Source organism: Streptococcus sp. 21.1 (assembly GCF_016648635.1).
Lineage (GTDB): Bacteria > Bacillota > Bacilli > Lactobacillales > Streptococcaceae > Streptococcus.
Map to the genome: position 1 here is coordinate 1 of NZ_JACLQL010000008.1, position 57,671 is coordinate 57,671.

Here is a 57,671-nt window from a genome sequence, read left to right on the forward strand (position 1 = left end):
TTATTAAGTTATCTAAAAGAAAATAAATTTACATTGGATACATATTTAAATGAAATTGAAAATGAACTGAATAATGACGATAGTTTAATGTTGGGGATTTATGAAAAAGAACTAATAAGAATTGAAATTGAAAAAATAATCTTCCAAAATCAATTGACTTAAAACTAAGCTTATGAAACCTTTTGTAAAAGACTGTTTAGGTAAATGAGCCTCTAATTTGAGTAGAAGTCGAATTTTAAACTTGATATGGATTTGATACTACCACCTCCTCGAAATACCTTAATCTCTTTCCATGAATACCTTTGAATTTATATCTGACTTGTGGTATCATTTAATATGCTGAAAATTAAAGGAGCATTAAATGAACGATATAAAAAAGATATGCAATGCGACTAATTTAAAATACCTAGCTGTTGCACTTATGTTTTTGGACCAAATCTATCAGATGTTCGGGAGTATGTGGGCACCTATATGGTTGACGATGCTGGGACGTCTGGCTTTCCCAATTTTCCTCTTTCTTGCTGCTGATAGTTTTCACTATACACACGATCGTATGGCGTTTCTTAGGCGTCTGCTTTACATGAGTTGGTTTATGATCGTTGGCAACGCCATCATTGGTAGTATTTTTCATAATGGTAGTATAGGTTTAACCAATAATGCCTTCTCAACCTTCTTTATTACAGGGATTTTTATATGTTCTTGGGATTTGTTGGCTAAGGGGCTTCGCGATAAATCGAACAAGGAGTTAATTCAAGGGATTGGTGTCTTTCTCTTGCCAATTCTTTCATCTATTCCAGTTGTGATTCTTGCAGACATATTTGAAACGCCACATGCGAACCCACTCCTCGTGCAGATTGTTGCCTTTATCTTGTCACTAGTTCCAAGTATTATCATGGTTGAGGGTGGCTTTGTGATGGTTATTCTTGGTTTGCTATTCTATATCTTCCGAACCAATCGCATCGCTCAAATCATTGTTTTAGCTGTTATTTCAGTGATTGCCCATCTTTTTGACCCGACAGGTGTGCAGTGGATGATGGTTTTTGCTGCGATTCCTATGTATTTCTATAATGGTGAGCGTGGTAGTGGTAATAAGAATTTCTTCTATATTTTCTACCCAACCCATATTTATCTCTTGTGGATCCTAGCAAGTTTGTTTAGATAAAATGACAAAGACAGTTCTTGTGCTGTCTTTTTTCATGCTGAAAGTCCGTTTTTATAGTTTGTTTCCTGCTTCTAAAACTGCTATAATTTAAGGCGTAATAGAATCATGCGATAAGTAAATTGGAGGTATATCATGACAAAAGTAGCAGTAGTATTTGCGGACGGATTTGAAGAAATCGAAGCCTTGAGCCCAGTGGATGTCTTCCGCCGAGCAGGATTTGACTGTAGCATGCTTGGACTTGAAAATGGGTCAGTGACTGGCTCACATGGGATTCAAGTTGCGATGGATGGCGTATTTGATGGCAATTTTGCGGATTATGACTTGGTGGTCCTTCCTGGAGGTATGCCTGGATCAACTAATCTACGCGACAACGAAACTTTGATTGCCTCTCTTCAAGAGGCTGCAAAAGCTGGAAAATACGTTGCTGCCATTTGTGCTGCACCAATTGTTCTCGAACGTGCTGGTCTTCTTGAAGGGCGTAAATTCACATGTTTCCCTGGCGTAGAGGAACAAATTGCATCTGGCGAGCATCAAACTGACTTAGTTGTCGTGGATGGCAATATTGTCACTAGCCGTGGTGCCGGAACAGCATTAGCTTTTGCTTATGCCTTGGTTGATTTGTTGGGTGGCGATGGTCAGCAGTTGGCTCATACTATGGTTTACGACAGATTGTTTAAATAATGTTTTTTAGGGCTCTTGTTCAAGAACTCTAGCACCTCTTGTTAGGAATGTTGACAATTTATTTACCCCTATGAGATGATAGAGAACGTATCTAACAGAGGACCTAGTTATAGGCTGGAGAGACCTTAGCTTAATTTTATAAGCTTTGGTTTTTTCTTTTCTCCTTTGACATCCATCTTGAAAACGGTTATAATAATCACAAAATAACCTTTAAATGAGTCCAGAGAGGCTTGAAAGGTCGGACAGGTGAAAAAACAGGGTTCTCCTGTGATTTTTTGTGCGACCTTGCCATGTGGCGAGGTTTTTTTGATGACAGTTTGCAGTTTAGAAAGGGTTGTCATGATTTTAGTTGAAGATTTAACCATTGTAAGTCAGCGTGAGATTGCACCTCGTATTTTCGAGATGGTGCTTCAGGGAGAGATGGTTGCAGATATGCAGGTTGGGCAGTTCGTCCACCTCAAGGTGCCAGACCCAAGTAAGCTCCTTCGTCGTCCGATTTCCATTTCAGAGATTGACTACGACAAGAAAGAGGCAACCATTGTCTATCGTGTGGAGCGTGAGGGAACAGCCATTCTGTCTAAGATGGTAGCTGGTCAAACCATTGATACTATGGGCCCTCAGGGAAATGGTTTTGATATTTCCGTTGTCGATGCTGGGCAGAAAGCCCTCCTTGTTGGTGGAGGTATCGGTGTGCCACCTTTGGTTGAGACGGCTAAGCAGTTGAAGGCTAAAGGTGTTGAAGTTGTATCGGTAATTGGTTTTGCCAATAAGGATGCCGTCATCTTGGAGGACAAGCTCAGAGCTTGTGGTGATGTTTATGTGACCACTGATGACGGTTCATACGGTATCAAGGGTTACGTTTCGACAGTTATTGATGGTTTCGACTGGACCCCAGATGCCGTTTACAGTTGTGGAGCTCCAGGCATGCTTAAATATGTCGACAGCAAGTTTGAAAATCATCCTCATGCCTATGTTTCTATGGAAGCTCGCATGGCTTGTGGTATGGGTGCTTGCTATGCCTGTGTGGTTCACGTTAAAGGGGAGTCGGATGCTAAAAATCTTCGTGTTTGCGAGGAAGGGCCAGTCTTCCCTACTGGAAAAGTCATCGTCTAGGAGGTTACCATGTCAGAGACTAAATCAGAAAATCGTTTAGCTATTAGCCTTCCAGGGCTTGACTTGAAAAATCCTATTATCCCAGCCTCAGGTTGCTTTGGTTTTGGTCAAGAGTATGCCAAGTATTATGATTTGGACAAACTAGGTTCTATCATGATTAAGGCAACGACTGCCAACCCACGCTTCGGTAATCCAACACCCCGTGTGGCTGAGACACCATCAGGCATGCTTAATGCCATTGGACTGCAAAATCCAGGTGTTGATGCTGTCTTGTCTGAAAAACTTCCTTGGTTGCAGGAGCATTATCCTGAGCTACCAATCATTGCCAATGTGGCTGGATTTTCAAACGAAGAATATGCAGAAGTGTCTCATAAGATTTCCAAAGCCAGCAACGTCAAGGCTATCGAGCTTAATATCTCGTGTCCAAACGTGGACCATGGCAATAACGGCCTCCTCATCGGACAAGTCCCAGAGCTTGCCTATGCGGCAGTAAAAGCCAGCGTTTCTCACTCTGATGTGCCCGTCTATGTCAAACTGACACCAAGCGTGGCTGATATTACAAGTGTCGCTAAAGCAGTCGAAGATGCCGGTGCGACAGGTTTTACCATGATTAACACCTTGGTCGGAACACGCTATGACTTGGCGACTCGCAAACCTATCATTGCCAACGGTCAAGGTGGTATGTCAGGGCCAGCTGTCTTTCCAGTAGCCCTTAAACTTATCCGCCAAGTTGCTCTAGCGTCAGACCTTCCAATCATCGGTATGGGGGGTGTCGACAGTGCCGAAGCCGCTATCGAAATGTTTATCGCTGGTGCCTCAGCCATCGGTGTCGGAACAGCCAACTTCGCAGATCCCTATGCCTGCCCTAAAATCATTGACCGTCTCCCTGAAGTCATGGACAAGTACGGTATCACAACACTTGAAGACTTGCGTAAGGAAGTTCGAACAGACTTGTTGGGGAAATAGAATAAAAATAGCATTTTTAAGGAGTTTAACAAAGGTATAATTACTTTCATCCCCCTTTGACATTCCCTTATAAAAGCGCTATAATAGAACAAATTGAACTGAACCTTTAATCGAGTCCAGAGAGGCGAGAAAGGTGTACTGAGATGCTACGGCATCACTAAAGGGTAGGGACTGCCCTGTTTTCGTGCAACCTTCGCTGACTGGCGGAGGTTTTTTGTATGAAAGGATATAAGAAATGAGAGAAAATCGTCCTGTTATTGCCCTTGATTTCCCGACTTTTGAGGATGTGAAGGCATTCCTTGCTAAGTTTCCTGCTGATGAAAAGCTCTATGTGAAGATTGGTATGGAACTTTACTATGCGGCTGGTCCAGAGATTGTTCGCTATGTTAAAGATCTTGGCCATAGTGTTTTCCTTGACCTTAAGCTTCACGATATTCCAAATACTGTCAAATCTGCAATGCGTGTTTTGTCTAACCTTGGTGTTGATATGACAAATGTGCATGCGGCTGGTGGTGTGGAAATGATGAAGGCTGCACGTGAGGGCTTGGGTGATGGTCCAATCTTGATTGCTGTAACTCAGTTGACCTCTACCTCTGAAGAGCAGATGCATGATTTTCAAAATATCCAAACTACACTTCAAGAATCAGTGGTTCATTATGCTAAGAAGACTTCTGAAGCAGGTCTTGATGGTGTTGTTTGCTCAGCACACGAAGTCGCAAAAATCAAAGACGCAACAAATGAAGACTTCGTTTGTTTGACACCTGGTATTCGTCCAGCAGGAGCAGCGGCTGGTGACCAAAAACGTGTCATGACACCTGCCGATGCCCGTCAAATTGGTTCAGATTACATTGTTGTTGGTCGTCCAATTACACAAGCTGATAATCCAGTAGCAGCTTATCAAGACATCAAGGCTCAATGGATCGGTCAATAAATTTTCAAAAAGACCTTATTTCATAGGAAAATAGATGGAATTAGGTTATAATAAAGAGTAGAAAACGCTTTACGGAGGATAATAATTATGACATTAGCATCACAAATCGCATCTGACTTGCTTGATATCAAGGCTGTTTACCTTAAACCTGAAGAACCATTTACATGGGCATCAGGAATCAAATCACCAATCTACACAGACAACCGTATTACTTTGTCTTATCCAGAAACTCGTACACTTATCGAAAATGGTTTTGTGGAAAAAATTAAGGAAGAATTTCCTGAAGTAGAAGTGATTGCAGGTACTGCAACTGCTGGTATTCCTCATGGTGCGATTATCGCTGACAAGATGAACCTTCCATTTGCCTACATCCGTAGCAAACCAAAAGATCACGGTGCTGGTAACCAAATCGAAGGTCGTGTGGTTAAAGGCGAAAAAATGGTTGTTGTTGAAGACTTGATTTCAACTGGTGGTTCAGTACTTGATGCTGTAGCAGCTGCAGAGCGTGAAGGGGCTGATGTTATCGGTGTTGTGGCTATCTTTACTTACGAATTGCCAAAAGCTGAGAAAAACTTTGCGGATGCTGGTGTGAAATTGGTTACTCTTTCAAACTACACTGAGTTAATTAAAGTCGCTAAAGTTCAAGGTTACATCACAGCTGACGGACTTCAACTTTTGAAGAAATTCAAAGAAAATCAAGAAACTTGGCAAGACTAATTATCAAGATTTAAGGCGGAACGTTTTAGGCGTTTCGCTTTTTTTAGTATAATTTAGGAAAAGATAAGCAGGGAGAGTATATGATGACAATTAATGAGTGGTCAGATGCAACTACAATGGCTGAAGCCGTGCAAAATAAGACGGTCAGTCCCCGAGAACTAGTAAAGGATACTATAAGTGAAGCGGAGAGGACAAATACTAAAATCAATGCTATCGTCAGTCAACGTTACGAGAAAGCTTTAGAAGAAGCAGAAACTAGAGACTTTTCAGATAAACCTTTTGCTGGTGTCCCAATTTTCCTAAAGGATTTAGGTCAGGAGCAAGCTGGTGAGCCGTCAACAGCGGGTTCTCGCCTATTTACAAGTTATCGGGCTAAGGAAACGGATAACTATGTTAAGAAACTTGAGGAATTGGGCTTTATTATTTTAGGGCGTTCTAGCACTCCTGAGTTTGGCTTCAAAAATATCAGTGATGCTCAGATTCATGGTCCTGTCAATCTACCTGATGATGTGAGGCGTAATGCTGGTGGCTCAAGTGGCGGTGCGGCTGCTATTGTGAGCTCTGGCCTTTCTCCTTTGGCCCCAGCTAGTGACGGTGGGGGCTCTATTCGAATTCCAGCTTCCTTTAACGGCCTAATCGGTCTCAAGCCTACTAGAGGACGAATTCCTGTCGGTCCTGGTTCGTTTCGTGGATGGCAGGGAGCCTCTGTCCAGTTTGCTTTGACTAAGACTGTTCGTGATACAAAACGCTTGCTTTATCATATGCAGACGTGTCAGATGGAAAGTCCCTTTATCTTGCCCAAACTTGACAAAGATTCTTTAGGACAACCAGTCAGACCTTTGAAGATTGCTTTTTTGACTGTATCTCCTATCGGTGGTAAGGTATCAGAATCTGCTATTGCGGCGACAAAAAAGGCTGCTAGAGCATTAGAAAGTCTAGGACATCATGTCCATGAAATCACCCATCAGCCCTTGAATGGGATTGAAGCTATGCAGTCTTACTACATCATGAATAGTGTAGAGACGGCTGCCATGTTTGATGGTATAGAGGCTGGTTTGGGACGTCAGATGACGCTTGAAGATATGGAGTTAATGACTTGGGCTATTTTCCAATCTGGCCAAAAGATTCCTGCCAAAGTTTACTCTAAAGTCCTAACTCAGTGGGACCAGTATAGCCATCAGATGGCAGTCTTTCATGAAGCTTACGATATTCTTCTGACTCCTACAGTTGCGGATGTGGCACCTAAGCATGGGCAGTTTGCCCTCTCTGAAAGCCTACAGAACCAACTCAAGCATATGTCTGAGTTTGATTGGCCAAAACAACAAGAACTTATTTGGGATATGTTTGCGGATAGTTTAGATTGGACCCCTTTCACCCAACAAGCTAACCTGACGGGACAACCATCGATTTCTTTACCTGTCTATCGTGATGGGCAAGGGCTGTCCATTGGTGTTCAACTGACAGCTGCGAAGGGAAGAGAGGACCTCCTCTTACACTTGGCCCAACAAACGGAAGAAGGTTCGGTTTTTAGCTAGCTATACTCATTCTCGGTTCAATTTTTTGTAAAACCCTTTCAAATAGTGTAGTCTAAGATTATAAGTTTTTAACTTAACTTTATTATTTGTTTTAAGGAGACACACATAGATGAAAAAGAGATTTTTCGCCGTTTTTAGCTTAATTTTGGCTGCGGTCTTTTTGGTTGCTTGCTCGTCACAAAGTACAGGTGAGAAGAACTGGGAAAAGATTGAGAAACGTGGTAGCATCAAGGTTGCGACTGCTGGAACACTTTACCCACAAACCTACCACGATGATAAGAATAATTTGACTGGTTATGACGTTGAGATTCTCAAAGAAGTTGGAAAACGTCTTAAGTTGAAAATTGACTTTACGGAGATGGGCGTGGATGGCATGCTTACCGCTGTAAATAGTGGTCAAGTCGATATCGCTAACTACTCACTCGAAGACGACAACAAGAATGTTAAAAAATTCTTGCGTTCTGAACCATATAAGTATTCATTCACTTCAATGGTAGTTCGTGAATCAGATAACTCAGGAATTTCTTCATGGAAGGACCTCAAAGGCAAGAAAGCAGCTGGTGCTGCAAGTACTAAGTACATGAAGATTGCCAAAAAAATGGGTGCCGAACTCGTCGTATATGATAATGTTACTAATGACGTTTACATGCAAGACTTGGTAAATGGGCGTACAGACGTTATCGTCAACGATTACTATTTGCAAAAGATGGCAGTAGCCGCTATCAAAGACAAGTACCCAGTTAAGATCAACGACGGTATCTACAGTAACCCTTACTCAACAAGCTTTACTTTCTCATTGAAGAATAAAACCCTTCAAGAAAAGGTCAACAAAGCCATCAAAGACATGAAGAAAGATGGTACCCTTACCAAGATTTCAGAGAAATTCTTTGCTGGTCAAGATGTTACAAAGAAAACAAAAGTTGACTATACTGAGATTGATATCTCTGATGTTGAATAATATAAGCGATCCAATTGGATCGCTTATTTGCTAAAGAAATGTTTAGAAAGTTAGACTTATGATTATTGATTTTTCACTGATCCTAAAAAGCATTCCTTATGTCCTATCAGGTCTGCCTTATACCTTAGGAATCTCGCTTTTAAGCTTTATGGTTGGGAATGTTTTTGCTATCATCCTTGCCTTTATGCGAATGTCTCAAAAGCCTTGGTTAAAGTATCCAGCCCGCATTTATATCTCCATCATGCGTGGGGTTCCTATGTTGGTCGTGCTCTTCATTCTTTACTTTGGTTTGCCTTATGTTGGTGTTCAGCTACCTGCCCTTCTTTGTGCCTTTATTGGCTTCTCCTGTGTTAGTGCCGCTTATATGGCAGAGATTTTCCGTTCATCCATAGTTGCCGTAGATAAGGGGCAGTGGGAAGCAGCTCGCTCTCTTGGTCTTCCTCAGAAGTCTATTATCCGTCGGATTATCTTACCTCAGGCTATGCGTATAGCAGTAGCCCCTCTTGGTAATGTTATTATTGATATGGTTAAGAGTTCCTCATTGGCTGCTATGATTACAGTGCCTGACATTTTCCAAAATGCTAAGATTATCGGTGGGCGTGAGTATGACTACATGTCTATGTATATCCTAATCGCCCTTATTTACTGGACTTTGAGCTTTACTTTAGAACTGCTTGAAGGCTATCTTGAAAAACGTTTAGCTACCTATTGATTTTTGAAAAAATTGTTTGAATATCTAATAAAATATTGAAATTTATTTAATTCTAATCTTATAAATGTGGTATAATAAAAGCGATTTAAAAATCAGAAAGGTCTTTTGGAATGAAGAAGAAAACAGTCGTTGCAACGACACTATCAACCCTACTCGTCTCAACTGCCATCTTGGCTAATGCTGTCCAAGCTGACGAGGTAGAAACTCATGCAGCTGTAAAAGCACCAAGCACTGAAGTAGTAGCTACAGAGGCAACTACCAATGCGACATCTACTGTAGCAACAACTGCATCAAGCGAGTCTGCAGCTCCAGTAGCTAGTTCAACATCAGTTGTTACTGCTTCTACAGCTGAAACAAGCGAGACACCAGTTACCACAACCAGTGAAACAGCAACTGCAGCCGCAACTCCTACAACAGAAGTCGTGACAAATGCTAGCACAAGTGCCAGCAACGACACTGTAACTGTTCTTCACACCAACGATGTTCATGGTCGTATGGTTGAAGATGATCGTAACGGAGTTATTGGTGATGCCCTTTTGTCTGGTATCGTCAATGATTCTCGTTCAAAAGGAACAACCCTTGTCTTTGACTCTGGGGACTCATTCCAAGGTCTTCCAATCTCAAACAGCTCTAAGGGTGAGGACATGGCAAGCGTCATGAATGCTGTTGGTTTTGATGCCATGACAGTGGGGAACCATGAGTTCGACTTTGGTCTTGACCAATTGCGTCGTTTGAGCAAACAAACCAATTTCCCAATCATCACATCTAACGTTTATGTGGACGGCGTACGTCTTTTCCAACCATCTACAATCGTTGATAAAACACCTGGTGTTGATGGAGATGAAGTAGTTGTTATTGGTGTTACTACACCTGAGACAGCTACTAAGACACACCCACGTAATATCACTGGTGTCTCTTTCACCGATCCTATTACTGAGGTTAAAGCTGTTGTTGACCAAGTGGAATCAAATGCTCGTGCTGAAGGTAAGGAATACAAGACTTATATTGTCCTTAGTCACTTGGGTATAGATACAACAACTCCAGTTGAATGGCGTGGATCAACATTGGCAGAAGCTCTTTCAAACTATGCACCTTTGAAAGGAAAACGTGTTCTTGTCCTTGATGGTCACTCACACACTCTTCACACAGCGACATACGGCGATAATGTCACTTACAACCAAACTGGTAGCTACCTTAACAATGTCGGCCGCGTCGTTTATAATTCTGACCGTATCTTGTCACATGGCGTGATTTCACACGACGAAGCTAAGAAGAATTATCAAGTTAACCCAACAGTTAAAACTATGATTGATGACATCCAAGCTAAGTACAAGGCAGATTCTTCGAAAGTAGTTATCGAAAATAGTCCAGTTAAACTTAGTGGTGACCGTATGGATGTTCGTGTTCGCGAAACTAACCTTGGTAATGTTGTCGCTGATTCTCTCTTAGATTACGGACAATCAGCCTTCACACACAAGTCTAACCTTGCCGTAACAAACGGTGGTGGTCTTCGTGAAACAATTGCCAAAGACAAACCAATCACTAAAGGTGATATCATTGCCGTTCTTCCATTTGGTAACTCAGTTGCTCAAATTCAAGTGACAGGTCAAAATATCCATGATATGTTTGTCAAATCTCTTGGTTCTATTCTCCAAGTTGACGAAAGTGGTAAAACTGTTCTAGATGAAAATGGTCAACCTCTTCTTGAACCATCTGGCGGTTTCCTTCAAGTATCAGGAGCTCGTGTTTATTATGACACAACACTTCCAGCAGAAAAACGTATCTTATCAATTGACATTTTTGATCCAGAAACTGGTACCTATAAACCACTCAACTCTAATGAAACTTACTACCTTGTAACGAATGACTTCTTAGCTGCTGGTGGTGATGGCTACACAATGCTTGGTGGTCCTCGTGAAGAAGGTCCTTCAATGGATACCGTCTTTGCGGATTACTTGACACATGCAGACCTATCTAAGTATGCAGTTATCAATCCAAACTCACGTACCATTTCTATTTCAAGTGCTGATTTTGCTGCCTTGAACAAAAAAGAAAATGCAGAAGACCCTACACTTAATCCATTGAGTCCTGTTACGCCATCTAGCCTTGCTGAAGACCTTAAAACAACTAAACCAGTTGTATCTAAAGTAGTAACGACACCTAATGGTAAAGTATTCTTCGTTTCAACAAGAAACGAAGCACTTAAAGAAACAGAAAAAGTGGCAGAAGCTTCTGCTCAAACTGAAGTTCTTCCTACAACAGGTGACAAGGCCTCACACGCTGGACTCCTCGGACTTGGTATGTTGCTAACTCTCTTTGGACTTAGTGGAAAACACAAAGGTAAAGAGAAATACTAAGAAGTTTGCAGATAAAAAAAGAGTTAACCATTTGGCTAACTCTTTTTTGTTTTCTTGTTGTTGCTATGTGTTTTTCGATACTGGCTTGGTGTTTGGTCGTAATAGTGTTTAAATTGACGGTTGAAATTTGATAAATTGTTAAAACCAACATCAGTAGCAATTTCCAAAACTGGTTTAACACTATTACGGAGCTCTTCGCAAGCAGCATTAAGTCTTGCTTGATTGATAAATTCGGTACAAGAGGTACCAGTTTGTTGCTTAAAAATCGTCATAAAGTGAGTCTTACTATATCCCATGAGCTCTGACAACTTTTCAATCGTGAGATTTTCAGCATAATGTTGATTGATGTAATCAATGATTTCACGAATTTTATCATTTTTTCGATAATGATCATCAGAAGTTTTTCGCTTTACCAAACGATAGAAGTAGAGGAGGTAGATTAATTCTTCCAACTTTGACTTGAGAAGAAGTTCATAGTGACGATCTTTCTGACGAATCATCTTAAAAATCTCGAAGAGAAGTGCTTTAATTTCCGTATACCCCTCGTCTGATGGTCTTAGACATTGTTTAAACTTAAAATTGGAATTCTGTAAGGGCTGAAGATAACGGAGACTAAGCAGATCCACCAGAGACTGTCCCAACATATCCAAATGAAAATGAAGGGTATCAGTATGATGAGACTGATTATCTATGGGATGAATCGAATGAAGCTCATTAGGACATATCAAAAAAATATCTCCAGCCTGACTGTCAAAATAGTCATAATCAATATGATAGCGAGCTGTCCCCTCATAAACGTACTGTATTTCAAGCTCAGGATGCCAATGAAATAGAATATCAGGGCGTCCATTTTCGACCATAGTTTCCTCCAGTCGAAAAGGAAGCAGATTATCATCAAAATCTATCAAATGTTTAAAATCAGTATCAGTAGCTACTTGACTCATGATTAACCTTTCAAAATCATAGAATAATACCATGATAGCATTTTCTTTCTTAAAAAGCATGAGTCAATCGTCTTTATAGTATTGGTAGTTTTTTATTTACATAATTTTATTTCTGGAGTTATGTATGTAAAATAAAAAGATGACTAAGCATCCTTTTTACATAAATTTAGTTATGTTTATTTTCCTAGACAGAACTGACTAAAGAGTTGTGTAATGAGTTCATCTGGGGCGGCGTCACCAGTAATTTCTCCTAAAACTTCCCAGGTACGTGTCATATCAACCTGTAAGAGGTCAACAGGCATTCCTAATTCAAGACCTTGATTGACTGCTTCAAGACTTTCGAGAGCTTTTTCAATGAGTGAAATGTGACGGGCATTTGAGAGATAAGTAGCATCTTTCTCCACTAGGCCAGCATTATCAAAGAAGAGCTGATTGATGCGATCTTCGATTTTGTCAATATTTTCATTCTTGAGGACCGAAATTGGAATGATATCTTCGGGAAGCTCTTCCATTTGGATTGCCTGTGGTAGGTCTGTCTTATTTAGAAGAATGATGCGATTGCTATTTTTACTGATTTCTAGTAATGTACGGTCTTGCTCTGTTAACGGTTCGGAGCTATTAAGCACAAGGAGAACCAGGTCAGCCTCTTCGAGAGCTTTCTTAGAACGCTCAACACCAATCTTTTCAACCACATCATCTGTGTCACGGATACCAGCAGTATCGATTAACTTAAGTGGAACACCCTTGATATTAACGTATTCTTCAATGACATCACGGGTGGTACCTTCAATGTCTGTTACGATAGCTTTCTCCTCGCGTAGGAGATTGTTAAGAAGACTAGATTTTCCGACATTTGGACGACCAATGATTGCCGTTGAAAGGCCTTCTCGTAGGATTTTTCCTCGTTTAGCAGTGGCAAGAAGATTTTCTAAAAGTGCTTGGAACTCTTGCGTTTTTTCACGGACAAGAGCTGTGGTGACTTCTTCAACATCATCATATTCTGGGTAATCAATATTCACTTCGACTTGAGCCAAGGTGTTAAGGATTTCTTGGCGAGTGTTGTTAATGAGATCCTTGAGCGACCCATCAAGTTGAGAGACGGCAACGGCCATAGCCTTATCAGTTTTAGCACGAATCAAATCCATAACAGCTTCGGCCTGAGTCAAGTCCACACGACCATTCAAAAAGGCACGTTTGGTGAATTCTCCAGGTTCAGCCATACGAGCTCCAGAACGAATAAGGAGTTGGAGGATTTCATTAGTCACAGCAACCCCACCGTGAGTGTTGATCTCCACGACATCCTCACGCGTAAAGGTCTTTGGTGCACGCATAACACTTACCATGACTTCATCAATGGTTTCCTCATTTTCGACAATATGGCCGTAATTGATAGTATGTGAAGTAACTGATTCTAGATTTTTTCCTTTGAAAACTTTATTAGCAATGGCGATAGCATCGGTCCCAGATAAGCGAACGATACCGATAGCACCTTCACCTAAGGGCGTTGAAATGGCAGTAATCGTATCAAATTCTTTGGTAATTGACATAGTTATTCCTTTGGATTTTTTCTGTATAAGTTTTAAAATGATTTAATTTCATTGTAACGCAAAAGAGCAGTAGTCGCAAGGATTGGTGCTGATAAAGCCAAGAAAAAAGAGCCTGAGCTCTTTTCTTTATTTATGGCGTTCAAAGTATAATTTGGTTTCTTTAATGATGTTTGGTGAAAGGACTAGGAGGGCAATCAAGTTAGGCAATGCCATCAAGCCGTTTACGATATCCGCAATTTTCCAAACAACATCAAGTGTGAGGTAACCACCAAGAGCAACCATAACCACAAAAATGAGGCGGTAGAGTGGAAGGAATTTAGTTGATTTGAAAATGAATTCGAAACAACGTTCACCGTAGTAAGACCAACCCAAGATTGTTGTAAAGGCAAAGAGAACTAAAGAAAGTGTTAAAGCAATTTCACCAAATGTACCAAAAACAGAAGAGAAGGCGGCTTGTGTCATTGGGGCACCTTCTAGGCTACCTGACCATTGACCAGTTACAAGGATAGCAAGACCTGTAAGTGTACAGATGATAATCGTATCAATGAAAGTACCTGTCATCGAAATCAAACCTTGTTCAACAGGTTCTTCGGTCTTAGCGGCAGCGGCAGCGATAGGAGCTGATCCAAGACCTGACTCATTTGAGAAGACACCACGCGCAATACCAAGACGCATAGCGACCATGACTGTTGCACCAGCAAAACCACCAACGGCTGCTTTACCAGTAAAGGCAGATTGGAAGACCATTTCAAGGACTGGAAGAAGCTGATTAAAGTTAGTAAAGATAACCACAAGAGCTGCTAGGATATAAAGTCCAGCCATAAATGGTACGACCTTTTCAGAAACTTTAGAGATAGATTGGATACCACCAAAAATGATGGCAGCAGTTATAAGAGCAAGTAAGATACTTACGATTTTTGGTGACCAGTCAAAGCTGTTTTGAAGTGAGGCGGTGATTGAGTTAACTTGAGAGAAAGTACCAATCCCCAACCATGCAACTAGGACACCTGCAAAGGCAAAGAAGTAGGCCAAAGGTTTAGCAATTGTTTGCCATTTCCCAGAGAAACCGTGTGTGATGTAATACATTGGACCACCAGAAACATTACCTTGGTCGTCAAGTGTACGGAATTTAATAGCCAAAAGACCTTCGGAATATTTGGTTGCCATACCAAAGAAAGCGGCAATCCACATCCAGAAAAGGGCACCAGGTCCACCAGTTTTGATGGCTGTAGCTACCCCAACAATGTTACCTGTACCAACAGTTGCAGCAAGAGCTGTCGCAAGGGCTGCAAAACTAGAAATATCACCTTCCCCTTTATCTTCAGCAAAGATAAGTTTAAAAGCTTTAGGAAGACGAAGAACTTGCAAAAGTCCAAGACGAAGCGTTAGGTAAATCCCAGTTCCTACAAGAAGGACCAAAAGGGGTGGACCCCAGACAAAATCATCAATGGTAGTAAAAAAGTCTAACATAAATGTAACAATCTCCTTTAACCGAGACGTCAAAAAAGAGGTTTGGCTTAACCAGACCTCTGAGAATACAAAGCTATTACTACAAGTAAATAAACTTGCGATGCTTTCTGTCCTTTTACCTGAGAGTTTCGGTTGTTACCCCTTGCCCCTTCGGTGTCTTGTTTACAGCTAAGGCTGCTTCAAGATCTCTCCAGAAGTCCGTCAATCACCAGTCTTCCTGATGACATCACTCGGTTTTTATTTTATTGTGGTTCTATCTTATCGAAAAAACCGAACAGTGTCAACACTAATTTTCATCAAAACTATAAAAAACCGAATATTACACTTAAGAATGCCTTTCACCAAAACCTAGAAAAGCTTGGAATAACAATCATTTTAAGCAAACAACCTCCCAATAAAAACAAACGATTATTTGCTAAAGTTATTTCACACTCATTATGAATAGAGTCTGCATTTTCATCCAAAAAATGATAAAATAGTAGAGCTTATTTTTGAGAATGGAGAATATGATGAACCCATTATTAACTGGTATGAATGACAAACAGGCTGAAGCCGTCCAAACGACTGAAGGTCCTTTGTTGATTATGGCTGGTGCAGGATCAGGGAAGACACGTGTACTTACCCACCGCATTGCCTACCTTATCGACGAAAAAATGATTAATCCTTGGAATATTTTGGCCATTACCTTTACCAATAAGGCAGCTCGTGAGATGCGTGAGCGTGCTATGGCTTTAAACCCAGCAACTTCAGAAACCTTGATTGCGACCTTCCATAGTATGTGCGTGCGAATCCTTCGTCGTGAAGCGGACCATATTGGCTACAATCGAAACTTTACTATCGTGGATCCTGGTGAACAACGTACTTTGATGAAACGAATTCTCAAGAATCTTAATCTTGATCCTAAGAAGTGGAATGAACGTGCTATTTTAGGAACCATTTCCAACGCAAAAAATGACCTCTTGGATGAAGTGGCTTATGAGCACCAAGCTGGTGACATGTATACTCAAATCGTTGCTAAATGTTACAAAGCCTATCAGGAAGAGCTCCGTCGTAGTGAAGCCATGGATTTCGACGATTTGATTATGATGACTCTGCGTCTCTTTGATAAAAATCCCGATGTGCTCGCTTATTATCAGCAGCGTTATCAGTATATTCACGTGGATGAATATCAAGATACCAACCATGCTCAGTATCAGTTGGTAAAACTCTTAGCATCTCGCTTCAAGAATATCTGTGTCGTGGGTGATGCTGACCAATCAATCTACGGTTGGCGTGGGGCTGACATGCAGAACATCCTTGATTTTGAGAAGGACTATCCTGAAGCTAAGGTTGTCCTCTTGGAGGAAAACTACCGTTCAACCAAGAAAATTCTCCAAGCAGCCAACGAAGTTATCAAGAACAACCGTAACCGCCGTCCTAAGAAACTTTGGACTCAAAATGATGACGGTGAACAAATTGTTTATTACCGTGCTAATGACGAGCGTGATGAAGCTGTTTTTGTTGCTTCAACTATTGATAACATTATTCGTGAAGAAGGTAAGAACTTCAAGGATTTCGCTGTACTTTACCGTACTAATGCTCAGTCTCGTACCATTGAAGAAGCTTTACTCAAGTCTAATATTCCTTATACCATGGTTGGAGGAACCAAGTTCTATAGCCGTAAAGAAATTCGTGATGTCATTTCTTACTTGAACTTGATTGCCAACCCTGCGGATAATATTAGCTTTGAACGTGTCGTTAATGAACCTAAACGTGGAGTTGGACCTGGGACACTAGAAAAGATTCGTACCTTTGCCTATGAGCAAAACATGAGTCTCCTAGATGCTTCAGCTAATATTATGTTATCACCGATTAAGGGGAAAGCAGCTCAGGGCGTTTACGATTTTGCTAACATGATTCTGAACCTACGTGATCAGCTAGATGGACTAAGTATCACTGAAGCTGTAGAGGCTGTTTTGGATAAGTCTGGTTATCTGGATGCTCTTTCGATGCAACAAACACTTGAAAGTCAAGCGCGCATTGAAAATATCGAAGAATTCATGTCTGTTACTAAGAATTTTGACGAAACCAACACCGATGGTACGGAAGACGAGACAGGAATTGACCGTTTAGGCCGTTTCTTAAACGATTTAGCTTTAATTGCTGATACGGACGATGGTGATATGGAAGCAGCAGAAGTAACCCTGATGACTCTCCATGCTGCCAAAGGGCTTGAATTCCCAGTTGTCTTCCTAATTGGTATGGAAGAGGGAGTTTTCCCTTTGTCACGTGCCTCAGAAGAGCCAGATGAACTCGAAGAAGAGCGTCGTTTGGCTTACGTAGGTATCACTCGGGCAGAAGAGATTCTTTTCCTTACCAACGCTAATACGCGTACTCTTTTTGGTAAGACTAGCTATAATCGTCCTAGCCGTTTCTTACGTGAAATTTCAGATGATTTATTACAATATCAAGGTCTAGCACGTCCAGCCAATTCATCATTTGGTGTTCGTTTTACAAAGGAAGAGCCGATACAATTTGGTCAGGGCATGAGTTTACAACAAGCGCTTCAGACCAGAAAAGCAAATGCACAACCGCAAAGACATACTGGCGCTCAGCCATTTTCAAAAGCTACTGGGGGACTACCTTTTGGCAAGACTTCAGACTCTGGTAACTCAGTTACTGACTGGGAAATTGGAGATATCGCCCACCACAAGAAATGGGGAGATGGTACCGTCCTAGAAGTAACTGGAAGTGGCAAGACACAAGAACTTAAGATAAAATTCCCAGAAGTTGGACTAAAAAAAGTTTTGGCAAGCGTAGCACCTATTGAGAAGAAATAGAAAGGGACCGAAAGGTCCTTTTTATAAGCCCTCCCTATCACATTGATAAAAAATTTCTATTAGACAGCTAGCTTTTCTGGGTGTAGAATGAAGTCAACTTTTGTTTTGGAGGACACCCATATGTCACGAGAATTTTCATTTGAAACCTTACAATTACACGCTGGACAAACACCTGACAAGGAAACAAAATCACGTGCTGTTCCAATTTACCAAACCACTTCATATGTTTTTGACGACGCTCAAGAAGGTGAAGATCTCTTTGCCCTTAGAAAGCCTGGTAATATTTACACACGTATTACCAATCCAACAGTAGCAGTACTTGAAGAACGTATTGCAGCCCTCGAAAGTGGTGTTGGTGCCTTGGCTACAGCATCAGGTATGGCTGCAATCACCTATGCTATCCTTGGTTTGGCACATGCTGGCGATCATGTTGTTGCCGCAACAACCCTTTATGGTGGGACATTCAATCTCTTAAAAGAAACTCTTCCACGCTATGGTATCACAACAACTTTTGTAGATGTTGACAATCCTGAAGAAATTGAAGCTGCTATCAAAAATAATACCAAGCTTGTCTTGATTGAGTCTTTGGGAAATCCGCTTATCAATATTCCTGATTTTGAAAAAATTGCTGAGATTGCTCACAGTCATAAGATTCCATTGGTTGCTGACAATACTTTTGGAACTCCATATCTCATCAATGTTATCTCCCATGGAGTAGATATCGTGGTTCATTCTGCAACTAAATTTATCGGTGGACATGGAACAACTATTGGAGGTCTTATCGTCGATTCTGGTAAATTTGACTGGGAAGCTTCAGGCAAATTCCCACAGTTGGTTGACGAGGATCCATCTTACCACAATATCAGCTATACGCGTGATGTTGGTCCAGCAGCATTTGTAACTGCCCTTCGTACACAACTTTTGCGTGACACAGGGGCTGCCTTGGCACCTTTCAATGCTTTCTTGCTCTTGCAAGGACTTGAAACACTTTCACTTCGTGTCGAACGCCACGTCGAAAATACTAAAAAAATCGTAGACTTTTTAGAAAATCATCCAAAAGTTGAAAAAGTTAACTATCCTGGATTACCATCAAGTCCTTACTATGATTTGGCACAAAAATACTTCCCTAAAGGACCAGGCTCTATTTTCACTTTCCATGTTAAAGGTGGACAAGACGAAGCACGTACCGTAATTGATAATCTTGAAATCTTCTCAGATTTAGCTAACGTTGCTGATGCAAAATCTTTGGTGGTGCACCCTGCAACAACAACTCACCAACAATTGGCAGAAGCTGATTTACTAGCTTGTGGCGTCACTCCAAATCAAATTCGTCTCTCAGTTGGTTTGGAAAACGCAGATGATTTGATTGAAGATTTAAAACTAGCTCTTGATAAAATTTAAGTATTTCGATACTAAATAATTTAACCAGCTCTTTAGCTGGTTTTTTGTTATACTATCCCTATGAAATTTGTTTTTGATTTGGATGGAACCCTATGTTTTGATGGTATGACCATGTCAAAAGACTTACAAAAGGTTCTTTTAACTGCACCAAAATACGGTCATGAAATTATTTTTGCAACAGCACGCTCTTACAGAGACTGTCTTAGTATTTTAGAGGGAGAATTGAGAAAGCTGACAGTAGTTGGCTTAAACGGTGGTGAAGTCTTCCAAGATGAACACTTAGTATCACAATACACAATACCTTCTCCTGCTCTAAGAACGATTGTTAGCTACTGTGATACTTATAATCTCCCTTATTTTATTGATGATACCTTTAATTATGCTATTCAAAATCCTGAGCAAATCCCTTTTCTTTCAAATGTTGATCCATTAAACAAAGCAAGTATTTTGCCTGTTCATGAACTTAATGAGCCTATCAAAGTTGTTATGCCACTTGTAGAGCATGAGGATATACGTGAAGACCTTATCTTTAATCTAAACAAACTGGAAGGTTTAGACCTTAGTTATCATGATATCGAAAGGTGTCTTTACATTAATCCTAAAGGTGTGACCAAGGCTAGTACTGTTTTAAACCACTTTGGTAAAGACTTTGTAGCTTTTGGAAATGATCAAAATGATATTTCTCTTTTCAAAAATGCTATATATGGAGTGCAAATTGGTGATTATCCCTACCTAAAAAACTTTGCGGATGAGGTTATTCCTGCAATTAATGCAGTTATTGCTGAAAAAATTAGACTACTGTTTGAAAAATTCTAAACAAATGCTTAGGCTTATTGCTATATTTACAGTACAATAGTAAAAAAAGTATTGGAGGACTAACATGCCAACATTTATTGGAAAACCAGTTACAGTAGCAGAAGACAAACAACTTCAAGTTGGAGATACCTTGCGTGACTTTAACTTGACCACAACAGATTTGACGAAAAAATCACTTTCAGAATTCGATGGAAAGAAAAAAGTTATCTCTATCGTTCCATCAATCGATACTGGAATCTGTTCAACTCAAACACGTACCTTTAACAAGGAATTGTCAGAATTAGACGATACAGTAGTTATTACTATTTCAGTGGACCTACCATTTGCACAAGCTCGTTGGTGTGGTGCTGAAGGACTTGAAAATGCCATCATGCTTTCTGACTACTATGATAATAGTTTCGGTAAAGATTATGGTGTCCTCATTGAAGAGTGGCACTTGTTAGCGCGTGCAGTTTTAGTGGCAGATGCTGACAATAAGATTACTTATGTCGAATATTTGGACAATATCAATACTGATCCAAACTATGAAGCAGCAGTAGCAGCGGTTAAAAGCTTATAAAATAAGGCTCAGGTCTCTTTTTTATTTTTCCTTTCTTACAGTTTTTACTTGCAAAAGTATTAGCTTCTTGCTATTATTGTATAGCAATACTCAATATGGATAGTAAAATATAAAAAAGGAGATTCAATGTCTGAAAAAGAAAGACCTCAACTGATTATCGATTACGAAGCTAATACAGACAAACTTGTTCGTTTAGGCGATGTTGTCGATCAATTTAAAGGAAAAGCTGTCCCTGCTAAGGCAGAACCTGGCGAATTCGCTGTCATTAATCTATCGGATATGACACCCAACGGCATTGCCTACGATGACCTTAAAACGTTTTCTGAGGAACGCCGTAAACTTTTACGATTTCTCTTAGAAGATGGAGATGTTCTTATTGCTTCTAAGGGAACTGTACAAAAAGTTGCTGTTTTCGAAGATCAGGGCAAGCGAGAAGTTGTCGCCTCATCAAATATCACAGTATTACGACCTAAGGAAAAACTCCGTGGTTTCTACATCAAGTTTTTCCTTGAGACAGAGATTGGTCGTGCCTATTTAGACTATGCTGATAAGGGAAAGGCTGTCCTAAATTTATCGACGGCTGACCTCTTGGATATCAAAATTCCTGAGATACCAATTGTGAAGCAAGATTATCAAATTGCTGCCTACTTGCGTGGGCGTGCTGATTACCACCGTAAGATGGTGAGGGCAGAGCAGGAGTGGGAAAATATCCAGCATAATGTCACAGAAGCTTTATTTGGAAATTAATCAAAAGCCAGCAAACTAAGATTTGTTGGTTTTTTTTTCATTATTCTCGTGTATAATGGAAGTAGTAAATATGTTATTAGGAGGTCATTATGACTACCAACACTATAGATTTATCACAACCTGTTGCAACAATCATTAAAGAGCATCCAGAGGTTAAGGATTTACTGATTGACCTTGGTTTTAAGCCCTTGTCTAACCCTGCTATGCTAAATACTGTCGGTAAGGTAACCAATCTAAAAGCTGGCTCCAAGTTAGCTAATATTCCCCTAGATAAAATCAAGAAAACCTTACTATTCAATGGTTATGATGTCATCGGAGACTAATATGGAAAACAATCGTATTCAAATACTCAAAGAAATTCTCCTTGATTTACACCAGGGAGCCAGTCCTGAGAGTGTTCAAGAGCGCTTCAATCAACACTTCAAGGGAGTATCTGCCCTTGAAATCTCTATGATGGAGCATGAACTTATGGCATCTGAAGATGGAGTTACCTTTGAAGATGTGATGAGCCTTTGTAATGTCCACGCTAACCTCTTTAAAGGAGCTATTGCAGATGTGGAGGTGGCAGACGCTGATCAAGAGGGCCACCCTGTCTATGTCTTTAAACAAGAGAATTTAGCCCTACGTTCAGCTATCCTACGTATTCGACGTATCATCGAAAACATTAGTAAGCCTGAAAATGAAGATTTCAAATCTGACCTACTCAATGGGCTTAGACATCAGATGTCTTTATTGGGACAATTTCATAACCATTACACACGTAAAGAAAAGCTCTTCTTTCCAATAATGGAGCGTTATGGTCATGATTCTCCTCCAAAGGTTATGTGGGGTGTAGACGATGACATCCGAAAACTCTTTCGAGATGCAGAAGCTAAACTCCAGGAACTTCCATATGCTGATTTAGATGAATTTTCAAAGTCCTTTGAAGCTTTCTCGGAAGAATTTGAAGCCATGATTTTCAAGGAAGAGGCTATCTTACTGATGATTCTGCTTGAAACCTTCACACAAGATGATTGGCTTTCGATTGCCGAAGAAAGCGATGCCTATGGCTATGCAATAATAAAACCTACAGCAGTCTGGAAACCTAAGCGTGAACGTTTTGAGGAGGTAAATACTGATACATCGCAAGAACAATCTGAACTAAGTAGTGACGAACATCTGGACAATACCCGAATTATTGATACCCCAGAAGGACAATTTACCATCAGCTTCACCCCAAAACCAAAAACTGAAACTGTCGTAGATAGAGAAACAACGCAACCTTTTGGCAATGGTTATCTTTCTGTGGAGCAGGCCAATCTCATCCTCAATCATCTTCCTTTGGAAATCACTTTCGTTAATAAAGACGATATCTTCCAATACTATAATGATAATGTTCCCGCCAATGAAATGGTTTTTAAACGAACACCTAGCCAAATTGGACGAAACGTTGAACTTTGCCATCCGCCAAAAGTACTTGATAAGGTCAAGAAAATCTTTGAATTACTAAGAAGTGGAGAGCGTGACCAAGTTCCAATGTGGTTCAAATCTGAACGTTTAGGAAAATTCGTCTATGTTACCTATGCAGCTGTCAGGGATGACAAGGGAGACTTTCAAGGTGTCCTAGAGTATGTGCAAGATATTCAACCTTTCTTTGAACTAGAAAGCGATCTTAAAAGAGATATTGATTAAAAAGCTAGCAGTCCTGCGACTGCTTATGACTATAATCCGTAAGAGGTTAGAGACTTTGCTCTCTGCCTCTTTATGTTTCTACCTAGCTCTTTAGGATTGCTTTTGATATAATTAAAAGTATGATTTCAGGAATTATTAATCTAAAAAAAGAGGCTGGAATGACCAGTCATGATGCTGTATTTAAACTACGCAAAATATTACAAGAGAAAAAAATTGGACATGGTGGTACCCTTGATCCAGATGTTACTGGTGTCCTACCTATAGCAGTTGGAAAAGCGACTCGTGTCATTGAATACATGACTGAAGCAGGGAAGGTCTATGAGGGAGAAATTACCATTGGCTTTTCGACAACTACCGAGGATGCTGGTGGAGAAATCGTCCAAACTACCCCAGTAACTGAGCTAGATGAAGAAACTGTTGACAAAGCAATGGCTAGTTTTGAGGGAGAAATCACACAAATTCCCCCTATGTACTCAGCAGTTAAGGTCAACGGAAAGAAACTTTATGAGTACGCACGCGCTGGAGAAGAAGTAGAACGTCCACAACGTCAAGTGACCATTACCGAATTTGTCCGTACCTCACCCATCGAGCTAGAAAACGACACTGCGAGATTCAGCTTCCGTGTTGCTTGTAGCAAAGGAACTTATGTCCGTACCTTATCTGTTGATTTGGGTGCTAAACTCGGCTACGCGAGTCATATGTCTGCTCTTCGTCGAACAGCCTCAGCTGGTTTAACCTTAGATAAGGCACTAACTCTCTCTCAAATTTCAGAAATGGTAGAAGCAGGGAATACGTCCTTCCTCCTTCCTATTGAATTCGGTGTTCAGGATCTGCCAGCAGTACAAGTCACTGAAGATGATGCTAAAGAAATCTCATTTGGTCGCTTTATTACTATCGATAGCCAAGAACCCTTGGTTGCGGCCTTTTTAGGAGACAAAGTTCTAGCCATCATGGAAAAGAGAAATCAAGTTTATAAACCTAGAAAAGTATTAAGTCAATGAAAATAACTTCTATTAACGATTATAAAGATATCCATCAGGAAAAGGATACAGTCCTTGTCTTAGGCTATTTCGATGCGCTTCATCGTGGTCATAAGGTCCTTTTTGATAAGGCGCGCCAGATTGCTGACGACAAACAGCTTGAAGTAGCTGTCCTTACCTTTAATGAAAGTCCTCAACTGACTTTTCAACGGTTTACGGATGATCTCCTTCTGCATATTACAGCACCTCAAAGGCGTTGTGATCTTTTTAAAGCCTATGGCACTGATCAGCTTTATTTAACAGATTTCAATAGTGATTTTGCTCGAACAAGTTCAGACGATTTCATTGCTCGTTATATTAAACGTCTAAAAGCCCAAGAGGTTGTTGTGGGCTTTGATTACAAATTTGGACATCATCGAACAGATGCGGACTATCTAGCCCGTAATTTTTCTGGTAATGTTCATGTCATTGAGGAGCAACAAAGCGATGGTGAAAAGATTTCGTCAACACGTGTGCGTCAATTAATACGAGAAGGCAAGGTTAAAGAAGCCAATAATCTCCTTGGCCATGAATTCTCTACACGTGGCATCGTGGTGCATGGTGATGCCCGTGGACGTACCATTGGTTTTCCAACAGCAAATTTAGCACCTATTGATAGGACTTTTCTACCAGCTGATGGTGTCTATGTCGCCGATGTTGTAATTGATGGCAAACGCTATCGTTCCATGACTAGCCTAGGAAAAAACGTTACCTTTGGGGGAACAGAACTCCGTCTTGAAGCCAATATCTTTGATTTTGAAGGCGATATTTATGGAAAGACAATTGAAGTTTTTTGGCTGGATTATATCCGTGATATGATTAAGTTCAATAATATCGATGAACTATGTGCTCAACTGGAGGCTGATAAAAAAATCGCGGAAAAATTTTAAGAAAGCGTAGCCAAAACTAATCAAATAATGTATAATGATTAGGAATGTTAAAGTGAAAGGGGTGTTTGCGTGGTAACTTTATTTTTATCACCTAGCTGCACTAGCTGTAGGAAAGCACGAGCCTGGTTGACCAATCATGAAGTTGCTTTTGACGAACACAATATTATCACGAGCCCATTAACTCACGATGAGTTAATGAAGATTTTGTCTTACACGGAAAATGGTACTGAAGATATCATTTCAACTCGTTCAAAAGTCTTTCAGAAGCTGAATATCGATGTGGATGATTTGACCATCAAGGAACTCATTCAATTGATTTCTGAATACCCAAATCTTCTTCGTCGACCTATCATTATGGACACCAAACGCATGCAAATTGGTTTCAACGAAGATGAAATTCGTGCCTTTTTGCCTCGTGATTATAGAAAGCAAGAATTGCGCCAAGCGACCATTCGAGCTGAAATTGAGGGTAACAATGACTAAAGGAAATTATTCCTACCCACTCGATCCATCATGGAGCACTGAGGAAATTACCACAGTGCTTCATTTTTTGAGTCAGGTAGAAAAAGCATACGAGAGCAAGGTTGACCGTGACCAACTCTTGCAAGCCTATAAGGCATTCAAAACCGTTGTTCCAGGCAAAGCGCCTGAAAAACAACTAGACAAGGCCTTTGAAGAAGCTAGCGGTTTTTCAACCTATCAAGCTGTCAAAGCTGCTAAAGCAAAAGATAAAGGATTTGTATCACTTGGAAAATAAACTGATTTTCGCCAAAGAAATCATCAAAGAAGCCGGTGCTTTTATTAAAGAAAGTTTAAGTAAAACTATCACGGTCGAAGAAAAGACGGCTTTTGATGATTTAGTAACTAATATTGACAAACAAACACAAGATTTACTCGTGGCACGTATTAAATCCTCCTTCCCTTCAGACAATATTTTTGCTGAAGAAAATGGCTTGGTTCATAATATCAAAGATGGAAATGTCTGGGTCTTGGATCCTATTGATGGAACGGTCAATTTTATTGTCCAACAAGATAATTTTTGTGTTATGATTGCCTACTATGAAGAGGGGCAAGGAAAATTTGGCCTCATTTACAACGTCATGGCTGATCAACTTTTCTATGGTGGTGGCCAGTTTGATGTGTATTGTAATGACAAGTTGCTTCCAGCATATAAAAACCGACCTTTAGACCGTTGCCTAGTCGCTAGCAATGGAGCTATGTATGCTAAAAATTTTCACGGCTTAAAAGACCTTATTGATAAGACCTTGGGCGTTCGTGTCTACGGTGGTGCTGGTTTAAGCATGTCAAAAGTCCTATCTGGTCAAATTTTAGCTTACTTTTCAGTTATTTACCCATGGGACTATGCCGCAGCAAGTATTATGGGAGAAAAATTGGGTTATCACCTTGAGACCATTACTGGAGAACCACTGGATTATTCTAGTCGTCAAGCTGTGATGCTGGTCCCTAAAGACAGACTTGAAGAGATCAAGCATATTATGGGCTCAGAAAATTAATTTGAAACATAAAACCATACTGGACAAATCAGAACAGCAAGTTCTCTTGGTTAGTCCAGTTTTTTGATAGAAAGGAAACTATGCAATTTCCATCAGACTTTATAGAAAAATATAATAACCTCCTTAGAGATGAAGCTGAGGACTTCTTTGCATCTTTTGATCAAGAAGCCGTATCCGCCTACCGCACCAACCCTTTGAAAAAGCAACAGAAGGACTTTCCTGATGCTATCCCTGAAACACCTTGGGGCCATTACGGTAAAATTTCCGGAAAATCTGCCGACCATGCAACTGGTTTGGTTTATTCTCAGGAACCAGCTGCTCAAATGGTTGCTCAAGTGGCAGCTCCATCCAAGGGAAGTCGTGTCTTAGACTTGGCAGCTGCTCCAGGCGGAAAGTCTACTCATCTTCTTAGTTACCTAGATAATACAGGACTGCTGGTCAGCAATGAAATCAATCCAAAGCGTAGCAAAATTCTGGTTGAAAACATTGAGCGTTTTGGAGCGAGAAATGTTATTGTGACAAACACGTCAGCTGATAAACTAGCCAAAGTTTTCAAAAATTATTTTGATACGATTGTCTTTGATGGACCATGTTCTGGAGAAGGAATGTTTCGTAAAGATCCTGATGCAATCCAATATTGGCATAAGGAGTATCCTAGTGAACTGGCACAATTACAGAAGGACATCTTATCAGACGGTTTGAAAATGCTCGCTCCTGGTGGACAATTGATCTACTCAACCTGCACATGGTCTCCTGAGGAAAATGAAGGTGTTGTTGCTTGGATTTTAGAAAATAATCCTGATCTTGAATTGGTGGCAATCCCTAAATTGAATGGCATGAGTGATGGAATTGATTTTCCAGAAACAGCTCGAATGTATCCACACCATTTCAAAGGTGAAGGCCAGTTTGTGGCAAAATTCCAGGATAAGCGCGTGCCTGAGCAAACACGTATCAAAGAGGGGAAATCTAACCTAAACAAGGAGCAGAAGCAACTTTGGGAAGATTTTGCAAAAAAACACCTTAAAACTAGACTGGATGGTTTACTGCAAGTTTTTGGGGACAATCTCTACCTGCTTCCAAAAGGGCTCCCAGACCTTTCTAAAGTTAAAATCGCTCGTAACGGTTTGCATCTTGGTGTCTTCAAGAAAAAACGTTTCGAACCAAGTTTTGCTCTTGGAATTGCTTTAACATCTGATGAAGTTGTTTCAAGTATAGAGCTAAGTCAAGACCAGTTTGCCCAATACGTTTCAGGTAATGTGGTTACTCTAGATCAAACACATCCTAACGGTTGGTATCAGCTTTTAGTGGACGGCAATGGTTTTGGGTTTGCTAAAGTTGTTGGAAATACGGTTAAAAACTACTATCCTAAAGGATTAAGATTTCACATTTAAAAACCTGTAACCAAACTTTAATATGACTTAGTTATCCTATACTTGTTATAATTAGATAGGTGTCTTTTAACAGCATATCTATGAGACACTTTCTTACTTATGTTACAAAATGTCGGAGGACAAAAATGAAAAAAACAAAAGTCCTTGCAGTGATTCTGTCACTGGCAATGGCCATGCTGGTTTTAACTGGCTGTGCCTCTTGGATTGACCGTGGCCAGTCCATTACAGCAGTTGGCTCTACGGCCCTTCAACCCTTAGTGGAGGCGGCAGCAGATGGGTTCGCTGAAAAGAACCCTGACAATATCGTTAACGTTCAGGGGGGCGGTTCTGGTACTGGACTTTCTCAAGTACAATCCGGTGCCGTTCAAATTGGTAACAGTGACCTTTTTGCCGAGGAAAAATCGGGAATTGATGCTAGTAAGCTTGTCGACTTTCAAGTTGCCGTTGCTGGGATTGCAGTTATTACAAATAAAGAAGTCTCTGTAGATAACTTGACAACAGAACAACTGCGTAAGATTTTCACTGGTGAAATCACAAACTGGAAACAGCTTGGTGGTAAAGACCTAGAGATTACTATTATTAACCGTGCAGCTAGCTCAGGATCACGCGCAACTTTCGATGCAGTGATTATGGATGGTAAATCACCAATCCGTACCCAAGAGCAAGATTCTAACGGTATGGTTAAGTCAATTGTTGCTCAGACACCAGGTGCTATTTCATACCTATCATTTGCTTACCTTGATGATTCTGTTAAAACATTGAAGTTAAATGGATTTGAACCCAAAGCTGAAAATGTTGCAACTAACGATTGGCCGATTTGGTCCTACGAACATATGTATACCAAGGGAAAACCGGATAACTATACCAAACAATTCTTAGATTACATGATGAGTGACGAAGTCCAAGAAAACGTCGTCGCAAAAATGGGTTACATTTCCATCCATAGTATGAAAGTTACCAAGGATGCTGATGGTAAAGTCTCAAAGAAGAGTGAGGAGTAAGCATGAAAAATGAAGAATTGGTGAAACAATTAACATCACCCTCTAAAAATTCACGCCTCGAGAAGTTTGGTAAAACAATCACTTTCTTTTGCCTGGCCTTGATTGTTTTCATCGTGGCGATGATTTTACTTTTCGTTGCTCAAAAAGGGCTGGCGACTTTCTTTGTCAATAAAGTTAGCTTGGTCGAGTTTCTCTTTAGTGGTGATTGGTCACCATCTGAAGGCAAATTCGGGGCACTACCAATGATTTTGGGATCATTCGTAGTGACTTTGCTTTCAGCCTTGGTTGCAACCCCATTTGCCATTGGAGCAGCCATCTTTATGACTGAGATTTCTCCTAAAGGGGCTAAATTCCTACAACCCGCTATTGAACTTTTGGTCGGGATTCCATCCGTTGTTTATGGATTTATTGGTCTCCAAGTCGTGGTTCCATTTGTTCGCTTAATTTTTGGTGGAACAGGTTTTGGTATTCTTTCAGGTACCTTTGTCTTGTTCGTCATGATTCTACCAACCGTAACCTTTATGACAACAGATACGCTTCGTGCAGTGCCTCGTCACTATCGTGAAGCTAGTCTAGCAATGGGGGCTACACGCTGGCAAACGATTTGGCGTGTGACACTTAATGCGGCTAAACCAGGTATCTTCACGGCCGTTATCTTTGGTATGGCCCGTGCCTTTGGTGAAGCTCTGGCCATCCAAATGGTTGTCGGAAATTCCGCCGTGATTCCAACTTCTTTAACGACACCAGCAGCAACATTGACATCTGTCTTGACTATGGGAATCGGGAATACAGTCATGGGTACTGTTTCAAACAATGTCCTTTGGTCTCTCGCCTTGGTGCTCTTATTGATGAGTCTTGGTTTCAATATGTTGGTGAAATTCATTACCCGTGAGAGAAAAAGAAATTATGAACGCTAAAAAAATTGATAAAATTGCCATCAGCACGCTTTATGTGATTGCTGGCATTATTGTAACAATCCTGGCAGCCTTGATTCTCTATATCTTGGTTCGCGGGATACCACACATCAGCTGGTCTTTCTTGACTAGTCGATCATCTTCCTACAAAGCTGGTGGAGGAATTGGGGTTCAACTCTACAACTCATTCTTCCTATTAGTTATTACTTTGATTATTTCTGTGCCTCTTTCAATGGGAGCTGGCATCTTCTTATCAGAATATGCTAAAAAAGGACGACTTACCAACTTTGTCCGTACCTGTATTGAAATCCTATCTTCACTACCTTCAGTGGTGGTCGGACTCTTTGGTTATTTGATTTTCGTTGTCCAATTTCAGTATGGATTTTCAATCCTATCAGGTGCCTTGGCCTTAACTGTCTTTAACTTGCCACAAATGACTCGTACGGTTGAAGATAGCTTAAGAACCGTTCACCATACCCAACGTGAAGCTGGCCTAGCTCTAGGTTTGTCTCGATGGGAAACTATCTGTCACGTTGTTGTTCCAGAAGCCTTACCTGGTATTGTTACTGGTATCGTTCTTGCTTCTGGTCGTATTTTCGGAGAAGCAGCAGCGCTTATCTATACAGCAGGTCAATCTGCACCAGCACTTAACTGGAGCGACTGGAATCCGCTTAGCATCTCTAGTCCAATTTCGATTTTCCGCCAAGCAGAGACACTTGCTGTTCACATCTGGAAGGTCAACTCAGAAGGTACGACACCTGACGCCACTGCAGTATCTGCTGGTTCAGCAGCAGTACTCTTGATTTTCATTCTGATTTTCAACTTTGGTGCACGTCGTTTGGGAGCTTACCTCCATAAGAAATTAACATCCGCTTAAAGGAGTTATCATGACAAAATACAATTGGGACGAGCGTCATATTATCACCTTCCCAGAGAAGGAGCTCGCTCTTGAAACAAAGGACTTGCATGTCTACTATGGTCAAAATGAAGCTATCAAAGGCATTGACATGCAATTCGAGAAAAATAAAATCACAGCTCTTATTGGGCCTTCAGGATGCGGTAAATCAACTTTTCTTCGTAGTCTAAACCGTATGAATGATACGATTGATATTGCTAAGGTTACTGGACAAATCCTTTATCAAGGAGTCGATGTTAACGCAAGTAATATCAATGTTTATGAAATGCGTAAACATATTGGAATGGTTTTCCAACGTCCAAATCCATTCGCCAAGTCTATTTACAGAAATATCACCTTTGCTCACGAACGTAAAGGTGTAAGAGATAAGCAAACCTTGGACGAGATTGTTGAAACATCACTTAAGCAAGCTGGACTTTGGGATCAAGTTAAAGATGACCTTCATAAATCTGCCTTTACCCTCTCAGGTGGTCAGCAGCAACGTCTTTGTATTGCAAGAGCTATTGCCGTGAAACCGCAGATTCTCCTCATGGACGAACCTGCAGCTTCATTGGACCCTGTAGCTACTATGCAGCTCGAAGAGACCATGTTTGAACTTAAGGAAGATTACTCTATTATCATCGTGACGCACAATATGCAACAAGCAGCGCGTGCTAGTGATTATACAGCATTCTTCTACCTTGGTGATCTTATCGAATATGATGAAACCAAGAAAATCTTCCAAGATGCTTCCCTACAGTCAACCAATGACTATGTATCAGGACGCTTTGGATAGAAAGGAGCACTTATGACTGAACCAATCATTTCAATCAATGATTTATCGGTGTATTTCAATAAGAAAAAAGCCCTCAATAATGTGACAATGGATTTCTATCCAAATGAAATCACGGCCCTTATCGGTCCTTCAGGATCCGGGAAATCAACCCTGCTCCGTTCTATCAACCGAATGGGAGATTTAAATCCCGAATGGACACTTACTGGTGCTGTTTCATACAACGGTCACAATGTCTACAGTCCTCGAACAGATACCGTTGAACTCCGTAAAGAAATCGGAATGGTCTTCCAACAACCCAATCCTTTTCCAATGTCTATCTATGAAAACGTGGTTTATGGCCTTCGTATCAATGGTATCAAAGATAAGGCTGTTCTTGATCAAGCAGTAGAAGAATCACTAAAGGGTGCTTCAATCTGGGAAGAGGTTAAAGACCGTCTCCATGACTCAGCACTTGGACTTTCAGGAGGGCAACAACAACGTGTCTGTATTGCACGAGTGCTAGCCACATCTCCAAAGGTTATCCTTCTTGACGAACCAACGTCGGCCCTCGACCCTATATCCGCTGGTAAGATTGAGGAAACCCTCTATAACCTTAAAGAACAATACACCTTGTTGCTAGTCACTCGTTCTATGCAGCAGGCAAGTCGTATCTCACAACGAACAGCCTTTTTCCTTGATGGAGAGCTCATCGAGTATTCATCAACGAAAGACATGTTCCTAAATCCACAACATAAAGAAACTGAAGATTATATTACCGGTAAATTCGGTTAAGAAAGGACAGATTACTAAAAAAATTATGATGTTACGAACTCCCTTCGAAGAAGAATTAGAAAAACTCCACAACCAATTTTACGCTATGGGTACAGAGGTTGCAGCTCAGCTTAAGAAAGCTGTACGTGCCTTTATCAGCCATGACCGTGATTTGGCTAAGGAAGTCATTGAAAATGACGAAATCGTCAATAACTACGAAACCAAACTTGAGAAAAAATCACTTGAAATTATTGCTCTACAGCAACCTGTATCAAGTGATTTGCGTACAGTTATCACCGCACTTAAAGCATCTAGCGACGTTGAGCGTATGGGTGACCATGCCGTTGCTATCGCTAAAGCAACCATCCGCATTAAAGGTGAAGAGCGTCTAACTGAAATTGAAGCTGAAATCAAGAAAATGGGGAAAGCAGTCCGCCACATGGTCGAAGATGCTCTAGATGTTTACTTGAACAGTGACGAACGACGCGCTTATGAAATCGCAGCTTCAGATGAAATCATTGATAACTATTTCCGTGATATTCAAGCCATGACAGTAGAAGGTGTTCGTAAGAATCCTGATGCCGCCTTCGCTGCCAAAGAATATTTCCAAGTACTTATGTATTTGGAACGTATCGGTGACTATGCCCGCAATCTCTGCGAGTGGGTTGTCTATCTCAAATCTGGTAAAATCATTGAACTATAGGCAAAGCTTCCAATCTATGTTATAATGGGTCTGTATTGAATAATTCAGACCCTTTTCTTTTGTAAAAGAGTCTAATATCGAAACATTTGTCAGTCTGTTTCGATACGAAAAGTTAGATTAGGAGTATATACGTATGACAGCATCTGTTGCTCGTTTTATCGAAAGTTTCATCCCTGAAAATTACAATCTTTTCTTGGACATTAATCGTTCTGAAAAGACCTTTACAGGGAATGTTGCCATTACAGGTGAAGCCCTTGATAACCATATCTCCCTTCACCAAAAAGACCTTACCATTAGTTCCGTTCTCTTGGATAATGAATCGTTAAACTTCCAAATGGATGATGCTAACGAAGCCTTTCATATTGAACTTCCAGAGACCGGTGTTTTGACGCTTGTCATTGAATTCTCTGGTCGTATTACAGATAATATGACAGGGATTTACCCATCATATTACACCTACAATGGTGAGAAAAAGGAAATTATTTCAACGCAGTTTGAATCTCATTTTGCGCGTGAAGCCTTCCCATCTGTTGATGAACCAGAAGCTAAAGCTACTTTTGATTTCTCATTGAAATTTGATGCTGAAGAAGGCGATATAGCTTTGTCAAATATGCCTGAAATCAATAGCCATTTGCGTGAAGAGACTGGGGTTTGGACTTTTGAGACAACCCCTCGTATGTCTACATACCTCCTTGCCTTTGGTTTTGGAGCTCTTCAAGGTAAGACAGCGAAAACACAAAACGGTACTGAAGTTGGTGTCTTCGCTACAGTTGCACAAGCTGAAAACAGCGTTGACTTTGCCCTTGATATTGCCGTTCGTGTCATTGATTTCTACGAAGACTACTTCCAAGTCAAGTATCCTATCCCATTGTCATACCATCTCGCACTTCCTGACTTCTCAGCAGGTGCCATGGAAAACTGGGGACTTGTTACCTATCGTGAAGTTTACCTTCTTGTAGATGAAAATAGCTCAGCTGCAAGTCGTCAACAAGTAGCCCTTGTGGTTGCCCACGAATTGGCTCACCAATGGTTCGGTAACCTTGTTACAATGAAATGGTGGGATGATCTCTGGCTTAACGAAAGCTTTGCCAATATGATGGAGTATGTTTCAGTAGATGCCATTGAGCCTAGCTGGAATATCTTTGAAGATTTCCAAACAACTGGTGTGCCTCATGCCCTCCAACGTGATGCTACAGACGGTGTTCAGTCTGTCCACATGGAAGTCAATCACCCAGATGAGATTAATACCCTCTTTGATAGTGCTATCGTTTATGCTAAAGGTAGCCGTCTTATGCATATGCTTCGCCGTTGGTTAGGTGACGAAGCCTTTGCTAAAGGACTTAAAGCTTACTTCGAAAAACATCAGTACAACAACACTATTGGACGAGATCTCTGGAATGCCCTTTCTGATGCTTCTGGTAAAGATGTCTCTAGTTTCATGGATACTTGGTTGGAGCAACCAGGTTACCCTGTTGTTAGTGCAGAAGTAGTTGACGACACTCTTATTCTTAGTCAAAAACAATTCTTCATTGGTGAACATGAAGATAAAGGTCGTCTTTGGGAGATTCCATTGAACACAAACTGGAAGGGTCTCCCAGATACACTCTCAGAAGAGCGTATTGAGATTCCAAATTATAACCAGCTTGCTGCTGAAAATAAAGGAGCTCTTCGCCTTAATACAGCAAATACAGCACATTACATCACAGATTATCAAGGTGAACTCTTGGACCAACTCTTAGAGGAATTTGCTAACCTTGATACTGTAAGTAAACTTCAGATTTTGCAAGAACGCCGTCTTCTTGCTGAAAGTGGCCGTATCTCGTATGCAAGCCTAGTCGCTCTTCTTGATCTTGTCGAAAAAGAAGAAAGCTTCTTGATTGCTCAAGCTAAGTCTCAAATCCTCGCTGGTTTGAAACGCTTTATAGATGAGGATACAGAAGCAGAAGTGCATTACAAGGCTTTAGTACGTCGTCAATTCCAAAACGACTTTGAGCGTCTTGGTTTCGATGCCAAAGATGGAGAATCAGATGAAGACGAAATGGTTCGTCAAACAGCTCTTAGCTACTTGATTCAAGCAGACTATCAACCAGCAGTCCTTGCGGCCGCAAGTGTTTTCCAAGCTCATAAAGAGAACATTGAAAGCATCCCTGCAAGTGTCCGTGGTCTCGTTCTCATTAACCAAATGAAACAAGAAGACAGTCTAACTCTTGTTGAAGACTATGTCAATGCATATGTAACAACAAATGATAGTAATTTCCGCCGTCAATTGACTCAAGCAGTTTCATACCTTAAAAACCAAGAAGGTCTCGACTACGTGCTAGGTCAGCTTAAAGACAAACATGTCGTTAAACCTCAAGACTTGTACCTATGGTATATGAATTTCCTCAGCAAATCATTTGCACAAGAAACCGTTTGGAACTGGGCGAAAGATAACTGGGATTGGATTAAGGCAGCCCTAGGTGGCGATATGAGCTTTGATAGCTTTGTTAATATCCCAGCTGGAATCTTTAAAACGCAAGAACGTCTTGATCAATATATTGCTTTCTTCGAGCCACAAACAAGTGATAAAGCCTTAGAACGTAATATCTTGATGGGAATTAAGACAATTGCTGCACGAGTAAACTTGATTGAAAAAGAAAAAGCAGCCGTTGAATCTGCCCTTAAAGATTATTGATAAGTAAAACAAGCTTTCCATGAAGGAGAGTTTGTTTTTTGTGTGTGATATTTTACATAAATTTAGTTATGTTCATAAATGGTCATAAAATAATTTTAGCATAATTAAATTTATGTAAACTAAAAAATAACCACTCCAAATAGGAATGGTTAGACTAGGGTAATTATAAATTATCTAGAGCATTTTTTTGCTCATCATTGACGATATGAGTATAAAGATCAGTAACCTGAGTGGAAGCATGGCCAAGTTGGTGACTCACTAAAACTTGAGACTTGGTAGCATCATAAAGGCGTGTTGCCAGAGTATGTCGAAGCTTGTGGGGAGTCACACGAATTTTGAAATCCTGAGAATATTTGGCAACCATCTTTTCGATACTTGAAGCATCAATACGGTTTGGAACCCCTCGATATTCCGTTAAAAAGAGGGCAACATCTTGCTTTTCAGCCTTATAGCGTTTATCACGTATACTGAGATAAGTTTCAAGATAGGGCTTTGCAAAACTTGCTACATTAACTGAGTCCCGTTTGCCACCTTTTCGAGTGACGTCGATGACCATCATTTTTAGATTGATATCTTTAAGGTCCAGATTAACAGCTTCAGAGAGTCGAACACCTGAAGCCAGTAGCAAGGCAATGATAGCCAAATCACGTTCTTTATTCTTATAAAACGAAGATTTGGCGCGATTTGAGAGCTTGACTTCGTATTCATTTTCTACATAATCAAGGAATTCCATGGTTTCATCGCCAAGAAAGAGTTTTTGTTTGATATTCTCAGCACGTGCAGCTAGAGTTTCTTTCTTTTTCTTAGTAGAAACTTTTTTCATGACGTTACGATAGAAATAAGGCTCACCGTCAGGACCCTCGACCTCCTCGGTTAAATACTTATAGAGACTAGATAGAGCTGAAAGTGTACGATTAATGGTTGTTTGAGAGACACCCTGTTTCTTGGAATAGGTATTCAAAGATGGACGTTCACGTAGATAAAGCACAAATGACTCCATATCTTTTTTAGTTAAATTTTCCAGGGTTTTGATGTCAATTGAGGCAATATCATGAGCATCTGAAATACCTGAGTCAATCAACCAGTCAAAAAAGCGTTTATATTCCTTAAGGTATTCGTATAAGGTCGTAAAAGAATATGGAACCGATAGTTTAGACTGATAATACTCCAAGACAAACCAGGGCATTAGAGATTTGTATTCTTCAATTTTTTCGAGTAAGAGTTCACGTTTCATTTGTTTTTTCTCCAAAATTACTTAATAGAAGTATATCACACCCTTATCTTTCTTTCAAGAAAATTACAGTTTTTCGGAAAGATGTTATAGGATGTTTTCTCTTAGAGGCTTTATAGGTTTACTATCTGAATATATAAAATACCACACTAGGTCAATCAGATACTAACTTCCAGAACCAATGCGAAAATATCTATATCGTTATTTCACTTTGAAAGATTTTTCCCAAGAAAAAACAACCTGGAGTTTTCCAGATTGTTCAAACAATGATTAAGCTACGATAGCTTTTGCAACCTCCTCGGTTGTCATACGTGAGAAATAATGTGTTGTGTCAATAGTTTTAAGTTTTGCCAAGACATCTTCGTACTCGTAAGGTACACCAACCAACAAGTCTTCAATATCTGATACATCTCCGATACCAAAGAAATCTCCGTAAATCTTAACAGATTTAATGATTGAATTTTCAACGTTGGCATAGGTTGAGATTTTACCAGCTGGGTAACGAACATTACGTTCTACTGTGTATTCTGGTGACTGTCCGTAAGTCCAATCCCATGTATTGAATTGTTTCTCATAAGAGTCTTGAATCTTAGCCAATTCGCTTTCAGAAAGGACGTATTCTGTCATTTCTGGGTAGAATTCTTTCATTTTTTCCAAGATTTTATCTGAGAATTCATTTACAGTGATTTTTTCTGGCAATTCGTCGACGATGTTGGTCACACGAGCACGTACAGATTTAACGCCTTTTGATTCGATTTTGTCTTTGCTGACTTTAAGGGCTTGACCAAGAACCGACATATCAACGTCAAAAAGCAAGCAACCATGGTGCATCATACGACCTTTATAGTAAGCTTGAGCATTTCCACAGAACTTTTTACCATCGATTTCAAGGTCATTACGACCAGTAAATTCAGCCTTAACTCCCAAATCAGCAAGTGTAGCGATTACAGGTTGAGAGAAAGTCTTAAAGTCAAAAGCACCTTCATCTGCCTTATTAGAGATGATGGTATAGTTCAGGTTATTCAAATCGTGATAAACAGCGCCACCACCAGACAAACGGCGAACAACCTTGATACCATGAGCATCTGTATATTCTTTGTTAATCTCTTGAATGGTATTTTGGTGTTTACCAACAATGATAGCTGGACGGTTAATCCAAAGAATGAACAATTCTTCTTCATTCACCAATTCACGAAAAGCATAGGCTTCCAAAGCAATATTATAGGCAGGATCGTTTGATGTATTTACGATATATTTCATTAGCTCTCCTCTTGTAATGTGATACTTATATTATAAAGGAAAACAGTGACAAAGTACACGAAGACGCCTTAGGTATAAGGATTTTCATGATATAATAGTATAAAATATGTGGGGAGTTTTGACATGATACAAAATCCTAGTAAATTGAGTCTCTTTTTCTCAAGGCTAACTAATAAAATAAATAAAAAGTTCAAAATAGCCTTAGCTCTGATTCTTTTTGTAACCCTTGGAATTTTTCTCTATAATGCCTACCAAAGAGCTTACAAGCCTTATCTCTATGATAAGGAGAATTACTATTACAAGGCTTATCATTACAGTGTCAAGAAGATAATACCTCAAAGAAAAGTTGTCAAAGATATTGAGATTGAGGTTCTACACTTCGGAAAAGACGATTTTCCAGATGATTTGTCTGCCTATAAGGTCGGCCATTATATTGATAAAGGAATTGATCCCCGAAGACTTTTCTTACATATTACTTTTACAGATAATACCAATATGACTTTACCATTTGGACAGGTGACCTCTACTGAAAACTATTATGAAGAATATCAAAACTATTTCGATCATAAAGTATTTGAAGTCGGTCCAGGCTTTGATAAAGAATGGTTTTCTAATGCTGAGAACTACAGACAAATAATTCAGCGTTTCCCTGGATTACATGATAAAACAATGGATGCCGACTTCGAATTATATCTAAGAGATTTTCTTTTTTTGATAGTTCCTGGGGATACCCTATATCAAACTGGAGCTGTCAAAGATGGTGTTAGAGAGTACCAGTTTCAGTTGAAAAATCCTAAATCAGGAAAAATGCAAAGTTATATTATCTATGGAAATGAAGGTGACATTCCGATATGGGATTGGCAGACTCCCTTCGTTACCTTTGAAAAGAATTATGCTAACAAAGAAAGAATTCAAGACTTCTTCGATGACTACGATATTAGAGAGTATGGGGATTACTGGGATGGAATGTACAATATAACGTTTCCTCACTTAAATAGCTTTAGAGGTGACAGATACAACTTTTATAAAATGGCTTTTTACTCAGATGAATTTAAAAATTTTCCACTAAGCCTTGATTTAACAGGTAAGAGCGAGAATTTTAAAATTACCATAACAGATTCATACCTACAAGAAGAATCCAGAACTGCAAAAGATCAAATCCATTATCTAAAATACTCAACATCTAAAACTTATGATGCATCAAATAAAGAAGCATATATTAATGATATATTGAATCATTAATATAACTGACAGAATTAAATTTATGTAAACACAGCTAACTATCTAAATTAGCTGTGTTTTTTTCATGCAAAAAAACAAGACCATTTCTGATCTTGTTTCCTTCTATGCAACTAGATTTTTATTTTGTGTGCCAGATGTCTTTGTCATACTGTTCGATTGTACGGTCAGATGAGAAGAACCCTGCTTCAGCGATGTTGTAAACAACTTTTTTGTTCCATGCATCTTGATCTTCGTAAGCTGCGTATACTTCTTCTTTCTTGTCGATGTATTCAGCCAAGTCAATCAATGTCATGAACCAGTCTTTAGAGATAAGTTCTTTTTGGAGACGTTCCAAGCGTTCTTTATCTCCAACTTTAACGAGGTCTTCACTTACGATAAAGTCAACAGCTGCTTTGATATTAGCATCTTTTTTGTAGTAATCACGTGATACATAACCTTCTTTTTCGTAAAGGTCGATGATTGTATCAGAGTCTTTACCGAACGTGAAGATGTTTTCTGGTCCTACCAATTCAGCAATCTCAACGTTGGCACCGTCCATTGTACCAAGAGTGAGGGCACCGTTAAGCATGAATTTCATGTTACCTGTACCTGAAGCTTCTTTAGAAGCCAATGAGATTTGCTCTGAGATATCAGTTGCTGGGATAAGGTGTTCAGCAACTGTTACGTTGTAGTTTTCAACCAAGTGAACGTTGAGGTATTTGCTTACTTCTGGATCATTGTTGATGAGTTCAGAAAGTGACAAGATCAAGTGGATGATGTCTTGCGCAATAACGTAAGCAGGAGCTGCTTTACCACCAAAGATGATAGTGATTTTACGTTTTGGAAGGTTTCCTTTTTTGATTTCCAAGTATTTGTGGATGACATACAAAGCGTTCATTTGTTGACGTTTGTATTCGTGGAAACGTTTGATTTGAGTATCAATAATTGAGTTTTCATCAAGATCGATACCTTTGTTAGCTTTAAGATAACGTTTAAGAGACAATTTGTTATCATATTTGATTTCAGCCAAACGTTTGTGAACTGCTGGATCATCTGCAAAGGCAGCCAATTTTTCCAATTGAGTTGCGTCAGTAAGGTAACCATCGCCAATCAATTCTTTGATGTAATCAGCAAGTTCTTGGTTTGAGAATTCCAACCAACGACGGAATGTAATACCGTTTGTTTTGTTGTTGAAGCGTTCTGGGTAAAGGTCGTAGAATGGTTTCAACTCAGAAGATTTAAGGATTTCTGTGTGAAGTGCTGCTACACCGTTAACGCTTGTAGAGAAGTGGATATCCATGTGTGCCATGTGAACACGGTTGTCTTTGTCAATGATTTGAACACGTGGATCTTCGAATTTTTCACGAATGATAGCATCCAATTTCTTGATGATAACAACAAGGTGTGGAACAACTTCTTCAAGGTAGTCAAGAGGCCATTTTTCAAGGGCTTCAGCCAAGATAGTGTGGTTTGTGTAACCAACCATTTTGCTTACGATTGCTACTGCTTCATCAAATTCAAATCCATGTTTTTCTGTCAAAAGACGGATCAATTCTGGAATTACCATTGATGGGTGAGTATCGTTGATTTGTACGTAAGCGTAATCTGGAAGGTCGTGAAGGTTAGATCCACGTTCGATAGCTTCGTCAATCAAAAGTTGAGCAGCATTTGATACCATGAAGTATTGTTGGTAGATACGCAAGAGCTCACCTTTACGAGTTGAGTCATCTGGGTAAAGGAAAAGTGTCAAGTTCTTTTGGATTTCGTCTTGATCAAAAGTGATTCCTTTATCAATCAAACCGTAGTCCACACCATTGATATCAAAGAGGTTAAGGTAGTTCTTAGTTTCTTTCTTATAACCCAAGATATCCAAACGGTCCAAACGAGATTTCAAAGTAAAGTTTTTGAATGGAACATCGTAAGAGATATCAGTTGGTACCAACCATGATTGATCTTCAATCCAGTAGTTTGGTTCTGCATCTTGTTTGTTATCTTTGAAGACTTGTTTGAAGAGACCACAGTGGTAGTTAAGACCAACACCTTCACCGTTGATGCCAAGTGTTGACATAGAATCGATGAAACATGAAGCCAAACGTCCCAAACCACCGTTACCAAGAGATGGTTCTGGTTCAACGTCTTCAATTTCGCTGATTGATTTACCAGCAGCATCCAATTCAGCCTTAACATCTTTGTAGATACCCAAGTTGATCAAGTTGTTAGACAAAAGTTTACCGATCAAGAATTCAGCTGAGATATAGTAAACTTTACGTTTGCTATCGTTTTTAGGTTTTGGAGCAGCTGCTTCTTTTACGAATTCCAACAAAAGATAGTAGATTTCTTCGTTTGAAAGGTCCTTAAGATTTTTGTTTTTTGCTTCAACATATTGTGTAAATGTAGCCATTTTAGTTATTACCTCGATTATATCTTTCTGTAATGTCTGTCAAAAATTCTTTCTTGTCGACAGTAATTTCACCTGGAAGCATACGCCATTTCCAGTTTTGACCAACTGTGTTAGGGAAGTTTGTACGGCTATTTTCAGGTTTATCAAGGATATCCTGCATAGTCGCAATAGCTGTGTTGCTTACAGTAGCAAAGAGGGTGCGAAGAAGAGCACGTGTGATTGGTTCACCTTGACGACGGTTGATGTATGCATCAGTATAATCACGTTGCTCTTGCGTCAAGTTGTCGTACCAACCGTTGATTACTTCGTTATCATGTGTACCTGTGTAGGCAACTGAATGTTGTGTGTATACGTGTGGAATGTCAATGCTATTTCCAGTAGTATCGTAGAATCCAAATTGAACAATCTTCATTCCAGGGTAACCACAGTCTGCAAGAAGTTTACGTGTCTTATCATCAATGTTACCAAGGTCTTCGGCAATGATTTTAAGATCACCCAATTCTTCTTTAACCACTTTGAAAAGGTCATAACCAGGTCCAGGAACCCATTCACCATTTTCAGCAGTTTCATCTCCTCCAGGAATTTCCCAGAAGTCAGAGAACCCTTTGAAGTGGTCAATACGCAAGTAATCATAAAGTTTAAATGATTCTTGAATACGGAATACCCACCAAGCATAATTTTCTGCTTTGTGTTTATCCCAAGCATAGATTGGGTTACCCCAAAGTTGACCAGTTGCTGAGAAGTTATCAGGTGGAACTCCTGCAATGTAACGCGGTTTACATTCAGCGTCTAGTTTGAAGAGATGTGGTTGAGTCCAAACTTCAACACTATCAGCTGAAATGTAGATTGGCATGTCACCGATGATTTGAATACCATTTTTGTTAGCATAAGCTTTTAGTTCTGCCCATTGGCTAAAGAAGAGGTATTGTACTACTTGGTGATATGTGATAACATCAGCAAGTTCTTTGCGAAGTTTCTCAAGAGTTGCTTCATCGCGTTTAACTGCTTTTTTATCATCCCAATCTTGAAGTGCTTTGTTATCGAAGTGTTCTTTGATAGCCATGAAATCAGCATAATCAGCTAACCAGTTAGCATTTTTAGTTTTAAAAGATTCGAATCTTTTAGTTTCTTTCTTATCTGCTAAAATTGCTTTAACTGCTTTTTCAAGAATTGGACGACGTGCTTCGTAAACTTTAGCATAGTCAATAAACTCAGGATCTGACCCAAAGTCAGCGTTTTTAACATCAGCTTTAGTTAAAAATTTGTCACGAATAAGGAAATCCAAATCGATAAAGTGTGTATTTCCTGCTACCGCTGAGAATGATTGGTAAGGTGAATCCCCATAACTTGTTGTAGTAAGTGGCAAAATCTGCCAGTAAGTTTGTTTTGTTTCTTTTAAGAAATCAACAAAGTCATAGGCTGCTTGACCGAAAGATCCGATCCCGTAGTCACCTGGAAGTGATGTGATGTGCATCAAAACACCGCTTGCTCGTTTGTTCATAACGTTTACCTCAAATTATTTTTTACACTTATTATTATAATGCAAACGTTTGCATTAGTCAAGAATTTTTAACAAAAAAATAAAAAATTTATAGCTCTTTAAAATAAAGTTCGTAAAACAAGCGCTTACATTACGGGAGTATTTTCTTAAATCTTTATTTCTATTGAATTCGAAAAATAGGTTTCTTTTTAAACGAAAAAAGTAGCCGGCTGTTTTTCTAACCAACTACTTGGATGCTCCTTAACCTATTAGGGATAAGTTCAGACGCTTTCTCTTTCTATAAGTTTAAATGGAATAATGACTTTTTGCGACTTAATCTTAGTCGCTTTAAGAATCCCAAGAAGGTTTTGAACACTTTCTTTAGCTAGTGCCTGAATATTAATGTCAAATGTGGTCAAGAAAGGATGCATGATTTCAGCAAAAGTCGAATTATTGAAAGAAATAATGGCATAATCTTCAGGAACTCTAAATCCTTGGTTGTTTAACCATTGAATGAGACGAAGGGCAATAAGGTCATCCTTAACAATCAAAGCTGTCGGAGAAAATCTTTCCAATTCCTTTTTAAAAGTCTCGATTGTTCGAGCTGAAAATACAAGTTCAGGTAAGACATCCAAATTTAGATTGTCTGCCACTTCCTGATACCCTTGATAACGTTCCTGTCCTACTTGCCCAAATAAATCGTCTGTGACAAAACCAATCTTTCGGTGACCTTTTGCCTGTAAGTAGTTCACAGCTTCATGACCTAATTCCTTATTATCATTATCAATATAGGTTACTTTATTTTCATTATCCACTGCTGCTCCAACCACTACAAAAGGTACTTTTTGTTTTAATAAGTAATCTTTAACCGGATCTTTCTTTTCTGAATAGAGAATTATAAAGCCATCTGCCCGTTTTTGGCGATGCATGAGCTCAACTTGCTTGACTAATTCCTCTAGAGTAGCACCCGTAGCAATACTAACGACCTGAGAATGACAACTAGCCTCTTCATTGATTGCTGTTAAAATCTCCATATAGAAGGGCTGGCTGATATTTTCACGGTCTGTTAAGGGAGGAAGAACAACACCTAAACTATGAGTTAAGCCTGTTGCCAACATTTGTGCTGCTGAGTTTGGTACATAACCTAATTCTTCCATAGCTGCTCTTACTTTAATTTTTGTTTCTTCTGATATAGCCGAGTTATCTTTTAATGTCCTACTTACCGTTGATGGGCTGACTCCAGCCTTCTTAGCAACATCTTTAATTGTAGCCATTATGTCCCTCTCATTCTCATAAAATTTTCTATATAGTCGTAAAATATAAGAACAATTATAAACTAGATAGGTGTTTTATGCAATCGTTTGCAAAAAAAATAATTTTTTTTACAAAATACTTGACAGATTGTGGAAACGGTTGCATAATGATTATCGTAAACTAAATTTCTGGAGGAAATAGAAATGAAAAAATGGCAAAAGGTATTACTTGGTAGTGCTGGATTACTTGTGGCTGGATCGCTCTTGGTAGCTTGTGGCTCAAACTCAAGCAAGAGCTCAAGCTCAGATAGCAAGACTTTGAAACTTTGGGTACCAACTGGTGCTAAGAAATCTTACTCAGATACAGTAGCACAGTTTGAAAAGAAATCTGGTTACAAAGTTGATATGGTTGAAATGGAAGATCCAAATGCTCAAGAAAACTTGACTAAGGACGCTTCTACTGCTGCAGATGTCTTCTCACTTCCACATGACCAACTCGGTAAATTGGTAGACGCTGGAGCTATCCAAGAAATCCCAGAGCAATACTCAAAAGAAATTGCTGAGCAAGATACTGAACAAGCTGCTGTAGGTGCTCAATACAAAGGTAAAACTTACGCCTTCCCATACGGTATCGAAACTCAAGTTACATACTACAACAAATCTAAACTTAATGAAGAAGATGTGAAATCATATGAAACAATCACTTCTAAAGCTAAATTTGGTAGCAACTTGAAAGAAGTTAATGCTTATGTAACTGGTCCTCTCTTCCTTTCAGTTGGTGACACACTCTTTGGCTCTAACGGTGAAGATGTTAAAGGGACTAACTGGGGCAATGAAGCTGGTGTGAACGTTCTTAAATTCATCGCAGCTCAAAAAGACAACAAAGGATTTGTTAATGTTGATTCAGCTAACATGATGGCTAAATTCGAAGATGGTTCTGTTGATGCTTTCCAATCAGGACCATGGGACTACGCTGCAGCTGCTAAAGCTGTCGGTAAAGACAATCTTGGTATTGCTGTTTACCCAACAGTTAATATCGGTGGTCAAGACGTTCAACAAAAAGCCTTCATGGGTGTAAAACTTTACGCAGTTAACCAAACACCATCTAAAGGTAACGCTGAACGTATTGCTGCTTCTTACCAATTGGCACAAGCTTTGACAAGCAAAGACAGTCAAAATAACCAATTCACTAATGAAGACCGTCACATCATCCCAGCCAACAAAGAAGTTCAAGCTTCTGAAGCTGTTCAAAAGGATGCACTTGCACAAGCTGTAATTACTATGGGTTCATCTGAGCAGTACACAACTGTTATGCCTAAACTTAGTCAAATGTCAGTCTTCTGGACTGAAAGTGCTGCTCTTATGAGTGACGCTTATAACGGTAAAATCAAGGAAGACCAATTCCTTACTAAATTACAACAATTTGATAAAGATTTGGCAGCGGCTAAATAAGAATCCTAACAATGACAAGGTAAAGAGGTGGGTCAAGTTCCTATCCTCTTTATCTTTTATTTGTAGACAAAATAGAAACCATCACTAATCACACATTTATCTGAGGAGATATCTATGTCACAAACAATCTACGACACAACTCCTATGCGCCAAGTCTTCAAAGAAGGTACATGGGATGTCAAATTATCCTTTCTGGTAATGGGATTAGCAAACTTGGTTAACAAACAGTTTACCAAGGGATTGCTTTTCCTCCTTTCTGAGATTGCCTTCTTAGTAGCATTCGTTATCCAAATTGTCCCAGCTCTTCAAGGAATGATTACTTTGGGAACTCAAGAACAAGGTGAGGCCGTTAAAGAAGTTAATGGCGTTAAACTTACAGTTCAGGTTGCTGGAGATAATTCAATGCTTATGTTGATTTTTGGACTTGCGTCATTAATCTTCTGTGCAGTCTTCGCTTATATTTACTGGTGTAACCTTAAAAGCGCTCGTCATCTCATGGCTCTCAAACAGTCTGGACGTAAAGTTCCTAACTTTATCGAAGACTTCAAGACCTTGGCTGATGGCCGTTTCCACATGGGTCTTATGACTGTCCCACTGATTGGAGTTTTGCTCTTCACAATCTTGCCTTTGATCTACATGATCTGTTTGGCCTTTACTAACTTTGACCACAATCACCCAGCACCTAAATCACTCTTTGACTGGGTTGGTTTCTCAAGTTTTGGTGAAGTCTTACAAGGTCGTATGGCTGGTACTTTCTTCCCACTTTTGACATGGACCTTGATTTGGGCCGTTGCTGCAACAGCAACTACTTTCTTCTTCGGTATTGTCCTTGCTCTCTTGCTTAACACTAAAGGCCTTAAATTCAAGAAAGTATGGCGTACACTCTTTGTTATCACTATCGCCGTTCCTCAGTTCGTATCCCTTCTTTTGATGCGTAACTTCCTTAATGACCATGGACCTTTGAATGGTTTGCTTCAAACCTTGCATCTCACTAATGGACCTATTCCATTCTTGACTGACCCTCTCTGGGCGAAGTTCTCTATTATCTTTGTTAATATGTGGATTGGTATTCCATTCACAATGTTGGTCGCAACTGGTATCATCATGAACTTGCCAACTGAGCAGATTGAAGCAGCTGAAATTGATGGAGCAAGCAAGTTCCAAATCTTCAAGAGCATCACTTTCCCACAAATTCTCTTGATTATGGCACCATCATTGATTCAACAATTCATCGGTAATATCAATAACTTCAACGTTATCTACTTCCTTACTGGTGGTGGACCTACTAATTCTGAATACTATCAAGCGGGTTCAACTGACCTCTTGGTAACTTGGCTCTACAAACTGACTGTTAGCGCTAAAGACTACAACTTGGCATCTGTTATCGGTATCTTGATTTTCGCCATCTCTGCAACATTCAGTCTCTTGGCCTACACAAGATCATCTTCATTCAAGGAAGGGGCTGCTAAATAATGAAACGTAAGAAAAATCTTTACCTAACTGGTACTTATATTCTATTGACAGTTCTAGCTGTCATCTGGTTGATCCCTATTATTTGGATCTTCCTTACAAGTTTCCGTGGTGAAGGAGCTAATGCGGTGCCTTACTTCTTCCCTAAGACTTACACTTTTAATAACTACATTAAACTGTTTACCAGCGATGCTTATCCATTTGGAAAATGGTTCATCAATACCTTCATCGTTGCCACATGTACATGTATCCTCTCAACTTTGATTACCGTTGGGATGGCCTACTCACTTAGCCGTATTAAATTCAAACACAGAAATGGCTTCTTGAAATTGGCACTTGTACTTAACATGTTCCCTGGTTTCATGTCTATGATTGCGGTCTACTATATTTTGAAGGCCCTCAATTTGACACAAACCTTGACATCTTTGGTTTTGGTTTATTCTGCTGGGGCAGCACTTGGTTTCTACATTGCGAAAGGTTTCTTTGATACCATTCCTTACTCATTGGATGAATCAGCAATGATTGATGGGGCAACTCGTCTTCAAATCTTTACCAAGATTACCTTGCCACTTTCTAAACCAATCATCGTCTACACTGCCCTCATGGCCTTCATGGGACCTTGGGTAGACTTCATCTTTGCATCTGTTATCCTCGGTGACGTTAAAGATAAATATACCGTTGCCCTTGGACTCTTCCAAATGCTTAACCAAGACGCTATCAATGAATGGTTCCTTCCATTTACCGCAGGTGCTATTATCATCGCCATCCCAATCACCCTTCTCTTTATCTTCATGCAAAAATACTATGTTGAAGGTGTAACCGGCGGATCAGTTAAATAATAAAGGATAAATGATATGACAACTCTTAAACTGGATAAAATTTACAAAAAATACCCAAATGCAACTCACTACTCTGTTGAAGATTTCAGTATCGACATCAAAGACAAGGAATTCATCGTTTTCGTAGGTCCTTCAGGATGTGGTAAATCAACAACTCTCCGTATGGTTGCTGGTCTTGAAGAAATCACTGAAGGTAAACTCTATATTGATGGTGAAGTGGTTAATGACAAATCACCAAAAGACCGTGACATTGCCATGGTATTCCAAAACTACGCACTTTACCCACACATGACTGTTTATGAAAATATGGCCTTTGGTCTTAAACTTCGTAAATATAAAAAAGACGATATCGACAAACGTGTGCGTGAAGCTGCTGCTAGCCTTGGTTTGACTGAGTTCTTAGATCGTAAGCCGGCAGACCTTTCTGGTGGTCAACGTCAGCGTGTAGCTATGGGACGTGCCATCGTTCGTGATGCTAAAGTCTTCCTCATGGATGAACCTCTCTCAAACTTGGATGCTAAACTTCGTGTCACTATGCGTGCTGAAATTGCTAAAATTACTCGTAATATTGGCGCAACAACCATCTATGTTACTCACGACCAAACAGAAGCCATGACTCTTGCTGACCGTATCGTTATCATGAGTTCTACTAAAAATCCTGATGGTTCTGGTACTATCGGTCGTATCGAACAAATTGGTACACCTCAGGAACTTTACAATGAACCAGCCAACAAATTTGTTGCTGGATTTATCGGAAGTCCTGCTATGAACTTCTTCAATGTTAAGGTTGACGGCAACCGTATCACTAACTCTGAAGGCTTGGATATTGCAATTTCTGAAGGTCAAGCTAAAATCTTGAAAGAAACAGGTTATCAAGGCAAAGAAGTTATCTTTGGTATCCGTCCTGAAGATGTTTCAAGCCGTCCAATCGTTCAAGAAGTATATCCAGATGCCAATGTAGATGCTGAAGTCGTCGTTTCAGAACTTCTTGGTGCAGAAACAATGCTTTACCTAAAACTTGGAGAAACTGAATTTGCTGCCCGTGTTGATGCGCGTGACTTCCACAATCCAGGTGAAAAAGTAAACCTTACTTTCAGCGTTGCAAAAGGTCATTTCTTCGACGCTGAGACAGAAAAACGTATCAGTTTGTAAAATAAAAAAATCAGCCTTCTTGAGCTGATTTTTTGTATTGCATGATCAAACTACCTTTTAACTTTTACTTCCTGACACTCACTAAACAACTCTCTCAATCTATGATATAATATCCCTTGGCACCTCGACACCGCCTACGAAGGGAGGTGAGTTTGCCTATGATGGATTTACTATTCAAAACTATCATCGGACCTATTGTGGTCGGTGTTATCCTTCGTCTAATCGACAAGTGGTTAAACAAGGATAGATAGTGCTAAAAAAGACCCCGAGCTTATGTGGAAGTTAGCTTGGGGTCTTTTCTTGCCTATGATATAGACTTACTATTCAATACAGGTGTATTATGTCATAAAAGCTTAGAATTGTCAAGAAAATAGAGTATCTAGGAACTAGTCTTTCTTCCCAGTCTCTTGATCCTTTTTATCTTCATCAGTCTTATTTACAGCTGCTTTAAATTCGGCTAGCATTTTACCGATGGATTGGCCGAGTTCTGGCAAGCGTTTAGGACCAAATATGAGGAGGGCTCCTAGGACAATAATGATAAGTCCTGGGGCTCCGATATCACGTAGAATTCCCATGAGATTTCCTTTCTATTTATCTTTATATTTTCTTTGTTTACGTTTATAAATGAGCTTACTTAGAGTTACGCTAACTTCATAAAGCAAGATTAAGGGTGCCGTCATGGCCAGGTCACTGATAAAGTCAGCTGGTGTTAGAATGACCGCCAAAATCAGGAGAATAAAGTAAGCATAGCGTCTATAGTGTGTCAGAAAAACTGGTGTTATTATGTCGATAGATGTCAAAAAACTCACAACTACGGGAAGTTCAAAGAGAACAGCCAAAGGCACTGTCGTATGCAGTAAGAAACTAAGGTAGTTCTGTGCTGTAATTTGTGTATTAAAGAGCCCTTCGCCTAGTTTTAAAAGCACTTCTAAGATAGCTGGACTAACAAAATAATAACCAAAAGCCAAACCCAATACAAAACAGACAAAAGTTGCTGGGATATAAGCAAAGATAGCACGCGCTTCATTGTCCCTCAAACCTGGTTTCACAAACTGCCAAATCTGGTAGGTGGTGAAAGGCAAAGTGACCGTAAAAGCCATGAGACTAGCCAAGTTAATGTAAATCCAAAGAATATCGTTAGGCCCTAGAACTAATAAAGGCTTATTAAATCCTCTGGTTAGATAAGCATAGAGTTGCCCAGCAAACAACAGAGTAATACAAAAAACTAGGAAAAAGCATAACACTACTGCAATGAAACGTCTCCGAAATTCCACCAGATGCTCAACAATAGTCATCTCATCTTTATTTCTTGCCATGCTGTTTCACCGTCACAAAGACAATAATAGCAATAAAGATAAGTTGTGGAATCAAGACTTCCCAGCTTGGATAGATACCAGCCCAATCAATGGTTGGGAAACCACTAATCAAATGATTAGACATCATATTAGTCAACTGAAGGGCATGAACACTGACACCGAGCATCTTGAAGGCCAAGGCATAAATCAACCAAGTCAAAATAAAGAAAATGCGGTGCGGTTTAATATAGTGACTCGCTTTAGTCATAGCCACAGCAATGATAACAAGAACTGCAATGGCTGAAGCAATACCAATCAAGAAATTAGCTGTCGTGATACGTGGGACAATACCGACATAGAAAAGTATAGTCTCGGCACCTTCACGGAAGACAGCCAAGAAACTGAGTGCAAACATGGACACAAAGCTTCCAGTTGCCGTCACCGTCTTCATCTGGCGGTCCATAAAGTCATTCCACTGTTTGACTGAAGACTTGCGATGGAGCCAAATTCCAATCAGAATCATCATCGCAACTGCAAAGATACCAACGCCACCTTCAATAATTTCACGGTTAGCCCCCGAGGTCACAGCTGGAAAGACAACTTGTAAGATAACAGCTATAACTGCGCTGGCAAGAACACCAGCAATAGCTCCGCCATAAACCCATTTGAGTCCCTTACGCATCTTGGCTGCCTTAAGAGTTGTCACAAGGGCCATAACAATGAGGAGGGCTTCAACCCCTTCACGTAAGAGAATCAACATGGCATCAAAGGCATTATAAGAAGCACTTGTATCAATAGCAGATAGGTCTGTAATCAAGGCTTGCAGTTTGTCCTGATAAGCTTTTTCTTTTCCCTTAACCATGATAACAGGTGTTTCACTTTCCACGCGCGTATAAAGGCTTGGATTAGTTGTGCTTACATCGCCTTCAATGGTTGGCCAGATAGTGATGAACTTCTTCATAGTTGCCGCAGCCGTTTTTTCATCACCTGCTTGGAATTGAGCTAGAGACTTTTCCAAGAGCTTAATACCATCTTTTAGGGTTAAACTTGAGCTTGTGCTATCAAGAGGGACACCCTTGATAAAGTCATCAATCCCACCCTTGAGATCATCATAAGATGACTGGATGCTGGTAAAATCAGTAGGCTCCGTCTCAATGCTACTTCGCAAAAGTGAAATGGCCGTCTCAATCTTGCCGTAGTAGGCAGTACTGTGGTCACGGACAACAGCTTCATTTCGCGTCCAAGCATTATTTAATTCACTGTAAGTTTTGCGTGTTGCAGCCAGGTCTTTGGCCGTAATGGCATCCTGTAAGTTTTTGAAATAAGGCTCTAGGCGTGTTTCAAGTTTTTCCTTTTCGGCATCTAAATCAACAGGATTTTGCTCTTTCTCAAATTTAAGAAGGGCTGATGAAATGGAGGTTAGGTCCTCTTCTGTCACGTCCCCCTTAATATCAAGAGCCTTGCTAACTTTTTTACCTGCCTTGGAATCGTGATTTTCTTTAGTTTCGAAATCAGTCTTAATCTCAGCAACCAATTCCTTAGCTTTTGTTTGATCTTTATTTTGAACAGCTGTTGTGGCATCTGTGATTTTGATGAAAAGATCACTGTAAGATTCAGCAGCTACTGGATAAGTCCAGAATAAGGCCAGAAGTCCAAGCAAAACGAGGAGTTTATTCAAAGAGTGCTTGACCAAGGTAACCTCCTTTCTCCACGCCTGCAAAGCAAGCAAAGAGCCCACTTCCGATATGGGTGATGTACTCGTTCATCTTGTCTACAGCACCAAGATTGGTCTGAATTTTAACAAAACGGTCTGGATCCTTTTGGTAGGCAATGAAAATCAAACCTGAATCAAACTGGCCAGTTCTCTCATCAATGCCATCTGAATAGGAATATGAACGACGTAAGATAGGAAGGTCTACTTCTTTAGCCAAACGCACATGCGAATCTACAGGAAGTTTAGATAAATCTACTTCATCAAACTCATCTTTCTTTCCAAAAGGTGCGCCTGATTCCTTGTAACGACCAAAGGTGTTTTCCTGTTCCTGCAAGTTGGTACGATCCCAAGTTTCAAGGTGCATCTGTACCAGACGAAGAGCCATATAAGAACCACCCTTCATCCAATCTTTACTATCAGCCCAGACAACCTTGTCGAATTCCTTTTCCGTCGTAACATTAGCAGTACCATCCTTGAAGCCAAAGAGATTTCGAGGCGTTTCCTTGCGGTCTCCAATTGCAGCAAAACCTGATTTGCTCCACTTCATGGTAATTTTATTACGACCTTTACGAATCAGATTGCGGACAGCGTGGAAAGCTACTTGTTCATCGTCCGCACAGGCTTGAATCACGATATCACCACCCGTATACTTGTCCTGCAACTGCTCCTTAGGAAATGGAGGCAAATCACGGAAGAGCTTAGGACGTTTGGATTCTAAACCAAGTTTTCTAAGAAAATCAGCCGAAACCCCAAAAGTCAGACTAAGGCGATAGGGATTGAGTCCCACGGTTTCGCCAGTATCACTTGGTGGCAAGAGGGTATTAGAACCATCCTTTTTTACTAGCTCACCTTCTACTAATTTACTACTATAATCTGTCCAGTCTTTAAAAAGCTGGATGACTTCTTTTTTATCAGTTGTATGAAGATCTAGAACCACCAAGTAGCAAGCCTTCTGCATGGGAGTCGTAATCCCAGCCTGATGCTTACCAAAGAAGCTAATATCTTCATCCCCATCAAGGGCTTTTTTTGTTGAACTATCCTGATTAGCGAAAAAAGCAGATGCACCAGAAAGACCAAGCGCAAGCCCAGCCCCTCCAATACCTGCTTTTTTAAGAAATTCACGACGGTCCATTTTTTTATCTAAAAATTTTTCGTCAGTCATTTTTCTTATTTCCCATCTAGGATAACACCCATTTGTGATAATGGTTCACCAAGTTTAGTTACAGCTTCGGCCAATTCCTTAGTATCTGCCTCACTCAAATCTGTATAAGACTTATAGTTTTTCTCATCAGTCATGTGTTTGTCTAAAAGACCATTGACATTCTTGAATTCTGTTTCCAAAGTCTTAACAAGCTTAGCATCTTTCTTTTGGATCAACGGCTTGAAGAATTCAAAGATTTTTTCAGCCCCTTCAATATTGGCACGGAAGTCGTAAAGATCAGTGTGTGAAAAGACTTCTTCTTCACCTGTAATCTTTTGAGTGGCAACTTCGTTAAGAAGGTCTACAGCTCCAGTCAACATGATATCTGGAGTGACTTTAACAGTTGCAATTTTAGCCTTGAGTTCCTTGATATCGTTAACCAATTGATCTGCATAGGCAGCTGTACCATCAGTCGTGTTGTCTTGCCACATGATACGTTCAATACGGTGGAAACCTGACCAGCCATCTTCTGATTTATTTTCGTCCATGTAATCAACCAAACGGTAGTCGATTTTCACGTCAGACTCACCAAAGCTTTCGGCAATTGGTTCTGAACGTTCGTAAGCCATACGAACCAATGGGTATTGTTTCTTAGCTTCTTCAAGATTTCCTGACTTGAGGGTTTCACTGAATCCTTCAGTATCTTTCAAAAGCTGATCGATTTCGCCTTCAACGAAAGTCTTGTAATCACTTGTAGCCTGCTTCAATTGTTTTTGCTCACTGGCTGTGAGTTTTGAGCTAGTAGAGCTAGAATGACTTGAATTACCAGATTTGGCACAAGCCGTCAATAAAAGCCCTGATGCTAAAAGAACAACACCAAGTTTGTTAAGTTTTTTCATGAATGTCTCCTATTTTCAAGATAGTGTTCGACATTTGTCGTTATATATGTGAATCGTTTGTTATTTCGATATGAAAAACGAACGATGATAAGTCAATAATGGTCTCTCATATGTAAGAGAACATATTCTAAACTAACAGAAGAAACCAGCACTGTCAACGGTTTTAGGCTATTTAAGAACTATTCTAAAGAGCAGATAAGAATGATTCTAAATAAAAGAAAAACAACAGGAAATAACCTGTTGTTACTAATTATTTTGTTCGACGTTTTCGAAGGAATCCTAGGCTAAGAATGCTTAAGAGACCTGTTGCAAAGAGTCCACGATTTGTCTTTTCACCAGTAGATGGCAGTTGCTTACCAGTTTGACGACTAGCTTCAGTCTCAGCCTGATTATTGCCATGAGCAACAAGCTCAGCATCTCCGACAAGGTCCTCTTGACTTGAGGTCTTGACACTTGTTTTAGTTACCTCAGTCTCTTTTCCACCAAATGACTCAGTCTTCTCAGAAGGCTTAGCTACTTCCTCAGTTGGTGTCTGAGCATTAGTCAAACGAATAATAGTCGCTGTTAGTGGGGCCAAGGTCAAGATGTGATTGTTGATTGCAACACCTGATAGCTCACTAATTCCAGATAGATTAACTTGATTACCATCTGCTAAAACCATATAGGATAGACCATTTGTAAGCTTGCTCAAATCAAACTGACGAGCCTTGCTATCAGCATTGACATAGACAAGGTAACGGTCTCCATTGGAAGCAATTGTTTGGTATCCTAATACCAAATCTTCTTGAGCAACATTCTCCTGACCAGGAACCGTCAATAGCGTCACACGAGCATCCACATCTGCTTTAGATTTGAAATTGAAGGCATCCGTAGACTTACGTAAGGCAATTAACCCTTTGGTAAAGGCACGCGTTTTCGTATTTTCTGGGAAGGCCTGACTATTAGTCGCCTTAGTCCAGTCAAAATGGTTAACCGCATCACTAGAATCATAAGAATCATGGATGAAGTAAGGATAGTCAAATGGATTGCCCTTTTCATCAACTAAGAGGTGCGACTTGTTTGGCACCTTGTCCTCAGATACAGGATAACGGTAGGCAGGATCACGGAACTGTTTGGTGCGGCCGTATTCCTGACCAGAGTGAATAAATGGTGTTCCCTGAGCAGTCAAGACCATGAGGTTTCCTAGACGCAAGCGACGATGAATTTCAGCATTATTCTCAGGCTTGCTTGGATCCTTCTTGATTGATTGGGCGATGATATCTAAAAGGGTCAAATTATCATGAGCAGCAATATATTGAATCACATCACCTGGAGAATCAGCCTCGAAGTTAGTTGGTTGTGCCTTGATATTGTCAAAGACCTTATTAATATCACGTTTGCCACCTGTGATAAAGGCAGGTGTCCCCTCGTTTGGATAACCTGATTTGAGGGTGTTTCGAATATCGTCTGAAAATACAGCTACGGTATCTGTGTCTTTCATCCAAGACTGATCGGCAGGCTGAACAAGGCTATTTTCATCGCCAGTATAAGTCACCCAGCCCTCACCAAGCATAATAAGGTTTGGATTTAGAGCGCGTGCAGCATGGTAAGCCTTCTCGATACTTTCAGCATCATGGTCACCCATCATATCAAAACGGAAACCATCAACCTTGTATTCCTTAGTAAGATAGGCAATCGAATCCACCAAGACACGACGACTCATATAGTGAGTCGTGCCTAGACGACCGCCTCCAAAGCTCGAACGTGGTGTGCCATCAGCATCCATAAAGTGATAGTAATTTGGTTCAAGGTCTTCAAAAATAGCTGTCTTAGCTGTATGATTGTAGACTACATCCAAGATGACGCCCATACCGTGGGCATGAATAGCAGCAACTAAATTCTTGAATTCTTCGATACGTTTAGCTGGTTCATTTGGGTTTTCAGAATACATACCCGTCAAAGAGAAATAGTTTTGTGGATCATAGCCCCAGTTGTAGTTACTATCACTTGATGCATAGGCATCCAAACGCTTGCCATTTTGCAATTCATTAACAAAATAGTAGCTCAATACTGGCAAAAGCTGGATATGGGTGACCCCAAGATCTTTAAGATAATCCAAACGCTCCGCAAAGGCTGCAAATGTCCCAAACTGGTGCTTCAATTCAGCTGAGATAGCCTTGTCAGAGGTGAAATCACGGACATGAGCCTCATAAATGATAGCATCTTCACGAGACTTAAAGTTAGGAATCTTAGCATAGTCAAGATCTTTTGGTCCATAATTAGCAGGATCTACAAAGGCAGCCTTGGCAATCTTGTGTTCAGGACCCTTGCTAGCATCGTCACTATTCCAAGCAGCCAGAGATTTCGCATAAGGATCAAGAACAATTACTGACTGATCTCCACGTTTAATGCGGTATTGATAGAAATAGCCTGTTAAGTTTTCAAGGCCAAAATCAGTCGCATGTAGGTCAGCTTGCCAAGTACCTCGAGGGCCTTTGCTTAGAGCGTGTTCAGCAAGTACCTTGTCTTGATTATTCTTATCATAGACAATGATGTCTACTTGATCAGCACTTGGTGACCAAAGTGTCACATGTGCCTTAGTACCATTTTCTTCTAAACGAGCACCCAATTCGCCATCGTAACTGTAGAGGGCATCCTTTAATTGCCAGCTCTCAGACGTTTTAAAACTATCACTGCCCAAAGTGACCTTATAAGGCAGATTTTCTGCAGCAAAATCACCTGTTAATGTAGCTTTTTTGAGTTTAGCATCCAAGTCAAGCTGTTTAAGAGTTACACTGTTACCATCCTTATCCATCACCTTAAGGTCTTTGAGAATATCTTCAGATGAGACCTCGTCTAAGTTGGTGAAGCTAAGTTCGATTTTGCTTGGACTAAGCTGCTGAGCCCCAGTCAAACGCACATCCTTGACAAAGTAAGGGTTGGTGTAGACTGTCGGATCAGTATCTCGTACGAAAAGCTGACGAGATTTTTTCAAGTCACTAAATTTATAATCATTTGGTTGAATTTTCACATCATCTCCAGTTTTTCTCTCATCTAAGAGTAAAAATCCTATCGATTTTGCCGCTTGTGTTAGCGGAATGTCTAAATAAGCACCATACTTACCATTTGGTTGGAAATTGACACCATCAGGCCAATTACTTGGGGCATCCTTTACATCTCCCCAATACCATACAGACTTATTGCCATAGTCGCCATCCGTACGGAAATAAT

50 protein-coding genes and 1 riboswitch (1 of these 51 running past the window's edge) are annotated in these 57,671 nt (G+C 40.0%); of the genes, 36 read left to right on the forward strand and 14 right to left on the reverse strand.

Annotated elements, in window-relative coordinates:
• Positions 1-361 precede the first annotated feature (361 nt).
• The 10 genes from H7U01_RS06795 to nt5e all read left to right on the forward strand — a co-directional run bounded on the left by H7U01_RS06795 (position 362) and on the right by nt5e (position 11,132).
• Positions 362-1,162 carry a TraX family protein gene (locus H7U01_RS06795; RefSeq protein ID WP_201041328.1) on the forward strand — a complete coding sequence of 267 codons (801 nt, stop codon included), beginning with the start codon at positions 362-364 and terminating at the stop codon, positions 1,160-1,162.
• Positions 1,163-1,294: 132 nt separating this feature from the next.
• Complete coding sequence (locus H7U01_RS06800) at positions 1,295-1,843, forward strand: DJ-1 family glyoxalase III (protein WP_201041329.1); 549 nt, start codon at positions 1,295-1,297, stop codon at positions 1,841-1,843.
• Positions 1,844-2,182: 339 nt separating this feature from the next.
• Positions 2,183-2,956, forward strand: a complete 774-nt coding sequence (locus H7U01_RS06805; RefSeq protein WP_070438571.1) for a dihydroorotate dehydrogenase electron transfer subunit — start codon at positions 2,183-2,185, stop codon at positions 2,954-2,956.
• Between the two features lie 9 nt (positions 2,957-2,965).
• The gene (locus tag H7U01_RS06810) at positions 2,966-3,922 is read left to right on the forward strand and encodes a dihydroorotate dehydrogenase (RefSeq protein WP_201041330.1); all 957 of its coding nucleotides are present in this window, start codon (positions 2,966-2,968) and stop codon (positions 3,920-3,922) included.
• Positions 3,923-4,157: 235 nt separating this feature from the next.
• Positions 4,158-4,853 (forward strand): orotidine-5'-phosphate decarboxylase, encoded by a 696-nt coding sequence (gene pyrF / locus H7U01_RS06815; RefSeq protein ID WP_201041331.1) that lies wholly within the window; start codon positions 4,158-4,160, stop codon positions 4,851-4,853.
• An 87-nt stretch (positions 4,854-4,940) separates the two neighbouring features.
• The gene (pyrE, locus tag H7U01_RS06820; RefSeq protein WP_004182503.1) at positions 4,941-5,570 is read left to right on the forward strand and encodes an orotate phosphoribosyltransferase; all 630 of its coding nucleotides are present in this window, start codon (positions 4,941-4,943) and stop codon (positions 5,568-5,570) included.
• Between the two features lie 83 nt (positions 5,571-5,653).
• Entirely contained in the window at positions 5,654-7,105 is a 1,452-nt protein-coding gene (locus tag H7U01_RS06825) for an amidase (RefSeq protein ID WP_201041364.1), read from the forward strand.
• 109 nt (positions 7,106-7,214) lie between these two features.
• Complete coding sequence (locus H7U01_RS06830; RefSeq protein WP_049553698.1) at positions 7,215-8,063, forward strand: transporter substrate-binding domain-containing protein; 849 nt, start codon at positions 7,215-7,217, stop codon at positions 8,061-8,063.
• A gap of 58 nt (positions 8,064-8,121) precedes the next feature.
• Positions 8,122-8,775 carry an amino acid ABC transporter permease gene (locus H7U01_RS06835; protein WP_002890981.1) on the forward strand — a complete coding sequence of 218 codons (654 nt, stop codon included), beginning with the start codon at positions 8,122-8,124 and terminating at the stop codon, positions 8,773-8,775.
• Between the two features lie 110 nt (positions 8,776-8,885).
• A complete protein-coding gene (nt5e, locus tag H7U01_RS06840; protein WP_201041332.1) occupies positions 8,886-11,132 on the forward strand; it encodes a cell surface ecto-5'-nucleotidase Nt5e in 2,247 nt (748 codons plus the stop codon).
• 35 nt (positions 11,133-11,167) lie between these two features.
• Here nt5e and H7U01_RS06845 read toward each other — a convergent pair whose 3' ends face one another.
• From H7U01_RS06845 to H7U01_RS06855, 3 genes are all read right to left on the reverse strand, one after another.
• Entirely contained in the window at positions 11,168-12,109 is a 942-nt protein-coding gene (locus H7U01_RS06845) for an AraC family transcriptional regulator (RefSeq protein ID WP_201041365.1), read from the reverse strand.
• A 143-nt stretch (positions 12,110-12,252) separates the two neighbouring features.
• Positions 12,253-13,623, reverse strand: a complete 1,371-nt coding sequence (mnmE, locus tag H7U01_RS06850; protein WP_002890978.1) for a tRNA uridine-5-carboxymethylaminomethyl(34) synthesis GTPase MnmE — start codon at positions 13,621-13,623, stop codon at positions 12,253-12,255.
• A gap of 126 nt (positions 13,624-13,749) precedes the next feature.
• Positions 13,750-15,093, reverse strand: coding sequence for an alanine/glycine:cation symporter family protein (locus H7U01_RS06855; protein WP_080612016.1), 1,344 nt, complete (start codon positions 15,091-15,093; stop codon positions 13,750-13,752).
• Positions 15,094-15,190: 97 nt separating this feature from the next.
• Positions 15,191-15,297, reverse strand: a riboswitch (glycine riboswitch).
• Between the two features lie 305 nt (positions 15,298-15,602).
• Between H7U01_RS06855 and pcrA the strand changes: the two genes are divergently transcribed.
• The 20 genes from pcrA to H7U01_RS06955 all read left to right on the forward strand — a co-directional run bounded on the left by pcrA (position 15,603) and on the right by H7U01_RS06955 (position 35,653).
• A complete protein-coding gene (gene pcrA, locus H7U01_RS06860; protein WP_201041333.1) occupies positions 15,603-17,912 on the forward strand; it encodes a DNA helicase PcrA in 2,310 nt (769 codons plus the stop codon).
• 120 nt (positions 17,913-18,032) lie between these two features.
• Positions 18,033-19,313 (forward strand): O-acetylhomoserine aminocarboxypropyltransferase/cysteine synthase family protein, encoded by a 1,281-nt coding sequence (locus H7U01_RS06865; RefSeq protein WP_203171159.1) that lies wholly within the window; start codon positions 18,033-18,035, stop codon positions 19,311-19,313.
• Positions 19,314-19,373: 60 nt separating this feature from the next.
• Positions 19,374-20,129: an HAD hydrolase family protein gene (locus H7U01_RS06870; protein ID WP_201041334.1), complete on the forward strand. Its 756-nt coding sequence runs from the start codon at positions 19,374-19,376 to the stop codon at positions 20,127-20,129.
• A gap of 64 nt (positions 20,130-20,193) precedes the next feature.
• Positions 20,194-20,688, forward strand: coding sequence for a thiol peroxidase (tpx, locus tag H7U01_RS06875; RefSeq protein ID WP_064524427.1), 495 nt, complete (start codon positions 20,194-20,196; stop codon positions 20,686-20,688).
• A 126-nt stretch (positions 20,689-20,814) separates the two neighbouring features.
• Positions 20,815-21,435, forward strand: coding sequence for a restriction endonuclease subunit S (locus H7U01_RS06880; RefSeq protein WP_064524430.1), 621 nt, complete (start codon positions 20,815-20,817; stop codon positions 21,433-21,435).
• Between the two features lie 89 nt (positions 21,436-21,524).
• Positions 21,525-21,758 (forward strand): DUF1858 domain-containing protein, encoded by a 234-nt coding sequence (locus H7U01_RS06885; RefSeq protein WP_073688381.1) that lies wholly within the window; start codon positions 21,525-21,527, stop codon positions 21,756-21,758.
• Position 21,759: 1 nt separating this feature from the next.
• Positions 21,760-23,106 (forward strand): DUF438 domain-containing protein, encoded by a 1,347-nt coding sequence (locus tag H7U01_RS06890; protein ID WP_201041335.1) that lies wholly within the window; start codon positions 21,760-21,762, stop codon positions 23,104-23,106.
• Positions 23,107-23,225: 119 nt separating this feature from the next.
• Positions 23,226-24,107: a tRNA pseudouridine(55) synthase TruB gene (gene truB / locus H7U01_RS06895; protein ID WP_073687713.1), complete on the forward strand. Its 882-nt coding sequence runs from the start codon at positions 23,226-23,228 to the stop codon at positions 24,105-24,107.
• Complete coding sequence (locus tag H7U01_RS06900) at positions 24,104-25,015, forward strand: bifunctional riboflavin kinase/FAD synthetase (RefSeq protein ID WP_201041336.1); 912 nt, start codon at positions 24,104-24,106, stop codon at positions 25,013-25,015. The genes truB and H7U01_RS06900 overlap by 4 nt, the downstream gene beginning before the upstream one ends.
• Positions 25,016-25,084: 69 nt before the next feature.
• Entirely contained in the window at positions 25,085-25,498 is a 414-nt protein-coding gene (locus H7U01_RS06905; RefSeq protein WP_002890965.1) for a Spx/MgsR family RNA polymerase-binding regulatory protein, read from the forward strand.
• Positions 25,491-25,772, forward strand: a complete 282-nt coding sequence (locus tag H7U01_RS06910) for a UPF0223 family protein (RefSeq protein WP_004182521.1) — start codon at positions 25,491-25,493, stop codon at positions 25,770-25,772. Before H7U01_RS06905 ends, H7U01_RS06910 begins: the two co-directional genes overlap by 8 nt.
• Entirely contained in the window at positions 25,762-26,529 is a 768-nt protein-coding gene (locus H7U01_RS06915) for an inositol monophosphatase family protein (protein ID WP_073689717.1), read from the forward strand. The genes H7U01_RS06910 and H7U01_RS06915 overlap by 11 nt, the downstream gene beginning before the upstream one ends.
• A gap of 80 nt (positions 26,530-26,609) precedes the next feature.
• The gene (locus H7U01_RS06920; RefSeq protein ID WP_201041337.1) at positions 26,610-27,920 is read left to right on the forward strand and encodes an RsmF rRNA methyltransferase first C-terminal domain-containing protein; all 1,311 of its coding nucleotides are present in this window, start codon (positions 26,610-26,612) and stop codon (positions 27,918-27,920) included.
• A gap of 125 nt (positions 27,921-28,045) precedes the next feature.
• Positions 28,046-28,921 (forward strand): phosphate ABC transporter substrate-binding protein PstS family protein, encoded by an 876-nt coding sequence (locus H7U01_RS06925; protein ID WP_201041338.1) that lies wholly within the window; start codon positions 28,046-28,048, stop codon positions 28,919-28,921.
• Positions 28,922-28,923: 2 nt separating this feature from the next.
• The gene (gene pstC / locus H7U01_RS06930) at positions 28,924-29,838 is read left to right on the forward strand and encodes a phosphate ABC transporter permease subunit PstC (protein ID WP_201041339.1); all 915 of its coding nucleotides are present in this window, start codon (positions 28,924-28,926) and stop codon (positions 29,836-29,838) included.
• The gene (gene pstA / locus H7U01_RS06935) at positions 29,828-30,712 is read left to right on the forward strand and encodes a phosphate ABC transporter permease PstA (RefSeq protein WP_013990602.1); all 885 of its coding nucleotides are present in this window, start codon (positions 29,828-29,830) and stop codon (positions 30,710-30,712) included. The genes pstC and pstA overlap by 11 nt, the downstream gene beginning before the upstream one ends.
• Before the next feature lie 10 nt (positions 30,713-30,722).
• Positions 30,723-31,526, forward strand: a complete 804-nt coding sequence (gene pstB / locus H7U01_RS06940) for a phosphate ABC transporter ATP-binding protein PstB (RefSeq protein ID WP_064524444.1) — start codon at positions 30,723-30,725, stop codon at positions 31,524-31,526.
• Between the two features lie 12 nt (positions 31,527-31,538).
• A complete protein-coding gene (pstB, locus tag H7U01_RS06945) occupies positions 31,539-32,297 on the forward strand; it encodes a phosphate ABC transporter ATP-binding protein PstB (RefSeq protein ID WP_002890956.1) in 759 nt (252 codons plus the stop codon).
• A 28-nt stretch (positions 32,298-32,325) separates the two neighbouring features.
• Positions 32,326-32,979, forward strand: coding sequence for a phosphate signaling complex protein PhoU (gene phoU / locus H7U01_RS06950; protein ID WP_004182526.1), 654 nt, complete (start codon positions 32,326-32,328; stop codon positions 32,977-32,979).
• A 133-nt stretch (positions 32,980-33,112) separates the two neighbouring features.
• Positions 33,113-35,653 (forward strand): M1 family metallopeptidase, encoded by a 2,541-nt coding sequence (locus H7U01_RS06955; RefSeq protein ID WP_064524446.1) that lies wholly within the window; start codon positions 33,113-33,115, stop codon positions 35,651-35,653.
• Between the two features lie 163 nt (positions 35,654-35,816).
• Here the strand turns inward: H7U01_RS06955 and xerS are convergent, their stop codons facing one another.
• Both xerS and H7U01_RS06965 read right to left on the reverse strand, forming a co-directional pair.
• Entirely contained in the window at positions 35,817-36,887 is a 1,071-nt protein-coding gene (gene xerS, locus H7U01_RS06960; protein ID WP_064524454.1) for a tyrosine recombinase XerS, read from the reverse strand.
• 267 nt (positions 36,888-37,154) lie between these two features.
• A complete protein-coding gene (locus tag H7U01_RS06965; RefSeq protein ID WP_037599820.1) occupies positions 37,155-38,144 on the reverse strand; it encodes a lipoate--protein ligase in 990 nt (329 codons plus the stop codon).
• A gap of 123 nt (positions 38,145-38,267) precedes the next feature.
• Here H7U01_RS06965 and H7U01_RS06970 point away from each other — a divergent pair, with 123 nt between their 5' ends.
• Positions 38,268-39,386 (forward strand): hypothetical protein, encoded by a 1,119-nt coding sequence (locus tag H7U01_RS06970; protein WP_201041340.1) that lies wholly within the window; start codon positions 38,268-38,270, stop codon positions 39,384-39,386.
• A gap of 118 nt (positions 39,387-39,504) precedes the next feature.
• On the opposite strand, the gene glgP is transcribed toward H7U01_RS06970, so the two are convergent.
• The 3 genes from glgP to H7U01_RS06985 all read right to left on the reverse strand — a co-directional run bounded on the left by glgP (position 39,505) and on the right by H7U01_RS06985 (position 44,520).
• Entirely contained in the window at positions 39,505-41,766 is a 2,262-nt protein-coding gene (gene glgP / locus H7U01_RS06975) for a glycogen/starch/alpha-glucan family phosphorylase (protein ID WP_070577220.1), read from the reverse strand.
• A gap of 1 nt (position 41,767) precedes the next feature.
• A complete protein-coding gene (gene malQ, locus H7U01_RS06980) occupies positions 41,768-43,267 on the reverse strand; it encodes a 4-alpha-glucanotransferase (RefSeq protein WP_037599815.1) in 1,500 nt (499 codons plus the stop codon).
• A gap of 260 nt (positions 43,268-43,527) precedes the next feature.
• A complete protein-coding gene (locus tag H7U01_RS06985) occupies positions 43,528-44,520 on the reverse strand; it encodes a LacI family DNA-binding transcriptional regulator (RefSeq protein WP_037599813.1) in 993 nt (330 codons plus the stop codon).
• Between the two features lie 183 nt (positions 44,521-44,703).
• Here H7U01_RS06985 and H7U01_RS06990 point away from each other — a divergent pair, with 183 nt between their 5' ends.
• The 5 genes from H7U01_RS06990 to H7U01_RS07010 all read left to right on the forward strand — a co-directional run bounded on the left by H7U01_RS06990 (position 44,704) and on the right by H7U01_RS07010 (position 49,663).
• Positions 44,704-45,951 (forward strand): extracellular solute-binding protein, encoded by a 1,248-nt coding sequence (locus H7U01_RS06990; protein ID WP_070577217.1) that lies wholly within the window; start codon positions 44,704-44,706, stop codon positions 45,949-45,951.
• Between the two features lie 114 nt (positions 45,952-46,065).
• Entirely contained in the window at positions 46,066-47,424 is a 1,359-nt protein-coding gene (locus H7U01_RS06995; RefSeq protein WP_139724291.1) for a carbohydrate ABC transporter permease, read from the forward strand.
• Entirely contained in the window at positions 47,424-48,260 is an 837-nt protein-coding gene (locus tag H7U01_RS07000; protein WP_060971766.1) for a sugar ABC transporter permease, read from the forward strand. Before H7U01_RS06995 ends, H7U01_RS07000 begins: the two co-directional genes overlap by 1 nt.
• A gap of 15 nt (positions 48,261-48,275) precedes the next feature.
• On the forward strand, positions 48,276-49,412 hold the full coding sequence (locus tag H7U01_RS07005) for an ABC transporter ATP-binding protein (protein ID WP_002890942.1): 1,137 nt from the start codon (positions 48,276-48,278) through the stop codon (positions 49,410-49,412).
• A 158-nt stretch (positions 49,413-49,570) separates the two neighbouring features.
• The gene (locus H7U01_RS07010; protein WP_004182539.1) at positions 49,571-49,663 is read left to right on the forward strand and encodes a type I toxin-antitoxin system Fst family toxin; all 93 of its coding nucleotides are present in this window, start codon (positions 49,571-49,573) and stop codon (positions 49,661-49,663) included.
• 135 nt (positions 49,664-49,798) lie between these two features.
• Here H7U01_RS07010 and H7U01_RS07015 read toward each other — a convergent pair whose 3' ends face one another.
• The 6 genes from H7U01_RS07015 to H7U01_RS07040 form a co-directional block, all read right to left on the reverse strand.
• Positions 49,799-49,987 (reverse strand): twin-arginine translocase TatA/TatE family subunit, encoded by a 189-nt coding sequence (locus tag H7U01_RS07015; RefSeq protein WP_002890941.1) that lies wholly within the window; start codon positions 49,985-49,987, stop codon positions 49,799-49,801.
• Positions 49,988-49,999: 12 nt separating this feature from the next.
• Positions 50,000-50,728 carry a twin-arginine translocase subunit TatC gene (gene tatC, locus H7U01_RS07020; RefSeq protein ID WP_139724293.1) on the reverse strand — a complete coding sequence of 243 codons (729 nt, stop codon included), beginning with the start codon at positions 50,726-50,728 and terminating at the stop codon, positions 50,000-50,002.
• On the reverse strand, positions 50,715-52,400 hold the full coding sequence (locus H7U01_RS07025; RefSeq protein WP_201041341.1) for an FTR1 family iron permease: 1,686 nt from the start codon (positions 52,398-52,400) through the stop codon (positions 50,715-50,717). Before H7U01_RS07025 ends, tatC begins: the two co-directional genes overlap by 14 nt.
• Positions 52,378-53,583, reverse strand: coding sequence for an iron uptake transporter deferrochelatase/peroxidase subunit (efeB, locus tag H7U01_RS07030; RefSeq protein WP_201041342.1), 1,206 nt, complete (start codon positions 53,581-53,583; stop codon positions 52,378-52,380). The genes H7U01_RS07025 and efeB overlap by 23 nt, the downstream gene beginning before the upstream one ends.
• Before the next feature lie 5 nt (positions 53,584-53,588).
• On the reverse strand, positions 53,589-54,461 hold the full coding sequence (efeO, locus tag H7U01_RS07035; protein WP_175063705.1) for an iron uptake system protein EfeO: 873 nt from the start codon (positions 54,459-54,461) through the stop codon (positions 53,589-53,591).
• 250 nt (positions 54,462-54,711) lie between these two features.
• On the reverse strand, positions 54,712-57,671 hold the 3' portion of the coding sequence (locus tag H7U01_RS07040) for a pullulanase (RefSeq protein WP_201041343.1). Its footprint extends 754 nt past the window's final position; the window shows 2,960 of its 3,714 coding nt (coding positions 755-3,714); its start codon lies beyond the right edge, outside the window — the gene reads right to left on this strand; its stop codon occupies positions 54,712-54,714.

What these genes read in the sequence shown, in the direction of transcription:
- H7U01_RS06800 (WP_201041329.1), top strand. Translation starts at nt 1,295, where the DNA reads ATGACAAAAGTAGCAGTAGTATTTGCGGACGGATTTGAAGAAATCGAA.
- H7U01_RS06865 (WP_203171159.1), top strand. Translation starts at nt 18,033, where the DNA reads ATGTCACGAGAATTTTCATTTGAAACCTTACAATTACACGCTGGACAA.
- H7U01_RS06805 (WP_070438571.1), top strand. Translation starts at nt 2,183, where the DNA reads ATGATTTTAGTTGAAGATTTAACCATTGTAAGTCAGCGTGAGATTGCA.
- H7U01_RS07000 (WP_060971766.1), top strand. Translation starts at nt 47,424, where the DNA reads ATGAAACGTAAGAAAAATCTTTACCTAACTGGTACTTATATTCTATTG.
- H7U01_RS06880 (WP_064524430.1), top strand. Translation starts at nt 20,815, where the DNA reads ATGTCTGAAAAAGAAAGACCTCAACTGATTATCGATTACGAAGCTAAT.
- H7U01_RS06795 (WP_201041328.1), top strand. Translation starts at nt 362, where the DNA reads ATGAACGATATAAAAAAGATATGCAATGCGACTAATTTAAAATACCTA.
- H7U01_RS06835 (WP_002890981.1), top strand. Translation starts at nt 8,122, where the DNA reads ATGATTATTGATTTTTCACTGATCCTAAAAAGCATTCCTTATGTCCTA.
- malQ (WP_037599815.1), bottom strand. Translation starts at nt 43,267, where the DNA reads ATGAACAAACGAGCAAGCGGTGTTTTGATGCACATCACATCACTTCCA.
- H7U01_RS06990 (WP_070577217.1), top strand. Translation starts at nt 44,704, where the DNA reads ATGAAAAAATGGCAAAAGGTATTACTTGGTAGTGCTGGATTACTTGTG.
- H7U01_RS06890 (WP_201041335.1), top strand. Translation starts at nt 21,760, where the DNA reads ATGGAAAACAATCGTATTCAAATACTCAAAGAAATTCTCCTTGATTTA.
- pstC (WP_201041339.1), top strand. Translation starts at nt 28,924, where the DNA reads ATGAAAAATGAAGAATTGGTGAAACAATTAACATCACCCTCTAAAAAT.
- tpx (WP_064524427.1), top strand. Translation starts at nt 20,194, where the DNA reads ATGCCAACATTTATTGGAAAACCAGTTACAGTAGCAGAAGACAAACAA.
- efeB (WP_201041342.1), bottom strand. Translation starts at nt 53,583, where the DNA reads ATGACTGACGAAAAATTTTTAGATAAAAAAATGGACCGTCGTGAATTT.
- mnmE (WP_002890978.1), bottom strand. Translation starts at nt 13,623, where the DNA reads ATGTCAATTACCAAAGAATTTGATACGATTACTGCCATTTCAACGCCC.
- truB (WP_073687713.1), top strand. Translation starts at nt 23,226, where the DNA reads ATGATTTCAGGAATTATTAATCTAAAAAAAGAGGCTGGAATGACCAGT.
- H7U01_RS07015 (WP_002890941.1), bottom strand. Translation starts at nt 49,987, where the DNA reads ATGGGAATTCTACGTGATATCGGAGCCCCAGGACTTATCATTATTGTC.
- H7U01_RS06965 (WP_037599820.1), bottom strand. Translation starts at nt 38,144, where the DNA reads ATGAAATATATCGTAAATACATCAAACGATCCTGCCTATAATATTGCT.
- H7U01_RS06970 (WP_201041340.1), top strand. Translation starts at nt 38,268, where the DNA reads ATGATACAAAATCCTAGTAAATTGAGTCTCTTTTTCTCAAGGCTAACT.
- H7U01_RS06810 (WP_201041330.1), top strand. Translation starts at nt 2,966, where the DNA reads ATGTCAGAGACTAAATCAGAAAATCGTTTAGCTATTAGCCTTCCAGGG.
- H7U01_RS06830 (WP_049553698.1), top strand. Translation starts at nt 7,215, where the DNA reads ATGAAAAAGAGATTTTTCGCCGTTTTTAGCTTAATTTTGGCTGCGGTC.
- glgP (WP_070577220.1), bottom strand. Translation starts at nt 41,766, where the DNA reads ATGGCTACATTTACACAATATGTTGAAGCAAAAAACAAAAATCTTAAG.
- H7U01_RS06995 (WP_139724291.1), top strand. Translation starts at nt 46,066, where the DNA reads ATGTCACAAACAATCTACGACACAACTCCTATGCGCCAAGTCTTCAAA.
- H7U01_RS06900 (WP_201041336.1), top strand. Translation starts at nt 24,104, where the DNA reads ATGAAAATAACTTCTATTAACGATTATAAAGATATCCATCAGGAAAAG.
- H7U01_RS06845 (WP_201041365.1), bottom strand. Translation starts at nt 12,109, where the DNA reads ATGGTATTATTCTATGATTTTGAAAGGTTAATCATGAGTCAAGTAGCT.
- H7U01_RS06910 (WP_004182521.1), top strand. Translation starts at nt 25,491, where the DNA reads ATGACTAAAGGAAATTATTCCTACCCACTCGATCCATCATGGAGCACT.
- efeO (WP_175063705.1), bottom strand. Translation starts at nt 54,461, where the DNA reads ATGAAAAAACTTAACAAACTTGGTGTTGTTCTTTTAGCATCAGGGCTT.
- phoU (WP_004182526.1), top strand. Translation starts at nt 32,326, where the DNA reads ATGTTACGAACTCCCTTCGAAGAAGAATTAGAAAAACTCCACAACCAA.
- tatC (WP_139724293.1), bottom strand. Translation starts at nt 50,728, where the DNA reads ATGGCAAGAAATAAAGATGAGATGACTATTGTTGAGCATCTGGTGGAA.
- H7U01_RS06825 (WP_201041364.1), top strand. Translation starts at nt 5,654, where the DNA reads ATGACAATTAATGAGTGGTCAGATGCAACTACAATGGCTGAAGCCGTG.
- H7U01_RS06870 (WP_201041334.1), top strand. Translation starts at nt 19,374, where the DNA reads ATGAAATTTGTTTTTGATTTGGATGGAACCCTATGTTTTGATGGTATG.
- pstA (WP_013990602.1), top strand. Translation starts at nt 29,828, where the DNA reads ATGAACGCTAAAAAAATTGATAAAATTGCCATCAGCACGCTTTATGTG.
- H7U01_RS06955 (WP_064524446.1), top strand. Translation starts at nt 33,113, where the DNA reads ATGACAGCATCTGTTGCTCGTTTTATCGAAAGTTTCATCCCTGAAAAT.
- pstB (WP_002890956.1), top strand. Translation starts at nt 31,539, where the DNA reads ATGACTGAACCAATCATTTCAATCAATGATTTATCGGTGTATTTCAAT.
- pstB (WP_064524444.1), top strand. Translation starts at nt 30,723, where the DNA reads ATGACAAAATACAATTGGGACGAGCGTCATATTATCACCTTCCCAGAG.
- H7U01_RS06885 (WP_073688381.1), top strand. Translation starts at nt 21,525, where the DNA reads ATGACTACCAACACTATAGATTTATCACAACCTGTTGCAACAATCATT.
- xerS (WP_064524454.1), bottom strand. Translation starts at nt 36,887, where the DNA reads ATGAAACGTGAACTCTTACTCGAAAAAATTGAAGAATACAAATCTCTA.
- nt5e (WP_201041332.1), top strand. Translation starts at nt 8,886, where the DNA reads ATGAAGAAGAAAACAGTCGTTGCAACGACACTATCAACCCTACTCGTC.
- H7U01_RS06855 (WP_080612016.1), bottom strand. Translation starts at nt 15,093, where the DNA reads ATGTTAGACTTTTTTACTACCATTGATGATTTTGTCTGGGGTCCACCC.
- H7U01_RS06920 (WP_201041337.1), top strand. Translation starts at nt 26,610, where the DNA reads ATGCAATTTCCATCAGACTTTATAGAAAAATATAATAACCTCCTTAGA.
- pcrA (WP_201041333.1), top strand. Translation starts at nt 15,603, where the DNA reads ATGAACCCATTATTAACTGGTATGAATGACAAACAGGCTGAAGCCGTC.
- pyrF (WP_201041331.1), top strand. Translation starts at nt 4,158, where the DNA reads ATGAGAGAAAATCGTCCTGTTATTGCCCTTGATTTCCCGACTTTTGAG.
- H7U01_RS07010 (WP_004182539.1), top strand. Translation starts at nt 49,571, where the DNA reads ATGATGGATTTACTATTCAAAACTATCATCGGACCTATTGTGGTCGGT.
- H7U01_RS07005 (WP_002890942.1), top strand. Translation starts at nt 48,276, where the DNA reads ATGACAACTCTTAAACTGGATAAAATTTACAAAAAATACCCAAATGCA.
- H7U01_RS06985 (WP_037599813.1), bottom strand. Translation starts at nt 44,520, where the DNA reads ATGGCTACAATTAAAGATGTTGCTAAGAAGGCTGGAGTCAGCCCATCA.
- H7U01_RS06925 (WP_201041338.1), top strand. Translation starts at nt 28,046, where the DNA reads ATGAAAAAAACAAAAGTCCTTGCAGTGATTCTGTCACTGGCAATGGCC.
- pyrE (WP_004182503.1), top strand. Translation starts at nt 4,941, where the DNA reads ATGACATTAGCATCACAAATCGCATCTGACTTGCTTGATATCAAGGCT.